General features: G+C 72.7%; 52 protein-coding genes and 1 tRNA gene (2 of these 53 running past the window's edge). 31 read left to right on the plus strand and 22 right to left on the minus strand.

Translation table 11 applies throughout. From position 1 onward, the window contains the following. The 3 genes from ACFZCY_RS03135 to ACFZCY_RS03145 all read right to left on the minus strand — a co-directional run. Positions 1 to 1,011 carry the 5' portion of a protein phosphatase 2C domain-containing protein gene (locus ACFZCY_RS03135; RefSeq protein WP_391168928.1) on the minus strand. Its footprint begins 567 nt before the window's first position, so only the first 1,011 of its 1,578 coding nucleotides appear in the window; the start codon lies at positions 1,009 to 1,011; its stop codon lies off the left edge, out of view. A gap of 75 nt (positions 1,012 to 1,086) precedes the next feature. Next, positions 1,087 to 1,608: an FHA domain-containing protein gene (locus ACFZCY_RS03140; protein WP_055545898.1), complete on the minus strand. Its 522-nt coding sequence runs from the start codon at positions 1,606 to 1,608 to the stop codon at positions 1,087 to 1,089. Between the two features lie 10 nt (positions 1,609 to 1,618). Continuing rightward, positions 1,619 to 2,449, minus strand: coding sequence for a DUF3662 and FHA domain-containing protein (locus ACFZCY_RS03145; RefSeq protein ID WP_361488751.1), 831 nt, complete (start codon positions 2,447 to 2,449; stop codon positions 1,619 to 1,621). A 306-nt stretch (positions 2,450 to 2,755) separates the two neighbouring features. Here ACFZCY_RS03145 and ACFZCY_RS03150 point away from each other — a divergent pair. Beyond that, positions 2,756 to 2,842, plus strand: a tRNA-Leu gene (locus ACFZCY_RS03150). A gap of 275 nt (positions 2,843 to 3,117) precedes the next feature. On the opposite strand, the gene ACFZCY_RS03155 is transcribed toward ACFZCY_RS03150, so the two are convergent. Continuing rightward, entirely contained in the window at positions 3,118 to 3,771 is a 654-nt protein-coding gene (locus tag ACFZCY_RS03155) for an NAD(P)H-dependent oxidoreductase (protein WP_391168932.1), read from the minus strand. A 119-nt stretch (positions 3,772 to 3,890) separates the two neighbouring features. Here ACFZCY_RS03155 and ACFZCY_RS03160 point away from each other — a divergent pair, with 119 nt between their 5' ends. The 4 genes from ACFZCY_RS03160 (at position 3,891) to ACFZCY_RS03175 (ending at position 7,244) form a co-directional block, all read left to right on the plus strand. Then, positions 3,891 to 4,271 carry a winged helix-turn-helix transcriptional regulator gene (locus tag ACFZCY_RS03160; RefSeq protein WP_391168934.1) on the plus strand — a complete coding sequence of 127 codons (381 nt, stop codon included), beginning with the start codon at positions 3,891 to 3,893 and terminating at the stop codon, positions 4,269 to 4,271. 140 nt (positions 4,272 to 4,411) lie between these two features. Beyond that, complete coding sequence (locus tag ACFZCY_RS03165; protein ID WP_391168935.1) at positions 4,412 to 5,857, plus strand: DUF2252 family protein; 1,446 nt, start codon at positions 4,412 to 4,414, stop codon at positions 5,855 to 5,857. 93 nt (positions 5,858 to 5,950) lie between these two features. Beyond that, a complete protein-coding gene (locus ACFZCY_RS03170) occupies positions 5,951 to 6,847 on the plus strand; it encodes a hypothetical protein (RefSeq protein ID WP_391169384.1) in 897 nt (298 codons plus the stop codon). A 43-nt stretch (positions 6,848 to 6,890) separates the two neighbouring features. After that, on the plus strand, positions 6,891 to 7,244 hold the full coding sequence (locus ACFZCY_RS03175; protein ID WP_391168937.1) for a rhodanese-like domain-containing protein: 354 nt from the start codon (positions 6,891 to 6,893) through the stop codon (positions 7,242 to 7,244). Positions 7,245 to 7,273: 29 nt separating this feature from the next. On the opposite strand, the gene ACFZCY_RS03180 is transcribed toward ACFZCY_RS03175, so the two are convergent. From ACFZCY_RS03180 to paaA, 6 genes are all read right to left on the minus strand, one after another. Next, on the minus strand, positions 7,274 to 8,428 hold the full coding sequence (locus ACFZCY_RS03180; RefSeq protein ID WP_391169386.1) for an acyl-CoA dehydrogenase family protein: 1,155 nt from the start codon (positions 8,426 to 8,428) through the stop codon (positions 7,274 to 7,276). Positions 8,429 to 8,584: 156 nt separating this feature from the next. Then, positions 8,585 to 9,694: a 2Fe-2S iron-sulfur cluster-binding protein gene (locus ACFZCY_RS03185; RefSeq protein WP_391168939.1), complete on the minus strand. Its 1,110-nt coding sequence runs from the start codon at positions 9,692 to 9,694 to the stop codon at positions 8,585 to 8,587. Then, positions 9,694 to 10,209 (minus strand): 1,2-phenylacetyl-CoA epoxidase subunit PaaD, encoded by a 516-nt coding sequence (gene paaD, locus ACFZCY_RS03190; RefSeq protein ID WP_391168941.1) that lies wholly within the window; start codon positions 10,207 to 10,209, stop codon positions 9,694 to 9,696. The genes ACFZCY_RS03185 and paaD overlap by 1 nt, the downstream gene beginning before the upstream one ends. Then, positions 10,203 to 10,904 carry a 1,2-phenylacetyl-CoA epoxidase subunit PaaC gene (paaC, locus tag ACFZCY_RS03195; RefSeq protein WP_391168942.1) on the minus strand — a complete coding sequence of 234 codons (702 nt, stop codon included), beginning with the start codon at positions 10,902 to 10,904 and terminating at the stop codon, positions 10,203 to 10,205. Before paaC ends, paaD begins: the two co-directional genes overlap by 7 nt. After that, on the minus strand, positions 10,901 to 11,197 hold the full coding sequence (paaB, locus tag ACFZCY_RS03200) for a 1,2-phenylacetyl-CoA epoxidase subunit PaaB (protein ID WP_391168944.1): 297 nt from the start codon (positions 11,195 to 11,197) through the stop codon (positions 10,901 to 10,903). The genes paaC and paaB overlap by 4 nt, the downstream gene beginning before the upstream one ends. Further along, positions 11,194 to 12,150: a 1,2-phenylacetyl-CoA epoxidase subunit PaaA gene (gene paaA / locus ACFZCY_RS03205; protein WP_361488726.1), complete on the minus strand. Its 957-nt coding sequence runs from the start codon at positions 12,148 to 12,150 to the stop codon at positions 11,194 to 11,196. The genes paaB and paaA overlap by 4 nt, the downstream gene beginning before the upstream one ends. Before the next feature lie 251 nt (positions 12,151 to 12,401). On the opposite strand from paaA, the gene ACFZCY_RS03210 reads away from it, so the two are divergent. The 3 genes from ACFZCY_RS03210 (at position 12,402) to ACFZCY_RS03220 (ending at position 15,269) form a co-directional block, all read left to right on the plus strand. Beyond that, positions 12,402 to 13,073, plus strand: a complete 672-nt coding sequence (locus tag ACFZCY_RS03210) for a DUF5819 family protein (RefSeq protein ID WP_391168946.1) — start codon at positions 12,402 to 12,404, stop codon at positions 13,071 to 13,073. Beyond that, on the plus strand, positions 12,977 to 14,323 hold the full coding sequence (locus tag ACFZCY_RS03215; RefSeq protein WP_391168948.1) for an HTTM domain-containing protein: 1,347 nt from the start codon (positions 12,977 to 12,979) through the stop codon (positions 14,321 to 14,323). The genes ACFZCY_RS03210 and ACFZCY_RS03215 overlap by 97 nt, the downstream gene beginning before the upstream one ends. Before the next feature lie 172 nt (positions 14,324 to 14,495). Next, positions 14,496 to 15,269, plus strand: coding sequence for a TrmH family RNA methyltransferase (locus ACFZCY_RS03220; protein WP_391168950.1), 774 nt, complete (start codon positions 14,496 to 14,498; stop codon positions 15,267 to 15,269). Here the strand turns inward: ACFZCY_RS03220 and paaN are convergent. Beyond that, positions 15,266 to 16,987, minus strand: a complete 1,722-nt coding sequence (gene paaN, locus ACFZCY_RS03225; RefSeq protein ID WP_391168952.1) for a phenylacetic acid degradation protein PaaN — start codon at positions 16,985 to 16,987, stop codon at positions 15,266 to 15,268. The two genes, ACFZCY_RS03220 and paaN, sit on opposite strands and share 4 nt — an antisense overlap. 134 nt (positions 16,988 to 17,121) lie before the next feature. Here paaN and ACFZCY_RS03230 point away from each other — a divergent pair, with 134 nt between their 5' ends. Continuing rightward, entirely contained in the window at positions 17,122 to 18,657 is a 1,536-nt protein-coding gene (locus tag ACFZCY_RS03230) for a 3-hydroxyacyl-CoA dehydrogenase (RefSeq protein ID WP_391168953.1), read from the plus strand. A gap of 2 nt (positions 18,658 to 18,659) precedes the next feature. After that, positions 18,660 to 19,259, plus strand: a complete 600-nt coding sequence (locus ACFZCY_RS03235; protein ID WP_391168955.1) for a TetR family transcriptional regulator — start codon at positions 18,660 to 18,662, stop codon at positions 19,257 to 19,259. A 12-nt stretch (positions 19,260 to 19,271) separates the two neighbouring features. Here the strand turns inward: ACFZCY_RS03235 and ACFZCY_RS03240 are convergent, their stop codons facing one another. Next, positions 19,272 to 19,760 carry an Lrp/AsnC family transcriptional regulator gene (locus ACFZCY_RS03240; RefSeq protein WP_361488711.1) on the minus strand — a complete coding sequence of 163 codons (489 nt, stop codon included), beginning with the start codon at positions 19,758 to 19,760 and terminating at the stop codon, positions 19,272 to 19,274. Between the two features lie 180 nt (positions 19,761 to 19,940). Between ACFZCY_RS03240 and pdhA (ACFZCY_RS03245) the strand changes: the two genes are divergently transcribed. From pdhA (ACFZCY_RS03245) to ACFZCY_RS03290, 10 genes are all read left to right on the plus strand, one after another. Continuing rightward, positions 19,941 to 21,068 carry a pyruvate dehydrogenase (acetyl-transferring) E1 component subunit alpha gene (gene pdhA, locus ACFZCY_RS03245; RefSeq protein ID WP_391168957.1) on the plus strand — a complete coding sequence of 376 codons (1,128 nt, stop codon included), beginning with the start codon at positions 19,941 to 19,943 and terminating at the stop codon, positions 21,066 to 21,068. Continuing rightward, positions 21,065 to 22,105, plus strand: a complete 1,041-nt coding sequence (locus ACFZCY_RS03250; protein WP_391168959.1) for a transketolase C-terminal domain-containing protein — start codon at positions 21,065 to 21,067, stop codon at positions 22,103 to 22,105. Before pdhA (ACFZCY_RS03245) ends, ACFZCY_RS03250 begins: the two co-directional genes overlap by 4 nt. After that, positions 22,105 to 23,370 carry a 2-oxo acid dehydrogenase subunit E2 gene (locus ACFZCY_RS03255; RefSeq protein WP_391168961.1) on the plus strand — a complete coding sequence of 422 codons (1,266 nt, stop codon included), beginning with the start codon at positions 22,105 to 22,107 and terminating at the stop codon, positions 23,368 to 23,370. Before ACFZCY_RS03250 ends, ACFZCY_RS03255 begins: the two co-directional genes overlap by 1 nt. Before the next feature lie 199 nt (positions 23,371 to 23,569). After that, entirely contained in the window at positions 23,570 to 24,388 is an 819-nt protein-coding gene (locus ACFZCY_RS03260) for an NTP transferase domain-containing protein (RefSeq protein WP_391168963.1), read from the plus strand. Beyond that, a complete protein-coding gene (locus tag ACFZCY_RS03265; protein WP_391168965.1) occupies positions 24,385 to 26,124 on the plus strand; it encodes a molybdopterin-binding protein in 1,740 nt (579 codons plus the stop codon). Before ACFZCY_RS03260 ends, ACFZCY_RS03265 begins: the two co-directional genes overlap by 4 nt. Continuing rightward, complete coding sequence (locus tag ACFZCY_RS03270) at positions 26,121 to 27,179, plus strand: NAD-binding protein (protein WP_391168967.1); 1,059 nt, start codon at positions 26,121 to 26,123, stop codon at positions 27,177 to 27,179. The genes ACFZCY_RS03265 and ACFZCY_RS03270 overlap by 4 nt, the downstream gene beginning before the upstream one ends. A gap of 10 nt (positions 27,180 to 27,189) precedes the next feature. Then, positions 27,190 to 28,167, plus strand: coding sequence for a zinc-binding dehydrogenase (locus ACFZCY_RS03275; protein WP_391168969.1), 978 nt, complete (start codon positions 27,190 to 27,192; stop codon positions 28,165 to 28,167). A 153-nt stretch (positions 28,168 to 28,320) separates the two neighbouring features. After that, positions 28,321 to 28,770: a hypothetical protein gene (locus tag ACFZCY_RS03280; protein ID WP_391168970.1), complete on the plus strand. Its 450-nt coding sequence runs from the start codon at positions 28,321 to 28,323 to the stop codon at positions 28,768 to 28,770. A 79-nt stretch (positions 28,771 to 28,849) separates the two neighbouring features. Next, positions 28,850 to 29,413: a bacterial proteasome activator family protein gene (locus ACFZCY_RS03285; protein ID WP_079038089.1), complete on the plus strand. Its 564-nt coding sequence runs from the start codon at positions 28,850 to 28,852 to the stop codon at positions 29,411 to 29,413. Between the two features lie 151 nt (positions 29,414 to 29,564). Further along, positions 29,565 to 30,476: an NAD-dependent epimerase/dehydratase family protein gene (locus ACFZCY_RS03290; protein ID WP_391168972.1), complete on the plus strand. Its 912-nt coding sequence runs from the start codon at positions 29,565 to 29,567 to the stop codon at positions 30,474 to 30,476. Between the two features lie 15 nt (positions 30,477 to 30,491). Here ACFZCY_RS03290 and ACFZCY_RS03295 read toward each other — a convergent pair whose 3' ends face one another. Beyond that, positions 30,492 to 32,186 carry a protein kinase gene (locus tag ACFZCY_RS03295; RefSeq protein WP_391168974.1) on the minus strand — a complete coding sequence of 565 codons (1,695 nt, stop codon included), beginning with the start codon at positions 32,184 to 32,186 and terminating at the stop codon, positions 30,492 to 30,494. A 312-nt stretch (positions 32,187 to 32,498) separates the two neighbouring features. On the opposite strand from ACFZCY_RS03295, the gene ACFZCY_RS03300 reads away from it, so the two are divergent. Then, positions 32,499 to 34,097, plus strand: coding sequence for a protein kinase (locus ACFZCY_RS03300; RefSeq protein ID WP_391168975.1), 1,599 nt, complete (start codon positions 32,499 to 32,501; stop codon positions 34,095 to 34,097). 82 nt (positions 34,098 to 34,179) lie between these two features. On the opposite strand, the gene ACFZCY_RS03305 is transcribed toward ACFZCY_RS03300, so the two are convergent. Both ACFZCY_RS03305 and ACFZCY_RS03310 read right to left on the minus strand, forming a co-directional pair. Beyond that, a complete protein-coding gene (locus ACFZCY_RS03305; protein WP_391168977.1) occupies positions 34,180 to 35,217 on the minus strand; it encodes a phosphotransferase in 1,038 nt (345 codons plus the stop codon). Positions 35,218 to 35,305: 88 nt separating this feature from the next. After that, the gene (locus ACFZCY_RS03310) at positions 35,306 to 35,959 is read right to left on the minus strand and encodes a response regulator (RefSeq protein ID WP_391168979.1); all 654 of its coding nucleotides are present in this window, start codon (positions 35,957 to 35,959) and stop codon (positions 35,306 to 35,308) included. A gap of 324 nt (positions 35,960 to 36,283) precedes the next feature. On the opposite strand from ACFZCY_RS03310, the gene pdhA (ACFZCY_RS03315) reads away from it, so the two are divergent. The 5 genes from pdhA (ACFZCY_RS03315) (at position 36,284) to ACFZCY_RS03335 (ending at position 41,871) form a co-directional block, all read left to right on the plus strand. Continuing rightward, the gene (gene pdhA, locus ACFZCY_RS03315; protein ID WP_391168980.1) at positions 36,284 to 37,447 is read left to right on the plus strand and encodes a pyruvate dehydrogenase (acetyl-transferring) E1 component subunit alpha; all 1,164 of its coding nucleotides are present in this window, start codon (positions 36,284 to 36,286) and stop codon (positions 37,445 to 37,447) included. A gap of 1 nt (position 37,448) precedes the next feature. Continuing rightward, positions 37,449 to 38,429, plus strand: a complete 981-nt coding sequence (locus ACFZCY_RS03320; RefSeq protein WP_391168982.1) for a transketolase C-terminal domain-containing protein — start codon at positions 37,449 to 37,451, stop codon at positions 38,427 to 38,429. Positions 38,430 to 38,451: 22 nt separating this feature from the next. Then, positions 38,452 to 39,846, plus strand: a complete 1,395-nt coding sequence (locus ACFZCY_RS03325; protein WP_391169388.1) for a 2-oxo acid dehydrogenase subunit E2 — start codon at positions 38,452 to 38,454, stop codon at positions 39,844 to 39,846. A gap of 73 nt (positions 39,847 to 39,919) precedes the next feature. Further along, complete coding sequence (locus ACFZCY_RS03330; RefSeq protein WP_391168984.1) at positions 39,920 to 40,579, plus strand: FCD domain-containing protein; 660 nt, start codon at positions 39,920 to 39,922, stop codon at positions 40,577 to 40,579. Continuing rightward, the gene (locus ACFZCY_RS03335; RefSeq protein WP_391168985.1) at positions 40,576 to 41,871 is read left to right on the plus strand and encodes an MFS transporter; all 1,296 of its coding nucleotides are present in this window, start codon (positions 40,576 to 40,578) and stop codon (positions 41,869 to 41,871) included. Before ACFZCY_RS03330 ends, ACFZCY_RS03335 begins: the two co-directional genes overlap by 4 nt. A 13-nt stretch (positions 41,872 to 41,884) precedes the next feature. On the opposite strand, the gene ACFZCY_RS03340 is transcribed toward ACFZCY_RS03335, so the two are convergent. After that, entirely contained in the window at positions 41,885 to 42,709 is an 825-nt protein-coding gene (locus tag ACFZCY_RS03340) for a maleylpyruvate isomerase family mycothiol-dependent enzyme (protein WP_391168987.1), read from the minus strand. Positions 42,710 to 42,945: 236 nt separating this feature from the next. Here ACFZCY_RS03340 and ACFZCY_RS03345 point away from each other — a divergent pair, with 236 nt between their 5' ends. Next, complete coding sequence (locus ACFZCY_RS03345) at positions 42,946 to 44,772, plus strand: thioredoxin-like domain-containing protein (protein WP_391168989.1); 1,827 nt, start codon at positions 42,946 to 42,948, stop codon at positions 44,770 to 44,772. Here ACFZCY_RS03345 and ACFZCY_RS03350 read toward each other — a convergent pair. From ACFZCY_RS03350 to ACFZCY_RS03370, 5 genes are all read right to left on the minus strand, one after another. Further along, on the minus strand, positions 44,769 to 45,485 hold the full coding sequence (locus ACFZCY_RS03350; protein WP_391168990.1) for an XRE family transcriptional regulator: 717 nt from the start codon (positions 45,483 to 45,485) through the stop codon (positions 44,769 to 44,771). The genes ACFZCY_RS03345 and ACFZCY_RS03350 overlap by 4 nt on opposite strands. 210 nt (positions 45,486 to 45,695) lie before the next feature. Then, positions 45,696 to 46,691, minus strand: a complete 996-nt coding sequence (locus ACFZCY_RS03355; RefSeq protein ID WP_391168992.1) for a hypothetical protein — start codon at positions 46,689 to 46,691, stop codon at positions 45,696 to 45,698. Between the two features lie 344 nt (positions 46,692 to 47,035). Continuing rightward, positions 47,036 to 47,824, minus strand: coding sequence for a DUF4232 domain-containing protein (locus ACFZCY_RS03360; protein WP_391168994.1), 789 nt, complete (start codon positions 47,822 to 47,824; stop codon positions 47,036 to 47,038). A gap of 131 nt (positions 47,825 to 47,955) precedes the next feature. Continuing rightward, complete coding sequence (locus tag ACFZCY_RS03365; protein WP_391168995.1) at positions 47,956 to 49,923, minus strand: BTAD domain-containing putative transcriptional regulator; 1,968 nt, start codon at positions 49,921 to 49,923, stop codon at positions 47,956 to 47,958. A gap of 1 nt (position 49,924) precedes the next feature. Further along, a complete protein-coding gene (locus ACFZCY_RS03370; RefSeq protein WP_391168997.1) occupies positions 49,925 to 51,217 on the minus strand; it encodes a M18 family aminopeptidase in 1,293 nt (430 codons plus the stop codon). Between the two features lie 190 nt (positions 51,218 to 51,407). Between ACFZCY_RS03370 and ACFZCY_RS03375 the strand changes: the two genes are divergently transcribed. Both ACFZCY_RS03375 and ACFZCY_RS03380 read left to right on the plus strand, forming a co-directional pair. After that, positions 51,408 to 52,157: a glycohydrolase toxin TNT-related protein gene (locus ACFZCY_RS03375; RefSeq protein WP_391168999.1), complete on the plus strand. Its 750-nt coding sequence runs from the start codon at positions 51,408 to 51,410 to the stop codon at positions 52,155 to 52,157. A 17-nt stretch (positions 52,158 to 52,174) separates the two neighbouring features. Further along, the gene (locus tag ACFZCY_RS03380) at positions 52,175 to 52,540 is read left to right on the plus strand and encodes a hypothetical protein (RefSeq protein ID WP_055545815.1); all 366 of its coding nucleotides are present in this window, start codon (positions 52,175 to 52,177) and stop codon (positions 52,538 to 52,540) included. A gap of 79 nt (positions 52,541 to 52,619) precedes the next feature. Here ACFZCY_RS03380 and ACFZCY_RS03385 read toward each other — a convergent pair whose 3' ends face one another. Then, positions 52,620 to 54,446 (minus strand): acyl-CoA dehydrogenase C-terminal domain-containing protein, encoded by a 1,827-nt coding sequence (locus ACFZCY_RS03385; protein WP_391169001.1) that lies wholly within the window; start codon positions 54,444 to 54,446, stop codon positions 52,620 to 52,622. Between the two features lie 158 nt (positions 54,447 to 54,604). On the opposite strand from ACFZCY_RS03385, the gene ACFZCY_RS03390 reads away from it, so the two are divergent. Both ACFZCY_RS03390 and ACFZCY_RS03395 read left to right on the plus strand, forming a co-directional pair. Further along, a complete protein-coding gene (locus ACFZCY_RS03390) occupies positions 54,605 to 55,102 on the plus strand; it encodes an SseB family protein (RefSeq protein ID WP_123107004.1) in 498 nt (165 codons plus the stop codon). 131 nt (positions 55,103 to 55,233) lie between these two features. Further along, on the plus strand, positions 55,234 to 55,815 hold the 5' portion of the coding sequence (locus ACFZCY_RS03395) for a pirin family protein (protein WP_391169003.1). Its footprint extends 390 nt past the window's final position; only the first 582 of its 972 coding nucleotides appear in the window; its start codon is at positions 55,234 to 55,236; its stop codon lies off the right edge, out of view.

Genomic DNA, 55,815 nt, shown 5'->3' on the forward strand with positions numbered 1-55,815 from the left:
CCGCTTGACCCAGGTCTTACGGCCGCTCTTCTTGGTGTAGTCGCCGTCCGCGTAGGCCCCGTAACTGCCCTCGGGCGGTCCGCCGAGCCCCGGGTCGCCGCTGCCGGGCGGCCCGAAGCCGCCCTGTGCGTCGCCCTGCTGCGGTACGGGACGGTTCCGGCCCAGCTCGGCGGCGCGGCCCGCCGGGGTGTTCCCGGCACCGCCGTCCCCGAGGGGGACCTGGTTCTCGGCCACCGCGCCCACGATCACGGGGGTGTCGTTGAGCTGGCCGGCCAGGGTGTCGCCGCCGTCCACGTCGAGGACGTCGGCCACGATGCAGGTGATGTTGTCGGGGCCGCCGCCGCGCAGCGCGAGCTGGATCAGCTCCTGCACCGTCTCGTGCGGGCCCTGGTAGCTGGCGAGGGTGTCCTCGAGGGTCTGGTGGCTCACGACGCCGGACAGGCCGTCGGAGCAGATCAGATAGCGGTCGCCGGCCCGGACCTCACGGATGGACAGATCGGGCTCGACGTGGTCGCCGCTGCCCAGCGCGCGCATCAGCAGGGAGCGCTGCGGGTGGGTGCCCGCCTCCTCCTCGGTGATGCGGCCCTCGTCGACGAGCCGCTGCACCCAGGTGTGGTCCTGGGTGATCTGGGTGAGCTCCCCGTCGCGCAGCAGATACGCGCGCGAGTCGCCCACGTGCACCAGGCCGAGCCGCTGGCCGGTCCACAACAGGGCGGTGAGCGTGGTGCCCATGCCCTCCAGCTGGGGGTCCTCCTCGACCATGACCCGCAGCTGGTCGTTGGCCCGCTGCACGGCGGTGCCCAGGGAGGTCAGGATGTCCGAGCCGGGGACGTCGTCGTCGAGCTGGACCAGGGTGGAGATCACCTCGGAGCTGGCGACCTCGCCGGCGGCCTGGCCACCCATGCCGTCGGCGATGGCGAGCAGCCGGGGGCCGGCATAGCCGGAGTCCTCGTTGCCCTCCCGGATCATGCCCTTGTGGGACCCGGCGGCGAAACGCAGTGACAGACTCATGCGCACCTCGCCCGTCGGCTCCGGGTACAGCCCCTTGCCAACCACGCTGCCCACCCTCCGGTCGTCATGGTCCTACTACTTCCGCAGCTCGATGACGGTCTTGCCGATGCGGATCGGTGCACCCAGCGGAATCGGTGTCGGTGTGGTGAGTCGGTTCCGGTCGAGATAGGTGCCGTTGGTGGAGCCGAGGTCCTCGACGATCCACTGGCCGTCACGGTCCGGGTAGATCCTGGCATGCCGGCTGGAGGCGTAGTCGTCGTCCAGCACGATTGTTGAATCGTGCGCACGACCGAGAGTGATGGTCTGCCCCTGGAGGGCGACCGTGGTGCCGGTCAGCGTGCCCTCGGACACCACCAGCTTGGTCGGAGCCCCGCGGCGGCCGCGGCCCGAGGGCTGCTGACGCTGCTGGGGCGGTGCGGCCTGCTGTTGCTGCCGCTGCTGCTGCGGCCGGTCGGGGGCGCCACGGCGCGCCGAACCGCGCTGGGTCACGCGAGTCCCGAACAGGTCGCTACGGATGACCTGAACGGCCACGATGACGAACAGCCACAGTACGGCGAGGAAACCCAACCGCATGACCGTGAGGGTCAGCTCTGACATTGCCCCCGCTTCACCCTTCGGCTTGCCGGTAAACGATGGTGGTGCTGCCCACGACGACGCGGGAGCCGTCGCGGAGCGTAGCGCGGGTGGTGTGCTGTCCGTCCACCACGATGCCGTTCGTCGACCCCAGATCCTGGATGGTCGGCGGTGTTCCGACCCGGATTTCGCAGTGCCTGCGGGAGACACCGGGATCGTCAATGCGCACGTCAGCGTCGGTGCTGCGGCCCAGAACCAGGGTGGGCCGGGAGATCTGGTGGCGAGTGCCATTGATCTCAATCCAGCGCCGGGTCTGCCCCTGCGGCTGCGGGACGGAGCCCGCGCCGCCGCTCCGGGCCCCGGGGCGGGCCCCGGGAGGGGCACTGGGCATGGGCGGCGCGCCCGCGGGCTGGCCGCCGTAACCGCCGGGCCGCTGCTGCGGAGCCCCGCCGCGGGCCGGTGCCTGCTGGGCGGCCGCGCTCTGGGACTCGCTGGAGGCCAGCGTCCGGCTGCGCACCCGGTACAGGCCGGTGTCGAGGTCGTCGGCCTTCTCCAGGTGGACCTTGACGCCCCCCATGAAGGTGTACCGCTGCTGCTTGGCGTAGTCGCGGACCATGCCGGAGAGCTCGTCGCCGAGCTGTCCGGAGTACGGCGCGAGCCGCTCGTAGTCGCCGGTGCTCAGCTCGACGATGAAGTCGTTGGGGACGACGGTCCGGTCCCGGTTCCAGATGGTCGCGTTGTTGTCGCACTCACGCTGGAGCGCGCCCGCGATCTCGACGGGCTGGACCTCCGACTTGAACACCTTGGCGAAGGTGCCGTTCACGAGACCCTCGAGACGCTGCTCGAAGCGCTTCAGTACTCCCACGGGGCACCTCCTTCCTCAGTCGTGCTCAGTGTCGTCCTGGTACTGCTTACTGATCGTATCCACGCGTCGGGAAATCGGGTGGTTCCCCTTCCTGGCCCTGTGGAGCAGTGTCACCTCTCACAGGATCGTAGAGGTGCCCTCTGGACAGTGTCCCGCAACCGCGGCGGAGCCCCTCCGGGCGGGGCTCGACAACGAGTGTGAATCCACCCTGCCCAGCGTGCTAGTGTTCTGGATGTCGGAAGGCGCCGCGGCGAACCGGACCGAAAGGCCCGGGGAACAGGCGGTAGGCCGGAAGACAGCACCCATGCGCGGGTGGCGGAATAGGCAGACGCGCTGGATTCAGGTTCCAGTGCCCGAAAGGGCGTGGGGGTTCAACTCCCCCCTCGCGCACCAGTCGGAGCGGGCCTCTCCGGAGTGACGAAAGTCGCTCAGGAGGGGCCCGCTTCGCTTTATGTGGCGGGCCGGTCGGTCTCGCCTTGAGTCCGGCTCGACATCGGCTTGATCCACTGCCAGTTCGGCTTGATCCACATCAGCCGCCCCCGGAACTCGGTCCGACAAACGGAAGCGGGGCCTCCCCGGAGGGGCGGCCCCGCGGTTCCGCGGCCGACTGAGGCTCGGACAGCTGAGGTGGCTGAGGTGGCTGAGACAGCTCAGGCGGCTCAGGCGGCTCAGGCGGCGAACTGGGAAGCGAGCGCCTTGGCCTTCGAGGCGGCGTCCTCGTGGGCCTTCGCCTTGGAGGCGTCCGAGAGCTCGACCAGGTCGGCCATCGCCGGGTTGCTGCGGGCCAGGGTGAGCTCCGGCACAACGAACTCGACGTCGAGGTTGAGCCCGTCCTTCAGGGCCTTCTCCAGGTAGGTCGTGACGAACTCGAAGCTCTCCCGCGGCGTCCCCGGACCGTAGCCGCCGCCCCGGCTGGCGACGACGATCGTCGGGGTGCCCGAGGTGGTGGTCTGCTCGGCGCCGGAGGTGCGGCCCATGATGATCACGTGGTCCAGCCACGCCTTGAGGGTGGAGGGAATCGTGAAGTTGTACATCGGGGCGCCTATGAGGACCACGTCGGCCTGCTCCAGCTCACCGGCCAGGGTGTCGCGCAGCGCGAAGGCGGCCTGCTGCTCGGGGGTGTGGGTCTCGGTGGGGACGAATCCGGCCTGGGCGGCGAGGCCGTCCAGGTGCGGCAGCGGCTCGGCGGCCAGGTCGCGGTAGATGACCGTGCCATTCGGATGCTGGGCCTCCCACTCCTTGCGGAAGGTGGCGGTCACCGCGCGGGAGGCGGAGGCTTCGCCGGGGAAGACAGAGGTGTCGATGTGAAGAAGCGTGGGCATGGAGGTGCCTCCGTGGACAAGGCGCTCCCGTAAGGAGCGGGTGTTTTCTATGTACCTACGATTGGCACAGTAGCTTACTTTTCTGCAGCACCAAACGAAACGCAGGTATCGTGTATTCCATGGCGGACGGAGGCGGGCCCGAGGTCCACGACGAGCACGTGTGCAAGCAGGTCGACGGCAAGATGACCCGGGTCTTCGAGCTGTTCGGGAAGCGGTGGACCGGGCTGATCGTGGCCGTACTGACCGAGCAGGGGGCGTACTTCGCCGAGTTGCGGCGGGCCATCCCGGGCATCAGCGAACGCATGCTGTCGGACCGCCTCACCGAACTCTCGGCGGCGGGGCTGGTACTCCGCGAAGTGGACCCCGGGCCTCCGCTGCGGGTGGCCTACCGGCTGACGGAGGCGGGGAAGGCGCTGGAGCCCGCGCTGAAGGAACTCGGGCAGTGGGCCGAGGACCATCTGCCCGAAGGCGGCGGCTGCCCGGAGCAGTTCCGGCGCTGAGCAGGACATTCGCCGGGTTCACCGGAGTTTTCCACAGGCCCTGACGGGGCGTGGGCGATCGGGGGTACGGTGCTGGTCGGTCGGGGGCGTGAGCGCCGTCGGCGGGGTCGGTGACGGGCGAGGACGAAACGGGGGGCGTGATGGCTGACGGCACGGGTGGGGGCGGGGCGGCCCGGCGGCTGCCCCAGGTACCGGGGTTCGCGGCCTGGCGCGGGGACGGCCCCTCTCCGCGGCAGGAGGGGAAGGCGCTGCGGAAGCGGGTGCCGCGCTCGGCGCACGCCGCGCTGCCGTCGCCCGCTCCCGGGCGGCCGGACGCGGTGGCGGCGGTCGAGCGGTCGAACGCCGGGCGGCTGCCGGAGCTGACGCCGATACGGGTGGGGCGGATGATCGCGACCCCGTTCTCCTTCCTCCGCGGCTCGGCCGGGCTGATGGCCCACGACCTGGCGGGCACTCCGGTCACCGGCGTCGGCGCCCAGCTCTGCGGTGACGCGCACGCCGCCAACTTCGGGCTCTACGGGGACGCGCGCGGCGGTCTGGTCATCGACCTGAACGACTTCGACGAGACCGTCCACGGTCCGTGGGAGTGGGATGTGAAGCGGCTCGCGGCCTCGCTGGTGCTGGCCGGGCGGGAGGCCGGCGCCGACGAGGACGCCTGCCGGTCGGCGGCCCGTGACGCGGCGGGCGCCTATCGGCGCACGGTCCGGCTGCTGGCCAAGCTGCCGGCCACCGACGCGTGGAACGCGATCGCGGACGAGGAGCTGGTCTCGCACACCGACGCCCGGGACCTGGCCGGCACGCTGGAGCGGGTCGCCGAGAAGGCCCGGCGGAACACGAGCGCGCGCTTCGCCGCCAAGGCCACGGAGGCGGTTCCGGGCGATGGGGGCTCCTCCGGGCGGCCCGTGGCCCGGCGCTTCGTGGACGCGCCGCCGGTGCTGCGGCGGGTGCCGGACGCCGAGGCGGTGGCGGTCGCGGAGGCGCTGGGCGACTATCTGGGGACGCTGCCCGAGGACCGGCTGCCGCTGCTCGCCCGGTACGAGGTGCACGACGTGGCGTTCCGGGTCGTGGGCACGGGCAGCGTGGGGACGCGTTCGTATGTGGTGCTGCTGCTCGACCACCGGGGCGAACCGCTGGTGCTGCAGGTGAAGGAGGCCCGGCCGTCCGCGCTGCTGCCGCATCTGGGGCGGGCCGGTTTCGAGATACCCGAGGTCGTCCACGAGGGGCGGCGGGTGGTGCTCGGCCAGAAGCGGATGCAGGTCGTCAGCGACATCCTGCTGGGCTGGACGACGGTGCTCGGGCGGCCGTACCAGGTACGGCAGTTCCGTAACCGCAAGGGGAGCGTCGACCCGGCCGCGCTGGCCGCCGACCAGATGGACGACTACGGGCGGATGACGGGCGCGCTGCTGGCGCGGGCGCATGCGCACAGCGCGGATCCGCGGGTGCTCGCCGGGTACTGCGGCAAGGGGGAGGAGCTGGACGAGGCGATGGCCGGCTTCGCGGTGGCGTACGCGGACCGCACGGAGGCGGATCACGCGGAACTGCTGGCCGCGGTGCGCGCCGGGCGGATAGCGGCCGAGCCGGGGGTGTGAGGCGCGAGTCCCTGGGCGGACACCCCCTGGGACTGCCCCACGTAGGCTGAGCGGGTGACGAACCGGGAAGCGCAGCAACAGGCACAGCGGGCGGTGTCCGAGGCGGAGCCCCAGGAGGAATCTCAGGCACCGGCCGAGCCCCAGTCCGAGCAGGCCCAGCCGGAGCGGGCCCAGTCCGAGGAGGCGCGATCCGAGGAGGCCCAGTCCGAGGAGGACGCGCAGGCCGCCGAGCGTCTTGAGCGGGCGGTGCGGGCGGCCGAGCAGGCGCTGATCGAGTTCGAGATCGCGGTGGAGACCTTCCGGGTCGAGGTGGAGAACTTCTCCCGGCTGCACCATCAGCGGCTCGGCCCGATGTACTCGCGCCTGGACGAGCTGGACGCGCTGATCGCCGAGGCGGTCGCGGAGCGCACCGGCGATCCGGAGGACCGGCGCAGGGCCCGCGAGGCGCGCGGACTGGTGCAGCCGATGCCTGGCGTGGAGGAGCTGTTCCACGGCTGGATCGACTCCGAGGGCCTGTCGCCGGAGGCGTCCGCGATGCTCACCGAGCAGCCGGTGCAGCCGCCGCCGCGGGTGCGGCCGAGCGAGGAGGCCCGCCGGATCTACCGCGACCTGGCCCGCAAGGCCCATCCGGACCTGGCCGAGGAGGAGGCCGAGCGGGAGCGGCGCGGTGAGTTCATCGTGCGGGTCAACGCGGCGTACGCGGCCGGGGACGAGGTGGCGCTGCGGAAGCTGGCCGAGGAGTGGGAGGCCGGTCCGCCGCCACCCGAGCGGCGGGCGAGCCGCAGCGAGGAGCTGTACGCCCGGCTGGAGTGGCTGGCCGAGCGCAAGGAGATGCTGGCCGAGGTCGCCTCCGAGCTGGAGTCGAGCGCGATCGGCGCGATGATCAAGATGGCGCCGGAGGACCCGGACCGGCTGCTGGACGAGATCGCCGAGCAGCTGCTCGCCCAGGTCTCCGAGAAAGAGGCCCGGCTCGCGGAGCTGTCGCGGTAGTAGGTTTCTCCGAGCTGACGATGTCGTGTGAGAGGTGTGTGTGATGCATTTTGCCCAGCTTCCCCAGGTGGAGGCCGCGGCGGTACCGGCCGATGGCTTTCTGCTGGACGTCCGGGAGGACGACGAGTGGGCGGCCGGGCATGTCGAGGGCGCCCTTCACATTCCGATGGGCCAGGTCGTCGCCCGGTTCGGTGAGCTGACCGAGTCGGTCGGCGAGGAGCGCCGGGTGCATGTGATGTGCCGGGTCGGCGGGCGGTCCGCGCAGGTGACGCAGTATCTGGTCGCCCAGGGCCTGGACGCGGTGAACGTGGACGGCGGGATGCTCGCCTGGGAGGCGGCCGGCCGTCCGATGGTCGGTGGCCAGGACGGCACGGCCGAGGGCGCCTTCGTGCTGTAGTCCGGGCGGGCCCGGGCCTGCGGGTCGTCTCAGGCGAGGGGGTGGGCGGCGAGGAGTTCGCCGAGTGCCTCCTCGTGGGCGGCGGCCGGGCCCAGGGACAGCTCCAGCTGCTTGGCCCAGGCGTGATAGCGGTGCAGCGGATAGTCGGTGACCGCCCCGAAGCCGCCGTGCAGATGCTGTGCGGTCTGGACGACCCGGCGTACGCCCTCGGCGGCCCACATCTTGGCGACCGCCACGTCTCCGGCTACCGGCAGCGCCCCGTTCGCCGTCGCCTCCGGGCCCTTCTCGTCCCGGGAGAGCCGCCAGGCGGCCTGCCAGAGCGTGGCCTCCATGGCCCGCAGATCGATGTACCGGTCGGCGGTCTGGACGGCGACCGCCTGGAACGTGGCGAGCGGATGGCCGAACTGCTCGCGCGTGGACGTGTACGAGCTGGTCAGGTGAAGCACCGCCGTGCCGACGCCCAGCGCCAGCGCACAAGTGCCGGTGGTGAGCAGCGCGCGCAGCCAGTCCCAGGCGCCGTCCGCGTCCAGCACCTCGTGGCCGTCCGCCCGTACGCCGTCCAGCCGGACCTCGGCCAGCCGCTCGCCGCTGGTGGAGACCTGCTCGTCCAGGCCGACCCCCGCACGGTCGCGGGGGAGCAGGGCGAGGAGCGCCCGGCCCGCGCCGGTGTGGGCGGGGATCAGCAGCCGGTCGGCGTCGGCGGCCCAGGGGACGGCGGTCTGCACCCCGTCCAGCGCCCAGCCGCCGCCGTTCCGGCGTGCCTGGACGGCGAGTTCGGCCGGGCCGTGGCCGGTGCGCCCGGCGGAGGCCACGGTGAGCACGAGGTCGCCGTCGGCGGTCCGGGGCAGCACGGCGGCGCACAGCTCGGGGGTGCCGTACCGCTGTACGGCGAGGGCGGCCGCGGCGGTCTCCAGCAGCGGCACCCGGGCCAGCACCTTCGCGGACTCGCGCAGCACCAGGCACAGGGCGAGCGGGTCGAGTCCGGAGCCGCCGTGGCGCGGGTCGAGGGTCAGCCCGAGCAGATCGGCGTCGGCGAGCCTGCGCCACAGCGCGCGGTCGATGTCGTCGGCGACGGCGCCGGGGGTGAGGGCGGGGCTGGGCACTCCGTCCGGGGTGGTGGAGGAGAAGACGGCCTTCGCCGCCTCCACGGCCGCCTGCTGCTCCTCGGTGAAGGTGAAGTCCACTGTCCGTCCTCCCGCGCCGTCGAGCTTCATCTGACGGCCCGTCAAGATAGAACAGGTTCTACAAGAAGGGAACGCCCCGAACGCCCGCGTCGCACCGCCCTGTCGCGCCGCCCCCTCGCATCGCTCCGTCGCATCGCCCGCCGGGGCGGCGGCCGGTCAGCGGTCGAAGTCCAGCTCCACCCGCTCGCCGACCGGATGGGACTGGCAGGACAGCACATAGCCCGCCTCCACCTCGTCCGGCTCCAGCGCGAAGTTCCGGTCCATCCGCACCTCCCCGGAGACCAGGAACGCCCGGCAGGTCCCGCACACCCCGCCCTTGCAGGCGTACGGTGCGTCCGCGCGATTGCGCAGCACGGTCTCCAGCAGCGGCTCACCGTCCCGCACCGGCCAGCTCCCCGACCGGCCGTCCAGGGTCGCCGTCACCGTGCTGTGCGAGGGCGCGGCGGCCGGGCGCGGTGCGGGGGAGACGCCCTCGCCGGGGTCCGCCGCCACATGGAAGATCTCCTGGTGGACCCGGCCGCGCGGCACCCCGAGCCCGCGCAGCGCCCGCTCGGCGGCGCGCACCAGCCCGTACGGACCGCACAGAAACCAGCCGTCCACCGAATCCACCGGCAGCAGCGAGGGCAGCAGACCGGTCAGCCGCTCCTGATCCAGCCGCCCGGATACCAGCCCGGTCTGCTGTTCCTCCCGGGAGAGGGCGCACACCAGCTGGAACCGGTCGGGCCAGCGGTCCTTGAGGTCGGCGACCTCCTCCAGGAACATCGTGGAGGCGGCGGTGCGGTCACTGCGGATCAGGCAGAAGCGGGCCTCGGGCTGCCGCTCCAGCAGGGTGGCGGCGATGGACAGCACGGGCGTGATGCCGCTGCCGCCGACGACCGCGGCGAAGTGGCCGGGCCGGGGGTCGAGCACGAACCGGCCCGCCGGGGCCATCACGTCCACCACCTCCCCGGCCGCCAGCTCCTTGAGGGCGTACGTGGAGAACGCGCCGCCCTCCACCAGCCGCACCCCGACCCGCAGCAGCTCGGGCCCCTCCGGGCCCGGGGCGGGGGCGCAGATCGAGTACGTACGCCGGATCTCCGCGCCGTCCGCGAACCGCCGCACCGCGATGTGCTGCCCGGGGACGAAGCGGAACGTCTCGCGCAGCGCGGGCGGCACCCGGAGGGTGACGGCCACCGCGTCATCGGCGAGCGGATCGACGGCCGCCACCCGCAGCGGATGGAACGCACCGTGGTGGGGCGCGGCGACGGGCACCGCTTCCGCGGCCATCACAACTCCTTGAAGTGGTCGAACGGTTCGCGGCAGGTCTCGCAGCGGCGCAGCGCCTTGCACGCGGTGGAGGAGAAGCGGCTCAGCAGCGTGGTCTCGGTGGAGCCGCAGTGCGGACAGCGCACCGTCAGCTCGACGGGCACCGGCCCGCCCGCCGTGGTGCCCCGTGGCGCGGGCGGCGCTATGCCGGATTCGGCGAGCTTGCGGCGGCCCTCGGCGCTGATCGCGTCCGTGGTCCAGGGCGGGGCGAGCACCGTGCGGACCTCGACCTCGGCCACGCCGTGGTCGTGCAGCACCCGCTCGATGTCGGCGGCCATCGACTCCAGCGCCGGGCAGCCGGTGTAGGTGGGGGTCAGCTCGACCTCGACCCGGCCCGGCGCCAGGACCCGCAGCTCCCGCAGGACGCCCAGCTCGGCCAGGGACACCATCGGCAGCTCCGGATCCGGCACGGATCCGGCCAGCCGCCGCAGCTCCTCTTCGAGCGCGGTGGGGGCGTGGGGCGCGGGCGTCACCATGCCGCCCCCGGGTGGCTGCGGTGCAGATGCTGCATCTGCGCGAGCATCGGGCCGAACGGCTCGGTGTGGATGCCCTGCCGCCCGGCCCCGGCCGCCCAGGCGCCGCGCCGAGGCCCCTCGGGCACACTCAGGGTGGCCCGGGTGAGGACGGCGGTGATGCGGCTCAGCCACGCGTCGTGCAGCGCGGACCAGTCGACCTCGCAGCCCTGGACCGGCTCGAACAGCTCACCGGTGAACCGCCACAGCGCGTCCACCCCGCGGCGCATGCGCTGATGGCTCTCCTCGGTGCCGTCGCCGAGCCGCAGCGTCCAGTGCTCGGCGTGATCGCGGTGGTAGGCGACCTCCTTGACCGCCTTGGCGGCCAGCGGGGCGAAGGGGTTGTCGCCGCGCGCCAGCTCCTCGTACAGCAGCTCCTGGTAGGTGGAGAAGTAGAGCTGGCGGGCGATGGTGTGGGCGAAGTCCCCGTTGGGCTGCTCGACCAGCTGGACGTTGCGGAACGCCCGCTCCTCGCGGAGATAGGCCAGCTCGTCCTCGTCGCCGGAGAGGGAGAGCAGCACCCGGGCCTGGCCGAGCAGGTCCAGGGCGATGTTGGCGAGCGCGACCTCCTCCTCCAGCACGGGTGCGTGGCCCGCCCACTCCCCCAGCCGGTGGGAGAGCACCAGCGCGTCGTCGCCCAGGGCGAGGGCGGCGGTCACAGGTGCCGCACCCCCTCCGGGATCTCGTAGAACGTGGGGTGCCGGTAGGGCTTGTCGGCGGCGGGTTCGAAGAAGGGGTCCTTCTCGTCCGGCGAGGAGGCGGTGATCGAGGCGGAGGGCACCACCCAGATCGAGACGCCCTCCGAGCGGCGGGTGTACAGATCGCGGGCGTTGCGCAACGCCATCTCCGCGTCCGGGGCGTGCAGGGAGCCGGCGTGGGTGTGCGCGAGGCCGCGCCTGCCGCGGACGAACACCTCCCACAGCGGCCATGTGCCGTCTCCGCCACCGCTCATGCCTGTGCCTCCCTGTGCTTGGCCGCGTACGCCGCGGCCGCCTCGCGCACCCAGGCGCCTTCCTCGTGGGCCCGGCGCCGCTGGGACAACCGCTGGGCGTTGCACGGCCCGTTTCCCCGCAGCACCTCGCCGAACTCGTCCCAGTCGATGGGGCCGAAGTCGTGGTGCCCCCGCTCCTCGTTCCACTTCAGGTCGGGGTCGGGGAGGGTGAGGCCGAGGGATTCGGCCTGCGGGACGCAGATGTCGACGAAGCGCTGGCGCAGCTCGTCGTTGGAATGCCGCTTGATCTTCCAGGCCATCGACTGGGCGGAGTGCGCCGACGCGTCGTCGGGCGGGCCGAACATCATCAGCGACGGCCACCACCAGCGGTCCACCGCGTCCTGGGCCATGGCGTGCTGGGCCTCGGTGCCCCGGCTCAGGGCCAGCAGCAGCTCATACCCCTGGCGCTGGTGGAAGGACTCCTCCTTGCAGATCCGGACCATCGCGCGGGCGTACGGCCCGTAGGAGCAGCGGCACAGCGGGACCTGGTTGGTGATCGCCGCGCCGTCCACCAGCCAGCCGATGGCGCCCACGTCGGCCCAGGTCAGCGTCGGGTAGTTGAAGATCGACGAGTATCTCTGGCGGCCCGAGTGGAGCTTGTCCAGCAGCTCGTCCCGGCTGGTGCCCAGGGTCTCCGCCGCGCTGTAGAGGTACAGGCCGTGGCCCGCCTCGTCCTGGACCTTGGCCATCAGGATCGCCTTGCGCCGCAGCGAGGGGGCGCGGCTGATCCAGTTGGCCTCGGGCTGCATGCCGATGATCTCGGAGTGGGCGTGCTGCGCGATCTGCCGGACCAGGGAGGCCCGGTAGTCGTCGGGCATCCAGTCGCGCGGCTCGATGCGCTCGTCCGCCGCCAGCGCGGCGTCGAACACCGCCTCGTACGCCCCCGCCCCGGCATCCGCCGCCGTCGTCGTCATGCGAAGCCCCTTCGCCATCCGTCCCCGCCGTCCGTCCCGTCGACCGCCCGGGAAACCAACCGACCGATCGTTCGGTTCAATGGTGTGCCGAGGGAACGTAGGGTGTCAAGCCTGTGGATAACGCTGAGGATGCTGTGCCGGGCGGGCCGCATCGGTAGCGTGCGGACGGAGAGGACACCCACCGGGGGCCGTGGGCGCGCAGCCGTCCGGGCCGGGTGCGAAGACCTGGACCATCGGGAGCGGGGCGGGGCATGGCGGTAACGGAGCCGGACGACGAGGCGGTGGAACGGCTCGCCGCGCTCTCACTCCCGTCACAGCTGATCGTCGCGGTGGCGGTCGCCGCCGCCGCGGTCGCCGTGGCCCTTCACCTCGGCATGGCGTTCCTGAGCGTCGCGCCGCCCAACACGATCAGCAAGCGGCACGGCGCGGTCATGGACGACTACACCTACCCGGAATTCGAGCGGAACTGGAAGCTCTTCGCGCCCAATCCGCTCCAGCAGGACATCGCCATACAGGCCCGGGCCGAGATCCGCACCCCCGAGGGCGGCCTCGCCACCACCGGCTGGACCAACCTCTCCGCCCAGGACGGCGCCGCCATCCACCACAACCCGCTGCCCAGCCACACCCAGCAGAACGAGCTGCGCCGCGCCTGGGAGTTCTACGCCGGCTCGCACGACGCGCAGGAACGGCCGAACGGCACCCGCGGCCGCCTCTCCGAGCAGTACATACGCCGGATCGTCCTGCTCCGTCTCGGCGCGAAGCCGGACGGCGGTACGGTGCGGCGCGTCCAGGTGCGGTCCGCGACCACACCGCTGGCCGCACCGCCATGGAGCGACGAGAAGGTCGACACCAAGCCGTTCTACCGGACCCTGCCCTGGTGGACGACGACCGCGGCCGACCTTCCCGAGGGGACGCGCCGGTGACGATATCCGCTGCCCAGCCCGCCCTGGCGCGTGTCCGGTCCGCCGTGGCGCGCGGCCACGCCCGCGTCACCGGGTCCGCGCTCGGCCGCTACCAGACGGCCGTGGTGCGCATCGGCTTCTCCTTCACCTGGCTGCTCTTCCTGCTCCGCGAATGGCCCCACCGCCGGGAGCTGTACGGCCCCGACGGCCCCTGGAACTGGGACATGGCCCGGAGGCTGATCGACGGCAACCACGCCTTCACCGCGCTCATGTGGTCCGATAGCGGCCTGTGGTTCGAGGCCGTTTACGCCGTCGCCGTCGTCTCGGCCCTGCTGCTCCTGCTCGGCTGGCGCACCCGCACCATGTCCGTGCTGTTCATGCTCGGCGTGCTGTCGCTGCAGAACCGCTCCATCTTCATCGGCGACGGCGGCGACAACCTCATCCACCTGATGTCGCTCTACCTGGTGCTCACCCGGTGCGGCCAGGTCTGGTCCCTCGACGCCCGCCGCGCCGTCCGGCGGCCGGACGGGCAGGAGCCGCCGCGCGATACGACCGGAATCGTGCTGTGGACCGCTCTGGGGCTCGCCCTGGCCTGCGTCCAGCTGTTCACCGACGCCGACCTGTCGCTGATCGCGGACGGCCCGCTCCCCGGGCTGGGCTGGGCCACGGTCCTGTGGGGGCTGTGGCTCGTCCAGGGCGGCTGGTGGCTCGCGCGCCGGTATGCGCCGGGGGAGCCGCGCACCGTCCTGGACATGCTCGCCAACCTGGCGCACAACGGCGCGCTGGTGGTGATCATGGGCGAGGTGTGTCTGCTCTACGCCTCCGCGGGCTGGTACAAGGTCCAGGGCTCGCGCTGGCAGGACGGCACCGCCCTCTACTACCCGCTGCACCTGGACTACTTCTCGCCCTGGCCGTCCCTGGCCGACGTGCTCGCGAGCAGCGGCACCCTGGTGATGCTGCTGACCTACGGCACGGTCATCGTCCAGGTCGCCTTCCCCTTCACGCTGCTGAACCGCCGGGCCAAGAACGTCATGCTGGTGCTGCTGATGCTGGAGCACATCGGCATAGCCCTCGCGCTCGGCCTGCCCTTCTTCTCGCTCGCCGCCATCGCCGCGGACGCGGTGTTCCTGCCGACCGCCTTTCTGCTCTGGATCGGCCGGAAGGCGACCCGGGCCCGCGACCGGCTGGCCGCGCGAGTCCCCGTCCGCCTGCCGCGACAGCGAGCGGGGGAGGACGACGATGAGCACGCCGCACCCACCCTTACCGGCTGACCGGCCCCGGCCGGCGCCGGTGCGTCATCCCGTCGAGGACGGCCGGCTCCAGTGACGCCTGCGATTGGCGGAAGCGGCCCGGGACGGCGGCCCAGGACGGCGGATCGGGGCCGGAGCCGGGGGCCGTCGATGAAGGGCCTGGTCACGGCCCTGGCCCCCGTACGCTGAGGGGATGACTGAGGACCAGGCCACGCGGGCCGTGCGGCAGTGGCGCGAGACGGCTCCCGAGATCGTCCTGCTCGACGGCTTCCATGCCCTGAAGCATGCGCTCCGCTTCGGCGCCGAGGTGCGGGTCGCGGTCACCAGCGACAAGGCCGCCGCGATGGAGCTGGCGGCGGAGCTGGCCGGTGACCTCACCGAGGTGATCACGGATCTCCTGGTGGAGGTGCCGGACCAGGCCCTGCGCGGTCTCGTCCCCCGGGTGCACCCCACCCGCGTCGCCGCGCTGGCGGTCAGACGCGGGCGGCAGGGGAATCTGGACGCCCTGGCGCGGCTGCCGAGGGCCGCACCGGTCGTCGTCCTGGACAATCCGCGCAACCTCGGGAACGTCGGCGCCGTGGTCCGGCTCGCCGCCGGGTTCGGGGCCACGGGGGTGGTCACCACCGGCGACCTCGACCCCTGGCACCCGAACGCCGTGCGCTCGGGTGCGGGCCTCCACTTCGCCACCGCGGTCGAACGGCTGCCGGACGACGCCCTGCCGCCGGGGCCGCTGTACGCCCTGGACGCGGAGGGGGAGGACATCCGGTCCCTGGCCGTCCCCGACGACGCGCTGCTGGCGTTCGGCTCCGAGCGGCACGGGCTGTCGCCGGAGCTGCGCAAGCGGGCCACCCGGCTGGTGGCCCTCCCCATGCGGCCGCAGGTGTCCAGCTACAACCTGGCCACCAGCGTGGCCATGGCCCTGTTCCACTGGGGAGGACCCGCCGCGCACCCGCAGGACACGGATTAGGCCGGGCGCCGCACCTCCACCATGCGGAAGCGGCTGGCCACGAACGCCGCGTCGCACAGCGCGGCGTTGGCCGACGGGTTGCCGCCCGTGCCGTGGAAGTCCGAGAAGGCCGCGGTCTGGTTCACATACACCCCGCCGGTCAGGTTCAGCGACAGCTGGGCGCACTCCTCCAGACACGCCTCCTCGATCAGCCGCTCCACCTCGGGCGACGTCGTGTACGCACCGACCGTCATCGCGCCCTTGTCCCGGGTGGTGCGGCGCAGCAGGGCGACCGCGTCCGCCGCCGAGTCGACCGCGACGGCGAAGGACACCGGGCCGAAGCATTCGGAGAGATAGGGCGCGTCCGCGTCCGCCCCCTCCCAGAACTTGCGCGCCCCGTCCGCCTTCACCATCAGCGGCGTACGCACCGTGGCGTCGGGGAAGTCGGGGTGGGTCACCGCGCGGGAGGCGAGCGCGACCCCGCCGAGCCCGGGCGCGGCCTCCAGCCGCTCCCGCACCCGCGGGCCCACGATCGCGCCGAGCAGGGCGCTCGCCCGGGCGTCGTCGCCCAGCAGCCCGTCGACCGCCGCCGCCAGGTCGGCCACCACCTCGTCGTACGACTTGGGGCCCGCGTCGGTGGTGATGCCCTCACGGGGGATCAGCAGATTCTGCGGGGTGGTGCACATCTGGCCGCTGTAGAGGGACAGCGAGAACGCCAGATTGGCCAGCATGCCCTTGTAGTCGCCGGTGGAGTGGATGACGACCGTGTTGACCCCGGCCTTCTCCGTGAAGACCTGGGCCTGCCGGGCATGGGTCTCCAGCCAGTCGCCGAAGGCGGTCGAGCCCGTGTAGTCGATGACGCGGATCTCGGGGCGCACGGCGAGGACCTTGGCGATTCCCTCGCCCGGCCGCTCGGCCGCCAGCGCCACCAGATTGGGGTCGAAGCCCGCCTCCCGCAGCACCTCGCGCGCCACCTGCACCGTGAGCGCGAGCGGCAGCACCGCCTGCGGATGCGGCTTGACCAGCACCGGATTGCCGGTGGCCAGCGAGGCGAACAGGCCGGGGTACCCGTTCCACGTGGGGAAGGTGCTGCAGCCGATCAGCAGCGCGATGCCCCGCGGCACCGCGGTGAAGGTCTTGCGCAGCTCCAGCGGATCGCGCTTGCCCTGCGGCTTGGACCAGTCGGCGGCGCTCGGCGTGCGCGTCTGCTCCGCGAACGCGTACGCCACGGCCTCCAGACCGCGGTCCTGGGCGTGCGGGCCGCCCGCCTGGAACGCCATCATGTACGCCTGTCCGCTGGTGTGCATGACCGCGTGCGCGAACTCGTGGGAGCGGGCGCTGATCCGGGCCAGGATCTCCAGGCAGACCATGGCCCGCGCCTCGGGCCCGGCGTCCCGCCAAGCGGGCATCCCCGCCCGCATGGCGGGCAGCAGCACCTCGAGGTCCGGATGCGGATACTCCATGCCCATCTCGGCCCCGTACGGCGAGACCTCGGAGCCCGTCCAGCCGTCGGTGCCCGGCTGGTCCAGCTCCAGGCGCGTGCCGCGCAGCGCCTCGAAGGCGGCCTGGCCCTCGGGGACGCTCAGGCTCGGGCGCCCGCCCTGGCCCTCCCCGCCGTACGCCTTCGGGTGCTCGGGGTGCGGGGACCAATAGGCGCGGGTACGGATCGCCTCCAGGGCCTGGTCGAGGGTGGAGCGGTGCGTCTTCGTCAACTGGTCTGTGGTGCGTGCGGCGGTCACGGCTGACCAACTCCTCGTCGAGCTGGGATTGAGCTGGGCTGGAAGTGGCGACAGAGTTAGATTAACCGAACGATCGGTCGGGACAAGAGGGCCTGGCGGACCTGTGGACAACTTCGTCGAAAAGGATCAGCGGCATGACTGCGAGCGGCATGACTGCGCACGACCGCGGGCTTCCGCGCACCAGCACCGTGGCCGTCGTCGGCACGGGCACGATGGGCCAGGGGATCGCCCAGGTGGCGCTGGCCGCCGGGCATCCGGTGCGGCTCTACGACGCCGCGCCGGGCCGCGCCGCCCAGGCCGCGGACGCGATCGCGGCCCGCCTCGGGCGGCTGGTCGCCAAGGGCGCCCTCGCCGCGGCCGACCGCGATGCCGCCCTCGGCCGGCTCGCCCCAGTCGACCGCCTCGCGGACCTGGCCGACACCGAGCTGGCCGTCGAGGCCATCCTGGAGGAGCTGGGCGCCAAGCAGCAGCTGTTCACCGCCCTGGAATCCGTCGTCTCCGACCGGTGTCTGCTCGCCACCAACACCTCCTCCCTCTCCGTCACGGCCGTCGCCGGCGCCCTGCGCCGCCCCGGCCGCCTCGTCGGCCTCCACTTCTTCAACCCGGCCCCGGTGCTGCCGCTGGTCGAGGTCGTCCGCGGCTCCGCCACCGACCCGGCCGCCGCCGACCGCGCGTACGACACCGTCGCCGCATGGGGCAAGACCCCGGTGCGCTGCGCCGACACCCCCGGGTTCATCGTCAACCGGATCGCCCGTCCCTTCTACGCCGAGGCCTTCCGGGTGTACGAGGAGGGCGGCGCCGACCCCGCCACCATCGACGCCGTCCTGCGCGAGTCCGGCGGCTTCCGGATGGGGCCCTTCGAGCTGACCGACCTCATCGGCCAGGACGTGAACGAGGCCGTCACCCGATCCGTCTGGGAATCGCTGTTCCACGATCCGAAATTCACCCCGTCCCTCGCCCAGCGCCGCCTGGTCGAGGCCGGGCTGTACGGGCGCAAGACGGGCCGCGGCTGGTACGACCACACCGAAGGCGCCCCGCGTCCCCGCCCGCGCACCGCCGAGCCCTGCGACGCCCCCGCGAAGCTCGCCCTCCACGGGGACCCGGGCCCCGCCGCCGGGCTCGTCCCCCTCATCGAGGAGGCGGGCATCACCCTGACCCGCGAGGTCGGGTCCGGCGGTTTCTTCGAGCTGCCCGACGGCACCCGGCTGTCCCTCACCGACGGGTCCGCCGCCACCATGGACCCCTTCGAACCCGGCATCCGGTTCGACCTGGCCCTGGACTACCGCACCGCCACCCGCATCGCCCTCGCCCCCTCCGAGACCGCCGCCCCGGAGGCCGTCGCCGCCGCGACAGGGCTCTTCCAGGCGCTCGGGAAGCAGGTGAGCGTGGTGGGGGACCTCCCCGGCATGATCGTGGGCCGCACCGTCGCGATGCTCGTGGACTTCGCCACCGACGCCGTCGCCCGCGGGGTGGCGAGCGCCGGGGACATCGACACCGCCATGCGCGCCGGCGTCAACTATCCGCGCGGTCCGCTGCACTGGGGGAAGCAGCTCGGCGCCGGCTGGGTGCGCGATGTCCTGGAGAACCTCCACGAGGCCTGCCCCACCGGCCGCTACGCCCCCTCCCAGGCCCTGGTCCGGCGTGCTGCCACCGAAGGAAAGCTGCTCTAATCATGGCCATGGTCAAGCGCGACACCTATACGCCCGAATCGCTGCTCGCGGTCGCCGTGGAGGTGTTCAACGAGCGCGGATACGACGGCACCTCCATGGAGCATCTCTCCCGTGCGGCGGGGATCTCCAAGTCGTCGATCTACCACCACGTCAAGGGCAAGGAGGAGCTGCTCCGGCGGGCCATAAGCCGTGCGCTGGACGGGCTGTTCGGCATCCTCCAGGAGCCGGGCGCGCGCGACGGCCGGGCGGTCGAACGGCTGGAGTACGTGGCCCGGCGCACCGCCGAGGTGCTGATGGAGGAGCTGCCCTACGTCACGCTGCTGCTGCGGGTCCGCGGCAACACGGACACCGAGCGGTGGGCCATGGAGCGGCGGCGGGAGTTCGACCACCAGGTCGCCGATCTGCTCAAGCGGGCCGCCGCCGACGGTGATCTGCGCGCCGACGTGGACGCGCGGCTGGCGACCCGGCTGCTCTTCGGCATGATCAACTCCATCGTGGAGTGGTACCGGCCCGGCCGGGGCGGGGCCGCCGGTGCCGAGGAGGTGGCCGAGGCCGTGGTCCGTACGGCCTTCGCGGGCCTGCGCGTCCCGGGGGCCTCGTAACACCGAAAGACCCTAGACCTCGGGGTCCAGGTCCGTTTCCTCGAAGACCAGCAGGGTGCGGGTGCTCAGCACCTCCGGTATGGCCTGGATCCGGGTCAGGACCAGTTCGCGCAGCGAGCGGTTGTCCTCGGTGTGCACCAGCAGCAGCACATCGAAATCCCCGCCGACCAGGGCGATGTGCGCCGCCCCGGGCAGCAGCCCGAGCTGTTCGCGCACGGTGCGCCAGGAGTTCTGCACGATCTTCAGCGTGATGTACGCGGACGCCCCCTGCCCGGCCCGCTCCTGGTCCACCCGGGCGCTGAAGCCCCGGATCACCCCGTCGTCCAGCAGCCGGTTGATCCGGGCGTAGGCGTTGGCGCGGGAGACGTGCACCTGCTCGGCCACGGAACGTATGGAGGCCCGGCCGTCCGTCCGGAGCAGCCGCAGGATGTCGCGGTCGATGGGGTCCAGAGGACGCGCGGGAGGCTTGCCGTCCGGATTGGCCATCTGTTCGCCCCGCATACCGCCCCGCCTCCCCTTCATGGACGTCCTGTCTTCATCTCACGTGGCGCAGAACCGTTTGTCCACAGGCTCGGGTCGCCTGTAGCCAAAATGCGTCAACGACCGAACAATCGGTAGGTGAGGGCACTGCCGCACGGCACGCCCGCCCTCCAGCAGTCTGCCCGCCCAGGAGGTCGTGTCATGACGGTCCTAGAGCAGCCCGGCGCCTACCGCCCCACTCCCCCGCCCGCTTGGCGGCCCCGCACCGACGCCGCCCCGCTGCTGCCCGACCCCGAGCCGTACCGCCTGCTGGGCACCTCCGCCGCCGACGACCTCGCCCCCGGCCTGCTGACCAGGCTCCACCGGGAGCTGGTGCACGGCCGCCGCTACAACGCGCAGGCCACCGCCCTCACCCGGCAGGGCCGGCTGGCCGTCTACCCCTCCTCGACCGGGCAGGAGGCCTGCCAGGTGGCCGCCGGTCTGGTGCTGGAGGAGCGCGACTGGCTCTTCCCCAGCTACCGGGACACCCTGGCCGCCGTCGTCCGCGGGCTCGACCCCGTCCAGGCCCTCACCCTGCTGCGCGGCGACTGGCACTCGGGTTACGACCCCCGGGAGCACCGGGTCGCCCCGCTGAGCACCCCACTGGCCACCCAGCTGCCGCACGCGGTCGGACTGGCCCACGCCGCGCACCTCAAGGGCGACGACGTCGTGGCGCTCGCCCTGGTCGGCGACGGCGGCACCAGCGAGGGCGACTTCCACGAGGCGCTCAACTTCGCGGCGGTCTGGCAGGCCCCCGTCGTCTTCCTCGTCCAGAACAACGGCTTCGCGATCTCCGTCCCGCTCGCCAAGCAGACCGCCGCCCCCTCCCTGGCCCACAAGGCGGTCGGCTACGGGATGCCCGGCAGGCTCGTCGACGGCAACGACGCGGCCGCTGTCCACCACGTCCTCGGCGAGGCCGTCCGGCGGGCCCGGGGCGGTGGCGGCCCCACCCTGGTCGAGGCCGTCACCTACCGGGTCGACGCCCACACCAACGCCGACGACGCCACCCGCTACCGCTCCGACGCCGAGGTCGAGGCATGGCGCGAACATGACCCGATCGCGCTCCTGGAGGCGACCATGCGGGAACGCGGACTGCTTGACGACGACGCCGTCCAGGCCGTGCGCGACTCCGCCGAGCGGCTGGCCGCCGATCTGCGGACGCAACTGCACCAGGAGCCGGTCCTCGACCCCCTGGAGCTGTTCGAGCACGTCTACGCCGAGAAGACCGGTCAGCTGCGGGAGCAGGCGGCGCAGCTGCGGGCCGAGCTCGACGCCGAGGGGGAGCGATGACCACCGCCACCGAGCGCAAGCCCGCCACCATGGCCCAGGCCCTCGGCCGGGCGCTGCGCGACGCCATGGCCGCCGACCCGGCCGTCCATGTCCTCGGTGAGGACGTCGGCACCCTGGGCGGCGTCTTCCGGATCACCAGCGGGCTCGCCGAGGAGTTCGGCGACGACCGCTGTACGGATACGCCGCTGGCGGAGGCGGGCATCCTGGGCACCGCCGTCGGCATGGCCATGTACGGGCTGCGGCCCGTCGTCGAGATGCAGTTCGACGCCTTCGCCTACCCGTCCTTCGAGCAGCTCGTCAGCCATGTCTCCCGCATGCGCAACCGCACCAGGGGCGCGGTGCCGCTGCCGATCACCGTGCGCGTGCCGTACGGGGGCGGCATCGGCGGCGTCGAGCACCACAGCGACTCCTCCGAGGCGTACTACATGGCCACCCCCGGTCTCCATGTCGTCGCCCCGGCGACCGTCGCCGACGCGTACGGGCTGCTGCGGGCCGCCATCGCCTCCGACGACCCGGTCGTCTTCCTCGAACCCAAGCGGCTGTACTGGTCCAAGGCCGACTGGGACGCCGAGCGCCCGGACGAGGTCCCGCCGATCGGACGGGCGGTGGTCCACGCCGGGACCGGCCCGGGCGGGGGCCGGAGCGCCACGCTGATCTCGTACGGGCCGTCCGTCCCGGTGTGTCTGGAGGCCGCCGAGGCGGCCCGGGCCGAGGGCTGGCGCCTGGAGGTCGTCGACCTGCGCTCGCTCGTCCCCTTCGACGACGACACCGTGTGTGCCTCCGTGCGCCGCACCGGGCGGGCGGTCGTCGTCCATGAGGCCGCCGGTTTCGGCGGCCCCGGCGGCGAGATCGCCGCCCGTGTCACCGAGCGGTGCTTCCACCACCTGGAGGCGCCGGTGCTGCGGGTCGCCGGATTCGACATCCCGTATCCGCCGCCGATGCTCGAACGGCACCATCTGCCCGGCGTGGACCGGGTGCTGGACGCCGTCGCCCGGCTGCAGTGGGAGTCGGAGTGGACCGAGGGGAGCGCGGTCTGATGGCTGTCGTGCGGGAGTTCACGCTGCCCGATCTGGGGGAGGGGCTGACCGGGGCGGAGATCGTGCGCTGGCTGGTCCAGGTCGGCGATGTCGTCGCGGTCGACCAGCCGGTCGTGGAGGTCGAGACCGCGAAGGCCATGGTGGACGTGCCGTGCCCGTATGCCGGGGTGGTGACGGCGCGCTTCGGGGAGGAGGGCAGCGAGCTGCCGGTGGGCGCGCCGCTGCTGACGGTGGCGGATTCCGGTGCGTCCGGTGCGTCCGGTGAGCCGGACGCGGTGGAGGGTTCCGTCGGGGCCGAGGCCGAGGCCGAGGGCTCCGGCAATGTGCTCGTCGGATACGGCACGGCCGCCCCCGCCGAGCGGCGGCGCCGGGTGCGTCCCGCCAACGGGGAGGTGACGGCCAAGACCGCGGAGGGTCCCGTTCCGGTGATCTCTCCCCTGGTCCGGCGGCTTGCCCTGCAGCACGGCATCGACCTGCGGCAGCTGGTCGGCTCCGGCCCCGAGGGCCTGATTCTGCGCGCCGATGTCGAGCGGGCGGCCGTGTCCCACACGGCGGCGGAGCCGCCCGGCGAGAGGGGCGGGGAGCGCGTCCCGCTGCGCGGGGTGCGGGGCGCCGTGGCCGACAAGCTCGCGCGCAGCCGCCGTGAGATCCCCGACGCGACCTGCTGGGTGGACGCCGACGCGACCGCACTGCTCGCCGCCCGCACCGCCATGAACGCCACCGGCGGCCCCAAGATCTCCGTGCTCGCCCTGCTGGCCCGCATCTGCACGGCGGCCCTCGCACGCTTCCCGGACCTGAACGCCACGGTCGACATGGAGCGCCGTGAGGTGGTCCGGCTCGGCGAGGTGCACCTCGGGTTCGCTGCGCAGACGGACCGCGGCCTCGTCGTCCCCGTCGTGCGCGACGCCCACACGCGCAGCGTCGAGGGGCTGGCCGCCGAGATGGCGCGCCTGACCGAGGCCGCGCGTGCGGGCACGCTGTCCCCGTCCGACCTCACCGGCGGCACGTTCACGCTGAACAACTACGGCGTGTTCGGGGTCGACGGCTCCACCCCGATCATCAACCACCCCGAGGCGGCCATGCTCGGCGTCGGCCGGATCGCCGCCAAGCCGTGGGTGCACGACGGCGAGCTGGCGGTCCGCCAGGTCGTGCAGCTGTCGTTCACGTTCGACCACCGGGTGTGCGACGGCGGGACGGCGGGCGGGTTCCTGCGGTACGTGGCGGACTGCGTCGAGCAGCCCTCGGTGCTGTTGCGGGCGCTGTAGGGGGTGCCTTGTCGATCAGGCCGGATCAGCGAGCGGCGTCTGGTGCAGGGGGCACCTCCCAGCGGTAGCTGGGGGAGGCGCTGCGTGCGACGAGCGCGGGGCCGCGAGGTGCCGCCCGCCGCGGCAGCGGCTGATGTCACAGCGGCGTCGGGAACCCGGCGTGGTCGGCAAGGCACCCCCTACCGGCCATACTCGGGGGGTGACGTATGACGCGGTGATCCTGGCCGGGGGTGCCGCCCGGCGGCTCGGCGGCGTGGACAAGCCCGCGCTGCGCGTGGGCGGGCGGGCCCTGCTGGACCGGGTGCTGGGGGCGTGCCGGGGAGCCGGGCGGACCGTGGTCGTCGGGCCGCGCCGGCCCACCGCGCGGCCCGTGCGGTGGGCGCGGGAGGAGCCGCCCGGGGGCGGGCCGGTCGCGGCCGTCGACGCGGGCGTGCGGGGGACCACCGCGCCCGTCGTCCTCCTGCTCTCCGCCGATCTGCCGTTCCTCACCGGGGAGACCGTGCAGGCCCTGCTCACCGGGCTCGGTCAGGCCGACGGTGCCGTGCTCGTCGATCCCGACGGGCGCGAGCAGCCCCTCGTCGCCGCCTACCGCGCCGAACCGCTGCGGCGCGAGATCGCCCTGCTCGCCACCGAGCACGGCGGCCTCGGCGGGCTGCCGCTCCGGCTGCTCACCGGCGAGCTGAGCCTCCACCACATCCCGCACGCCACCGCGTCCTTCGACTGCGACACCTGGGAGGACATCACGACAGCCCGTGCGCGGATCAGGGAGCATGGACGGGTGCTGGAAGAATGGATTGCCGCAGTCAAAGCGGAACTGGGTCTCGACCTCGATGTCGACACCGCCGCCCTCCTCGACCTGGCCCGGGACGCCGCGCACGGTGTCGCCCGGCCCGCCGCCCCGCTGACCACGTTCCTCGTCGGCTATGCCGCCGCGCAGCAGGGCGGCGGCCCCGAGGCCCTGGCCGCCGCCAGCCGCAAGGCGGCGGCCCTGGCGGCGCGTTGGGCTGACGAGGAATGACACGACGGGACCCCCGTCCCGGGGACGCCGACAAGCTCGACCGCCAGGTCGACGAGGCCCTGGCCCTGGCCAACGAGAAGGCCACCGCCGCACGGGCCCCGCGACCGCTGGACGAACCGGACCCCGAGCTGGGCTGGCCCCCGCCGAGCGTGGTGCGCACGATCCGCCATGGCGTCCCCGAGCCCCAGGCGGCGCCGGAGGACGAGCCGGACGAGGCGCTGGGCTGGCCGCCCCCGAGCATCCGGCCGGTGTCACCGGACGGAGGCCCCGCCCCCGCGCCCGAGGCGCACCCGGACGGACCCGAGCCCGGCACCAAAGCCGCGCCAGGGAAGAGCGCCCCCGGGGAGCCCGGCCCAGGGAAGCGCGCCCCCGGGAAGCGCACCGCCGCGAAACCCGCCCCCCGGAAGCCCGCACCCGAGGACACCGCACCCCCCACACCACCCGAGGCTCCCCTGACTTCCTGGCCCGACGCCCGCCGCATCGCCGCCCGCGCCCCCGCCAGGGCCGTCGCCAAGGCGGCGCCGGTCCTGCGGGCGCTGGACGACGCGCTCGGCCACGTCCTCGCCCAACCCCTCACCGCGCTGACCGATCTGCCGCCGTTCGACACGTCCGCCATGGACGGCTGGGCCCTCGCCGGGCCCGGCCCGTGGCAGCTCACGGCGGGCCGTACGGGGCGCGGGATCCTGGCGGGGACCGGTGCGGTGGAGCCGTTGTCCGACGGGCACGCCGTACGGATCGCCACCGGGGCCAGGATCCCGCCCGGCGCCACCGCCGTGCTGCGGACGGAGTACGGCGCGGACACCGGGGACGGCTGGCTGTACGCGGCGAAGGCCCCCCGGCCGGTCGGCTTCGGACAGGACATCCGCCCGCGCGGCCAGGAGTGCCGCAGCGGCGATCAGCTGCTGCCCGCGGGCACCCGGGTCACGCCCGCCGTGCTGGGGCTCGCGGCCGCCGCCGGATACGACGAGGTGGCGACCGTCCGCAGGCCACGGGTGGAGGTGCTGGTCCTCGGGGACGAGCTGCTGCACCGGGGGCTGCCCCGCGAGGGCGGTATCCGGGACGCGCTGGGGCCCATGCTGGGGCCGTGGCTGCGGGCGCTGGGTGCGGAGGTGTCCGGCACCCGCCGGGTGTCCGACGAGGCGGACGCGCTGTACGCGGCGCTCGACGGCTCGTCGGCGGACCTGGTGGTCACGACGGGCGGCACGGCGGCGGGCCCGGTGGACCATGTGCACCCCACGCTGCACCGGCTGGGCGCCGAGCTGCTGGTCGACGGGGTGGAGGTGCGGCCGGGCCATCCGATGCTGCTGGCCCGCCTCGGCCCCGAACGGCACCTGGTCGGCCTGCCGGGCAATCCGCTGGCCGCCGTATCGGGGCTGCTGACGCTCGCGGAGCCGCTGCTGCGGACGCTGACGGGCCGCCCCGCGCCCGAGCGCCACCCGGCCCCGCTGGCCGAGGCGGTGAGCGGGCATCCGCACGACACCCGGCTGGTGCCGGTGGCGTTCCGGTACGACGAGGCGCGGCCGCTGCGCTTCAGCGGCCCGGCGATGCTGCGCGGCGTCGCGGTCGCGGACGGTCTCGCGGTGATCCCGCCGGGCGGGGCCGGGCGCGGCGCGGAGGTCGAGGTGCTGGAACTGCCCTGGTCGAGCAGGACCGGTGAGCACAGCGAGCCCCAGCGGACCGGCGGCGGGAGCCAGGAGGACGACGATGGCATACGCACCCAGGAGGGCCACGCGTGAAGCTGCCCAGTCATGACGCGGCGGCCCGTACGCCACCGGAGGACACCGGCCACCGCGTACAGCTGCCGCGCTACCCGGACGGCCCGCTGCGCCAGGTGGGCCGCCGGCTGCTGCTGGCGCTGCTCGTCCTGGTGCTGACGGTCCTGATCGTCTACCTGGACCGGTCCGGCTACCACGACAACGCCGACGACGACGTCGACTTCCTCGACTCCGTCTACTACTCCACCGTGACGCTGTCGACGACCGGCTACGGCGACATCGTCCCGCACAGCGACAGCGCCCGGCTCACCAACATCCTGCTGGTCACCCCGCTGCGCGTGCTGTTCCTGATCATCCTGGTCGGCACCACGCTCGAAGTCCTCGCCGAGCGCACCCGCGAGCAATACCGCCTGAACCGCTGGAGGTCCGCCTTGCGCGATCACACCATCGTCGTCGGCTTCGGCACCAAGGGCCGGTCCGCCGTCCAGACGCTCTGCGCGGGCGGGCTGCCCAAGGGCCGGGTCGTGGTGGTCGACCCGAACCACAAGGTGATCGAGTCCGCGACCTCGGAGGGGTTCGCGGGCGTGGTGGGGGACGCGACCCGCAGCGATGTGCTGCTGCGGGCGGAGGCGCACCGGGCCCGTCAGTTCGTGATCGCGACCCAGCGGGACGATACGGCGGTGCTGGTCACGCTGACCGCGCGGCAGCTCAACAAGAGCGCCAACATCGTGGCGGCGGTCCGTGAGGAGGAGAACGCGCCGCTGCTGCGCCAGTCGGGTGCGGACGCGGTGATCACGAGCGCGAGCGCGGCGGGGCGGCTGCTGGGGTTGAGCGTGCAGTCGCCGACCGCGGGCGCGGTGATCGAGGACCTGATCCAGCAGGGCAGCGGTCTGGACCTGGTGGAGCGCACGGTGGTGAAGTCCGAGGTGGGCAGGTCGGTGCGGGACACGGACGACCTCGTGGTGTCCGTACGGCGCGGGCATCGCCTGCTGGCGTACGACGACGCCGACGCGAGCCCGCTGCAGGCCGCCGATCGGCTGATCACCATCGTTCGCGCGCCGCTGCCCCAGGAGTAGCCTCGCGGCCATGCATGCGATCACCATTCCTGAACCCGGCGGCCCCGACGCACTGCAGTGGACGGAGGTGCCCGATCCCGTGCCCGGCGAGGGGGAGGTCCTGGTCGAGGTCGTGGCCAGTGGCGTCAACCGCGCCGATCTGATGCAGCGGCAGGGCCACTATCCGCCGCCGCCCGGCGCCCCCGAATACCCCGGCCTGGAGTGCTCGGGCCGGATCGTGGAGCTGGGCCCCGGCGTCAGCGGCTGGACGGTGGGCGACGAGGTGTGCGCGCTGCTGGCGGGCGGCGGGTACGCGGGGAAGGTGGCGGTCCCGGCGGGGCAGCTGCTGCCGGTCCCGGAGGGCGTCGACCTGGTCACCGCCGCCGGACTGCCCGAAGTGACCGCGACCGTATGGTCGAACGTCTTCATGATCGCCCATCTCCGGCCGGGCGAGACGCTGTTGGTGCACGGCGGTTCGAGCGGCATCGGCACCATGGCCATCCAGCTCGCGAAGGCGGCCGGGGCGCGGGTGGCGGTCACGGCCGGGTCGGCGGAGAAGCTGGCGGCCTGCCAGGAGCTGGGCGCCGATGTGCTGATCAACTACCGCGAGCAGGACTTCGTCGAGGAGGTCCGCGCGGCCACCGACGGCGCCGGGGCGGACGTCATCCTGGACATCGTCGGGGCGAAGTACCTGGACCGGAACGTGGACGCGCTGGCCGTCAACGGACGGCTGGCGATCATCGGTCTGCAGGGCGGGGCGAAGGCCGAGCTGAACCTGGTCAAGCTGCTGGGCAAGAGCGGCGCGGTGACGGCCACCGGGCTGCGGGGGCGTTCGCTCGCCCAGAAGGCGGCGATCGTCGCGGCGGTACGGGAGCATGTCTGGCCGCTGATCGGCAGCGGCCGGGTCCGCGCGATCGTGGACCGTACGCTCCCGATGCGGGAGGCCGCGGAGGCCCACCGGTGGATCGAGTCCAGCGGGCATGTCGGCAAGGTGCTGCTGACGGTCTGAGCGCGGGCGGTTCCCGGGTGCGGCCTGTGGCGACGGCCGACGTGGCCTGTTCGGCCGCGCCCGGAATGCCCGTACCATCCCGCTGTGTGACCCTCGTCCCGTAAGGTCCGCAAGGCCCGCAAGGCGACGGCCCGGCACGGGAGGGTGACGACCGTGAACCCCGCACTCCGTACCCTGCCCGCGACGGCCCTGCTGGCGGGCGCCTCCCTGCTCGCCGCCCCGCAGCCGGTGGCGCGCGCCGACGACGGCGATCTGGCGGGGACCCACGCCGGGGAGGGCCGGGCCCACCCCGGCCGGAGCGCGGCGCCCACCCCCTCCCCCGACCCCTCGCCCACGCCGACGGGCCCGCGCGGACGGGACCAGGCGGACCCGGGCTTGTCGCTGGTCCCGGACTGGACGCCCACCTCGCTTCGTCTCCCGCACGAGCGGGAGCGGCGCGGGGCGCGGGAGGTCCCCCAGGATGATCGTCCGTACGCCACCGAACGGGCCGCTGCCGAGCCCGGGGACCGGATCATGCGGGTGCTGCCGCTGGGCACCGGGCTGGCGCTGGCCGGGCTGGGGCTCGGGCTGGCCTTCCTCGGCCTGCGGCTACGGCGTCGCTGAGGACGCGGACGGCCCGGTTCCCGGGGCCCGGGGCGACCCGCGGCCTCCCCCGGAGGTGCCGGTGCGGAACAATGGGGGTATGAACCAGCCGATGAACGAACGATCGCAGGAGAGCCCGCACGTCCTGGTCGTCGGTCCGGACGGCATGGCGCTCGGCGGTGTCGCTCCTGGCGATGGCAGTGGTGACGACGAGTCGCGCGAGGTTCCCGTGACGGACATGGTCGAACAGCCCGCGAAGGTCATGCGGATCGGAAGCATGATCAAGCAGCTGCTGGAGGAGGTCCGCGCGGCACCTCTCGACGAGGCGAGCCGCGCGCGTCTGAAGGAGATCCACGCCAGTTCGGTCAAGGAGCTGGAGGACGGTCTCGCCCCCGAGCTGATCGGGGAGCTGGAGCGGCTGTCGCTGCCCTTCACGGAGGAGACGATTCCGACCGAGGCGGAACTGCGCATCGCCCAGGCGCAGTTGGTCGGCTGGCTGGAGGGGCTGTTCCACGGCATCCAGACGACGCTGTTCGCCCAGCAGATGGCCGCCCGGGCGCAGCTGGAGCAGATGCGCAGGGCGCTGCCCCCGGGCGTCGGTGGCGAGGAGGCCCCGGGGATGGGGCCGGAGCACGGCGGTGCCCGCTCGGGCCCGTACCTGTAGCGCAGGCGCACACACCCCAGGCGGGCCGCCCCGGGACCGGAAGGTCCGGGGCGGCCCGCCGTTCGCGCGGGCAGGCTCGGCGAAGTGGCCCACGCTCCCGCCCCCGCATTGGCCCCTGACAGTGGTCCGGCGGCTCCTTAAGGTCGACCGCATGCGCATCTTCCTCGCCGGGGCCACCGGCGCCGTCGGCCGTCTCCTGGTCCCCCTGCTCGTCGCGGACGGGCATCAGGTCACCGGAACCGCCCGCACCGCCGGGGGCGCCGAGCGGCTGCGCGCCCAGGGCGCGCACGCCGTACCGCTGGACGTCTTCGACGCCGCGAGCGTGGAGCGGACGGTCGCGGACGCCGCCCCGGACGCGGTGATCCACCAGCTGACCGCCCTCGCGGGCGGCAGCCGCGCCGAGAACGGGCGGATCCGCCGGGAGGGCACCCGGCACCTGGTGGACGCGGCCCGGCGCGCCGGGGTGCGGCGCATCGTCGCCCAGTCCATCTCGTGGGCGTACGAACCGGGCACGACCCCGGCCGTCGAATCCACCCCGCTCGACCTGGCCGCCCCGCCGCCGCGCGCCGCCATGGTGGGCAGCCTGCGGGCGCTGGAGGAGACGGTGGCCGAGATCGAGACACATGTGGTGCTGCGCTACGGGACCTTCTACGGCCCGGGCACCTGGTACGCGCCCGGCGGGGCGCTGGACGCCGTACTGCGTGGCGCGCCCCTGGAGGGGCCCGGTGCGCGGCCGGGGGCGGCGATGGTGGGGCAGGTGGTGCCGGACGACGCGATCAGCTCGTTCGTGCATGTGGCGGACGCCGCCCGGGCCGCGGTCGCGGCGCTGGGCTGGCCGAGCGGCGCGGTGAACGTGGTGGATGACGAACCGGCGCCCGCCCGCGAGTGGCTGCCCGCGCTCGCCGCCGCTCTCGGCGCCCCGGCCCCGCCGCCCGCCGGGCCCGGCCGGGAGGGCTGGGCGCGCGGTGCCGACAACGCCCTGGCCCACCGCCTGGGCTGGCGCCCCCTCCACCCGACCTGGCGCACCGGATTCCATCACCAGGAACAGCAGGAACAGCAGTAAGAAGGGAGTGCTGCCTCAGCCCGGATTCCCGGTGGAGACCGTCAGCTCGATGGTGTCGGTGTCCGGGTTGTACGGCTCGTAGTTGCGGTACGTGTAGTTGAGGACCGTGCCCTTGCCCCACAGGTTCTCGTCCTGGGTCGTGACGCGGTACTTCCACCCCGCGGACCGGATGCACTTCTTCACCGAGTCGACGTAGAGGTTCTGGAAGTCGGGCACGCTGTAGGTGCCCTTCTCGTCGCTGTTCTCGTACGCGTCCTTGCACTTGGCCGGGTCGATCGTCTTCGTCTTGTCGCCCATGCGGAAGCCCGCGGCGGCCGTCGACGGGGGCGCGGAGGTCTTCTTGTCGCCGCCGCCCTTGCTCTCGTCCTTCTTGTCGCCGTCGTTGGGGCCGTTGAGGGCGACGACCACGATGACGCCGAGGACCGCGATCGCGGCCACCACGGCGGAGCCTATGATCACGCGCTTGTTGCTGTTGCCACCGCCCGCGGAACCCGGCGACCCCGGAGACCCCGGCGAGTGGGCCGGGCCGGGCGCGATGTTGTACGGCGGCGGGGTGTGCGGGCCGTGGCCGCCCTGGTACGGGGACGCGGGGGTGCCGTAGGGCTGCTGTCCCACCGGCTGGCCCACCGGCTGGCTCGGCGGCGGCGGAGTGGACGGGCCGAAGGCGCCGTACTGCCCCGCCGCGGGCTGCGGCTGGTACGGCGTCTGGACGCTGCCGGGGCCGGGGGCGGGGGTCTGCTGGTCGACGGGCGGGAAGACCGCCGCGCCGACGCCGGAGCCGCTGGTCGCGGGCGGGCCGCCGGTGATGATGATCGGGGCGGCGCCGGTCTGGCCGGTGCGGGAGACGCGGGCGCACTCGTCGCGCATGGCCTCGGCGGTCGGGAAGCGCTCGTTCGGGTTCTTCTTCAGGGCGCGGGCGACCAGCGCGTCCACCGCGGGCGGTATGGACTGGTTGATCGAGGAGGGCGCGACCGGCTCCTCCTGGACGTGCGCGTACGCGATGGCGAGCGGCGAGTCGGCGTCGAAGGGCAGCCGGCCGGTCAGCAGCTCGAAGAGCATGATGCCGACCGAGTAGAGGTCGCTGCGGGCGTCCACGCCACGGCCCAGCGCCTGCTCGGGCGAGAGGTACTGCGGGGTGCCGACGACCATGCCGGTCTGGGTCATGGAGGTGACCCCGGACTGCATGGCGCGGGCGATGCCGAAGTCCATGACTTTGACCACATTACGCTTGGTCATCATCACGTTACCGGGCTTGATGTCGCGGTGAACCAGCCCCATTTCGTGGCTGATCTCCAGCGCCGCCAGGACATCACCGGTGATTTTCAGCGCCTTTTCGGTCGGCATCGCGCCGTGTTGCCGGACATCGGCGTCGAGAACGGAACGCAGCGGATGTCCCTCGACGTACTCCATGACGATGTACGGCATGAGCGTGCCGTCGACCGAATCCTCGCCGGTGTCGTAGACCGAGACGATATTGGTGTGCGTGAGCTTCGCCACGGCCTGGGCCTCGCGGCGGAAGCGCTCGCGGAAGGACTGTTCGCGGCCCAGCTCCGTGTGCAGCGTCTTGATCGCGACCTGGCGGTCCAGCACGGAGTCGTACGCGAGGTGCACCGACGCCATGCCGCCTTCGCCGAGCAGGTCCCGCAATTGGTAACGGCCGCCGGCCAGGGAACCGCCCTGGTAACGACCAGGTGCGCCGTGCTGGCTCATGTTGTACTTCCCCCTCGGCGCACTCACCGTTCAGACCCGCACGTTTCGACGCCATGATCTTCGTGTTCCGGATATCGTGGCCAAGTCTGCCCCAGGCCACGGACACGTCAAGCCACGTGCCCGTTCCGTGACCGGATGCTCAAGAACCCGTCACGCGATTTGCAACACTTCACCGTCAACAGGTTTGATGGCCGGTCCATCACGAACCGATGCGCGGCGCGAAGGCTGTAGCGTGCCTAGCAGGAACCGTACCGCCCGCGGGCGGGGCGATCTCGACCAGACCCCCCACCTAGACCGAGACGGCGAGGACCGATGGCACAGACCCAGAGCGCTCAGGGGCCTTCCGAACCTGAGGCCACCGGGTCCGGAATGTCTGATGTGCCCGAGGCGTGGGGAAACGGTGGGCTGGTCGGCGATGGCCGCTACCGCCTCACCGGTCGCCTGGGCCGAGGCGGCATGGCGGAGGTTTTCGCCGCCGAGGACATCCGGCTCGGCCGAACGGTCGCGGTGAAGCTGCTCCGTGCCGACCTGGCCGAGGACCCGGTGTCCAAGGCCCGCTTCACTCGCGAGGCACAGTCCGTCGCGGGGCTGAACCATCACGCGGTCGTCGCGGTGTACGACTCCGGCGAGGACGTCGTCGGCCAGAGCACCGTGCCCTACATCGTGATGGAGCTGGTCGAGGGGCACACCATCCGCGACCTGCTGCTGAACGCCGAGGCGCCGCCGCCGGACCAGGCGCTGATCATCGTCTCGGGGGTGCTGGAGGCGCTCGCCTACAGCCATCAGCACGGCATCGTGCACCGTGACATCAAGCCCGCGAACGTGATCATCACCAACAGCGGCGCGGTCAAGGTGATGGACTTCGGCATCGCCCGCGCCCTGCACGGCGCGCAGTCCACCATGACCCAGACCGGCATGGTCATGGGCACCCCGCAGTACCTCTCGCCCGAGCAGGCGCTCGGCAAGGCCGTGGACCACCGCTCCGACCTGTACGCGACCGGGTGTCTGCTCTACGAACTCCTCGCGCTGCGCCCGCCGTTCACCGGTGAGACTCCTCTTTCGGTCGTTTATCAGCACGTTCAGGACAATCCGGTGCCACCGTCCGAAATTTCGGGCGGCACGGTTCCGCCGGAGCTGGACGGCCTGGTGATGCGCTCGCTCGCGAAGGACCCGGACGACCGGTTCCAGAGCGCCGAGGAGATGCGCGGACTGGTCCAGTACGCGCTGCAGATGCTCCAGGAGGCGGGTGGCCACACCGGCGTCTGGAACACCGGCCCGGTCACCCAGCACCTCGGCGGCTCCACGGGCGCGATGGGCATGGCGGGCACGACCGCGATGCCGCACCCCGGGCACGGCGACACCTCCCAGCAGCCGATGGCCGCGCCCGGCCTGGGCGACGGCGGCGGCTACGACGGCGGTTACGACGGGGGCTCCGGCCGGGGCCGCCGGGGTGGCCGCGGCAAGCTGTGGCTGATCGCGGCGCTCGCCGTGATCGCCGTGGCGGTCGGGGTCGCGTTCGCGCTCAACTACGGCGGCAACGACGACAAGGGCAAGCAGCCGAGCAAGAACCCGTCGTCGACCGCGCAGAAGGAGACCAAGGAGCCGAGCAAGGAGCCCACGGAGGAGACGACGGCGCCGCCGACGAGCGACGACTCCACCGGCGGTACGGGCGACTACACCCCCTCCCAGGACCCGACCGGCCCCTCGTACACCGGGCAGCCCAGCAATCCCGGGGTGCCGAACGAGCCGACCAGCGGCCCGACCGGCCTCCCGACGGACACCGAGACCACGCCGGACGACGGCAACAGCCCGACCACGCCGCCCGACGACGGCGAGACGACGCCGCCCGACGAAGGTGGCAGCGGCGAGCCGACCGGCGGCGGGCTCCCGAGCGGCGAGGGCCTCGGCTGACCTCGTCCTCCCATGACCATGACTGCCCCGGCACCGCGCGAGTGGTGCCGGGGCAGTCGCATGAGCACGGGAAGCGCGCGTGTCAGCCGCAGAAGGCGTCGCGGACCGCCTCGTACTCCCGCGTCCACCACACCACCAGCGCGGCCGCGGCGGGGAACTGCGGATCGGCGCGGTGGTCGCCGCGCTGGTAGTGCCAGCGCAGCATCCAGAAGTCGTTGAGCCGCTCCCACCACACCCGGTGCACGGCCGCGGCCATCTCGGCGGCCCCGGCGCCCGCCATGCGGCGGTAGGCCCGCGCGTAGGACCGGACCTTGGTCAGCTCCAGGGTGCCGCCGGGGCGTACGAAGAAGATCGCGGCGGCGCGTACGGCCTCCTCGGCGCGCGGCTGGACGCCCAGCCGGTCCCAGTCGACGATCGCGGCCGGTTCGGTGTCCCGGTAGAGCAGGTTCAGCGGGTGGAAGTCGCCGTGCACCCATCCCGTGGCCGGGATCGCGTCCGCCTCCGGGCGGCGGTGGGCGTGCCGCTCCAGCAGCGCGCGGCGCTCGGTCAGCCGGTGCTCGGCCAGTTCGTCGAAGGTGTCGCGCGGCCGGTGGCCGCGGACCAGGGCCAGCAGCTCGTCTATGACGGCGAAGGTGTCCTCGGGGTCGGCCGCGGGCTCCGGTGGCTCGCGGTCGCAGGCCCGGGCCCGCATGACCTGCTCCAGACAGGTGTGGGCGAACCCCAGCAGCCCGCCAAGACCCCAGCACTGGGGCGTGGTCAGCGCGGCGCCGTCGCGGTGCCGCCCGTCGATCCAGGGGTGGAGGGCGTAGCAGCGGCCGCCGATGACGGCGACGGTGCGGCCGTGGGCGTCCGGGACCGGCGGGGCGACCGGCAGGCCGAGCGCGCCCAGCCGCTGGGTGGCCCGGTGCTGGCGGGCGATGGCGGTGCGGTCGCCGTCGAGGTGGTGCTTGAGGAAGAACCGGCCGCGGGTGGTGGCGAGCCGGTAGCCGCGGTTGAGCAGGCCCTCGGTGAGGGGGTCGCAGGACACCGGCTCACCGGCCCGGTCGTAGCGGCGGAGCAGGGCGCTCAGGGTTTCCCCGTCGGGAGCGGCCTCGGCGAGGTGTACATGTGAGCGCGGCACTTGCCAGATGTTAGATCACCTGGCGTCACGGACCGTGCGTGAGTTGACGCGGCAGGCCGAATGGTGCTTGGGGGCGATCAGCCCGGGACTAGTTCTTCCGGGCCTGCATCCGGGCCACGAAGGCGGCGGCCTGCGAGCGGCGCTCCATGCCGAGCTTGGACAGCAGGCTGGAGACATAGTTCTTGATCGTCTTCTCGGCGAGGTGCAGCCGCTCGCCGATCACCCGGTTGGTCAGCCCCTCCCCGATCAGGATCAGGATCCGGCGCTCCTGCTCGGTGAGGGCGGCGAGCCGGTCGTCGGGCTTGGTGCCGCCGCGCAGCCGCTCCAGCACCCGGGCGGTGGCCACCGGGTCGAGCAGCGAGCGGCCCGCGGCCACGTCCCGGACGGCGGCGAGCAGTTCGCTGCCGCGGATGTCCTTGAGCACGTAACCGGACGCGCCCGCCATGATCGCGTCGAACAGGGCCTCGTCGTCGGCGAAGGAGGTGAGCATCATGCAGCGGATGGCCTCGTCGCGCGAGCGGATCTCCCGGCAGACCTCGACGCCGCTGCGGTCGGGCAGCCGGATGTCGAGCACGGCGACGTCGGGGCGGGTCGCGAGGATCCGGGCGAGGGCGTCGGCCGCGGTGCCCGCCTCACCGACCACCTCCATGTCCGGCTCGGCGGCCAGCAGCTCGCGCACGCCACGTCGTACGACTTCATGGTCGTCGAGTAGGAAAATCCTGATTTTTCCTTCTTCGCGCACGGCTCCAGTCTCACATACGAAGTCTTCCCGTGCCTTTGTCCAGCGGGATAACGTGCGGTGGGCCGACGGTCGGCGAGGCTGTGACCAGTGGATGTTCACCCGAGTGCGCGATTTACTTGGAAATCCAAGCAAAATTGCAGGTCAGGTGGGGTTTCGCAGAGATGCGGAGCACTGGGTAACGTGCCTTGTGCGGGGCCGACCGCCGGGAACCTGTCACGCCCGGACGGACGTTTCGTCGCACCCACCCCGTGCGTCGTCGTCGGACGGGCGAGCCGCAACTGGCCGCCGGCGGATCCCGGAGGCCGGACAGACGGAGGAGCACACGTGACCGTGGAGAGCACTGCCGCGCGCAAGCCGCGCCGCAGCGGAGCCAAGCGCAGCACCAGCGCGCGGAGCACGAAGAAGCAGTCGGCGGAGCCGGAACTCGTACAGCTGCTGACCCCGGAGGGCGAGCGCGTCGAGCACCCCGAGTACGCGATCGACCTCACCCCCGACGAGCTGCGCGGCCTGTACCGGGACATGGTGCTGACGCGGCGCTTCGACGCCGAGGCCACCACCCTCCAGCGCCAGGGCGAACTGGGCCTGTGGGCCTCGCTGCTCGGCCAGGAGGCCGCACAGATCGGCTCCGGCCGGGCGCTGCGCGACGACGACTACGTCTTTCCGACCTACCGTGAGCACGGCGTCGCCTGGTGCCGTGGGGTCGACCCGACCAATCTGCTGGGCATGTTCCGTGGGGTGAACCACGGCGGCTGGGATCCCAACAGCAACAACTTCCACCTGTACACCATCGTCATCGGTGCGCAGACGCTGCACGCCACCGGCTACGCGATGGGCGTGGCCAAGGACGGCGCGGACTCCGCCGTGCTGGCCTACTTCGGCGACGGCGCCTCCAGCCAGGGCGACGTGGCCGAGTCGTTCACCTACTCCGCGGTCTACAACGCCCCGGTCGTCTTCTTCTGCCAGAACAACCAGTGGGCCATCTCCGAGCCCACCGAGAAGCAGACCCGGGTGCCGCTCTACCAGCGCGCCCAGGGCTACGGCTTCCCGGGCGTCCGGGTGGACGGCAACGACGTGCTGGCCTGTCTCGCCGTCACCAAGGCGGCGCTGGAGCGGGCCCGCACCGGCCAGGGGCCGACGCTGGTCGAGGCGTTCACCTACCGCATGGGCGCCCACACCACCTCCGACGACCCGACGCGCTACCGCTCGTCGGAGGAGCGTGAGCTGTGGGAGACCAAGGACCCGATCCTGCGGCTGCGCACCTTCCTCACCAACGAGAACCTCGCGGACGACGCGTTCTTCGCCGGTCTGGAGGAGGAGGCCGACGCGCTCGCCAAGCGGGTGCGGGAGGCGGTCCGGGCCATGCCCGACCCCGGCCACATGGCGCTGTTCGAGCACACCTACGCCGACGGCCACGCCCTCGTGGACGAGGAGCGGGCCCAGTTCGCGGCGTACCAGGCTTCGTTCGTCACCGCCGAGGAAGGCATCTGACATGGCCGCTGAGAAGATGTCGCTCTCCAAGGCGATCAACGCGTCGCTGCGCACGGCGCTCGACAGCGACCCCAAGGTCCTGATCATGGGGGAGGACGTCGGCAAGCTCGGCGGCGTCTTCCGCGTCACCGACGGGCTGCAGAAGGACTTCGGCGAGGACCGGGTCATCGACACCCCGCTGGCCGAGTCCGGCATCGTCGGCACCGCGATCGGGCTGGCGCTGCGCGGCTACCGGCCGGTGGTGGAGATCCAGTTCGACGGTTTCGTCTTCCCCGCGTACGACCAGATCGTCACGCAGCTCGCCAAGATGCACGCGCGGTCGCTCGGCAAGGTCAAGATGCCGGTCGTCATCCGCATCCCGTACGGCGGCGGCATCGGCGCGGTCGAGCACCACAGCGAGTCCCCCGAGGCGCTGTTCGCGCACGTCGCCGGGTTGAAGGTGATCTCGCCCTCCAACGCCTCCGACGCCTACTGGATGCTCCAGCAGGCCATCGGCAGCGACGACCCGGTGATCTACTTCGAGCCCAAGCGCCGCTACCACGACAAGGGCGAGGTCGACACCTCGGCGATCCCCGGCCCCCTGCACGCCGCGCGGGTGGCGCGGCCCGGCACCGACCTCACCCTCGCGGCCTACGGCCCGATGGTGAAGGTCGCGCTGGACGCCGCCGCGGCCGCCGCCGAGGAGGGCAAGTCGCTGGAGGTCGTGGATCTGCGGTCGATGTCGCCGATCGATTTCGACACGGTCCAGCGGTCCGTCGAGCGGACCGGCAGGCTGGTCGTGGTGCATGAGGCACCGGTTTTCCTGGGGACCGGTGCGGAGATCGCCGCGCGCATCACCGAGCGGTGTTTCTACCACCTCCAGGCCCCGGTGCTGCGGGTCGGCGGCTATCACGCGCCGTACCCGCCCTCGCGGCTGGAGGACGAGTACCTGCCCGACCTGGACCGGGTGCTCGACGCCGTAGACCGTGCGTTGGCGTACTGAAGGGCTTGAGGAGATCGTGACGATGACCGCAGTCGAGCAGCGCTTCCGTGAGTTCAAGATGCCCGACGTGGGCGAGGGACTGACCGAGGCGGAGATCCTCAAGTGGCTGGTGGCGCCGGGCGACACCGTGACCGACGGTCAGGTGGTCTGCGAGGTCGAGACCGCCAAGGCCGCGGTGGAACTGCCCATCCCGTTCGACGGGGTGGTGCACGAGCTGCGCTTCGGCGAGGGCACCACCGTGGACGTGGGCACGGCGATCATCTCGGTGGACACCGACCCGGGCGCCGGAGCCGTGCCCGAGGTCGCCGCCGCGCCGGAACCCGCCGCCGAGGCCCCGGCCGAGGCCGCCGAGCCGGAGGGGCGCCAGGCCAACCTGGTCGGCTACGGGGCCGCGCCCTCCTCCACCAAGCGCCGCCCGCGCAAGGCCCAGCCGGGCGGGCAGCGCCCGGCGGCCGAGGCCGCCCCGGCCCCGGCGCCCGCGCCCGCGGCGCCCGCCGCTCCGGTGCGCCCGGAGCCCGCGCCCGAGCTGAACGGCCACACCGGCACCGCCCGCCCGCTGGCCAAGCCCCCGGTCCGCAAGCTCGCCAAGGACCTCGGGATCGACCTGGCGACGATCACCCCGACCGGCCCCGGCGGGATCATCACCCGCGAGGACGTCCACGCGGCCGCGGAAGCCCCCGCGGCGGCCCCGGAGCCCGTGGCCCCCGCCGCGGGCGCGCGGGAGCGCCGGGTGCCCGTCAAGGGCGTACGGAAGGCCACCGCGCAGGCGATGGTGGACAGCGCCTTCACCGCCCCGCACGTCACGGAGTTCGTCACCGTCGACGTCACCCGCACCATGAAGCTGGTCGCCGACCTCAAGCAGGACCCGGAGCTGGCCGGGCTGCGGGTGAACCCGCTGCTCCTGGTCGCCAAGGCGCTGCTGGTGGCCATCAAGCGCAACCCGGACGTCAACGCCTCCTGGGACCAGGAGAACCAGGAGATCGTCCACAAGGACTACGTCAACCTGGGCATCGCCGCCGCCACCCCGCGCGGTCTGATCGTCCCGAACATCAAGGACGCCCACGCCAAGACGCTGCCCGAGCTGGCCGCCGCCCTCGGTGACCTGGTGTCCACCGCCCGCGAGGGCAGGACCAGCCCGGCGGCGATGTCCGGCGGCACGGTGACCATCACCAACGTCGGCGTCTTCGGCATCGACACCGGCACCCCGATCCTCAACCCCGGGGAGTCGGCGATCCTCGCCTTCGGCGCGGTCAAGCTCCAGCCGTGGGTCCACAAGGGCGAGGTCAAGCCGCGCCAGGTGACGACCCTCGCGCTCTCCTTCGACCACCGGCTGGTCGACGGCGAGCTGGGCTCCAAGGTGCTCGCGGACGTCGCGGCCATCCTGGAGCGCCCCAAGCGCCTGATCACCTGGGGTTAGCGGCACGATCCCCCGTCCGCATCGCGGACGGGGGATGGGCGCGCATACGTCTTGTATCTATGCTGTGCGCATCATGAGTACCGCCGATACGGCCACCAAGCCGCCGCCCGCCGCCGAACGCGTCTACACCCATGTCAAACAAGCCGTTCTCCAGCGCCGCTACGAGGGCGGCACGCTGCTGAGCGAGGGCGAGCTGGCCGAGGCCGTGGGGGTCTCCCGTACGCCGGTCCGCGAGGCCCTGCTGCGCCTGGAGGCCGAGGGGCTGCTGAAGCTCTACCCCAAGAAGGGCGCGCTGGTGCTGCCCGTCTCCGCCCAGGAGATCGCGGACGTGGTGGAGACCCGGCTGCTGGTCGAGCAGCACGCGGTCGCCAAGGTGGTGCCCGCCGGGGAGCGGCTGCTGCGGCGGCTGGAGGAGCTGCTGGAGGAGCAGAAGGGGCACGCGGCGACCGGCGACCTGGCCGCGTTCGCGGCCGCGGACCGCTGCTTCCACGCGGAGATCGTCCGGGCGGCGGGGAACACGATCCTGGCCCAGCTGTACGACCAGCTGCGCGACCGGCAGCTGCGGATGGGCGTGGCCACCATGCACGCCGAGCCGGACCGGATCGCCAAGAACATCACCGAGCACACCGAGATCCTGGACGCCCTGCGCGCCGGGGACGCGGGCTCGGCGGCCGGGTTCGTCCAGCGCCACATCAGCTGGGTGAACACCCTCGCCCGGGGAGATGTGCGATGACCACGGCCCGATTGCCCGGGGACCCGCCCGGGGGACGGCGTGCCGTCGCCATCTGGGGCCTGGGCGTCGCCGTCTACTTCGTCGCCATCGTCTACCGCACCAGCCTGGGCGTGGCCGGGATCGACGCCGCCGAGCGCTTCCACATCAACGCCTCGGCGCTGTCGACCTTCTCCATGCTCCAGGTGCTCGTCTACGCGGGGATGCAGATACCGGTCGGGCTGATGGTCGACCGGCTCGGCACCCGCAAGGTGCTGGCGCTGGGGATCGTACTGTTCACCGTCGGCCAGTTCGGCTTCGCGCTGTCCCACACGTACCCCATGGCGCTGGGCTCCCGGGCGCTGCTCGGCTGCGGTGACGCGATGACGTTCATCAGCGTGCTGCGGCTCGGCTCACGCTGGTTCCCGGCCCGCCGGGGGCCGCTGGTCGGGCAGATAGCCGGGCTGATCGGGATGGCGGGCAACCTGGTCTCCACGCTGGTGATCGCCCAGACCCTGCACAGCGTCGGCTGGACCCCGACCTTCGCGGGCAGCGCGGTCGGCGGGGTGGTCATCCTCGTCCTGGTGCTGCTCTTCCTCAAGGACCACCCGGAGGGGCACGAACCGCCGCCCGCGTCCCGGACGGACAAGAGCTTCGTGCGCCGGCAGATCGTGGACGCCTGGCGTGAGCCCGGCACCCGGCTGGGCATGTGGACGCACTTCACCACCCAGTTCCCCGCCATGGTCTTCCTGCTGCTGTGGGGGATGCCGTTCCTGGTGGAGGCACAGGGGCTGTCCCGCGGGGTCGCCGGTGAGCTGCTGACGGTGGTGGTGCTGTCCAACATCGTGATCGGCCTGGTCTACGGGCAGGTCATCGCCCGCCACCACGCCGCCCGCACCCCGCTGGCCCTCGGCACGGTCGGCGCCACCGCGCTGGTGTGGGGCACCGTGCTGTGCTGGCCGGGCGACCACGCGCCGCTGTGGATGCTGGCCGTCATGTGCGCGGTGCTCGGCGCGTGCGGGCCCGCGTCGATGATCGGCTTCGACTTCGCCCGCCCCGCCAACCCGCCCGAGCGGACCGGAACCGCCTCCGGGATCGTCAACATGGGCGGATTCACGGCCTCGATGAGTACTTTGCTCGCCATCGGCGTACTCCTGGACATGACCGGTGACGACTTCCGCATCGCCTTCGCGGTGGTGTTCGTGCTCCAGGCGCTCGGCGTCTCCCAGATCCTGCGGCTGCGCGGCCGCGCGCACCGCCGGGAGCGCGAGCGCGTGGTCGCGAGCCGCGTCGAGGCGGTGCACGTACCGGCGTGAGCCCCTTACCCGGTCACGGGGTGATCGCGAAGTGCGCCAGGATGGCGTCGGCCAGCTGCTGGTCCCCCTCGACCTTCACCTGTTCGGCGACGGCCTCGGCGCGCACCCGGCCGCAGGCGAGCCGCACGTACGTCTCCCAGTCCAGGGAGAGCGTGACGGTCGGGCCCAGGGACACACTGCCGTCGATCGTGGCCCGGCCGTCCGCGTCCACCCGCACGGTGCGCATGAACTCGATCGGTCCGTTCACGTCGAAGACCACCGCCGACTGCGGCGCCGCGCCCGCGTCCTTGGCGACCACCTTCGGCAGCGCGGCCAGCAGCACGTCCCGGGTGAGGTACCCGCCCGGCGAGTCCAGGTTGCCGGGCTGGTTCAGGGCCCGCCGCAGATCCTGCTCGTGCACCCACACATCGAGGGCCCGGCGGGTCAGGGCCTCTTCGAGGGACACCTCGCCACCGCCGGGCCAGCGCACCATCGTCTCCGGCTGCCGCTTCTCGTTGCGCAGCTGACGGGACCGCCGGATGACGGTGTACTCCAGCTCGGAGGTCATCTCGGGGGCCGTGTGGCAGCGCCGCACGTCGACCTGGACCTCGTGGTAACGCCCCAGCTCGCCGGTCATGTGGAACAGGTCGCGCGGCAGGGAGTGGATGGGGCGCGGATCACCGAGCATCTCGCACTCGAGGCCGATCACGTGCGAGACGACGTCCCGCACCGACCAGCCCGGGCATTCGGTGGCGCGGTTCCATTCGCTCTCCGCGAGCGGGTTCACCAACTCCGATATGGCGTCGATGGAATGCGTCCAGGCGTCGATGGAGGTCTGAAGGCTGGGATGGACGGTCACGGGACCCCTCGGGCGGTTGGTACGCGGGCTGGGTGCAGGTGTGTGGCTTCAAGTTACGCTGCCCACGCGCGCGAGGGCAGTGCTTCGAGTCCGATCGTAGGCCCGGAACGGCGGCTTGCCGCGTGTCGGCGGCGGCCGTGCGCGGCGCCCCGCACGGCGGACCGGGACGGACCGGGGCGAGCCGGTCGAACCGGCCCGCGGGAATGCGTTTCCCCCACCTGATGTTGGATGGGGACATGGCTCCACGTGCACGCGTCCGCGCCCCCGAGCTGACCGGGCGAGGCGGCTGGCTCAACACCGGCGGCAAAGACCTCGGTCTCGCGGATCTGCGAGGCCGCATCGTCATCCTCGACTTCTGGACGTTCTGCTGTGTGAACTGTCTGCACGTCCTGGACGAGCTGCGCGAGCTGGAGGAGAAGCACCGCGACACCGTCGTGATCGTCGGAGTGCACTCGCCGAAGTTCGTCCACGAGGCCGACCACCGGGCCGTCGTGGACGCCGTCGAGCGCTACGAGGTGCACCACCCGGTCCTCGACGACCCGGAGCTGGCCACCTGGAAGAGTTACGCGGTGCGGGCCTGGCCCACCCTCGTCGTGATCGACCCCGAGGGGTACGTGGTCGCCCAGCACGCGGGCGAGGGCCACGCCCACGCCATCGAGACCCTGGTGGGGCAGCTGGAGGCCGAGCACGCGGCCAAGGGCACCCTGCGCCGCGGCGACGGCCCGTACGTGCCGCCGGAGCCGGTCCCCACCGAGCTGCGCTTCCCCGGCAAGGCGCTGCTGCTGCCCGGCGGCACCTTCCTGGTCTCCGACACCACCCGCCACCAGCTGGTGGAGCTGGCGGCGGACGGTGAGCGGGTGCTGCGGCGGATCGGCGCCGGCGAGCGCGGCTTCACCGACGGCCCGGCGGACCGGGCCCGGTTCAGCGAGCCGCAGGGCCTCGCCGCGCTGCCCGACGGCACGGTGGCGGTCGCCGACACCGTGAACCACGCGCTGCGCCGCTTCGACCCCGCGACCGGTGAGGTCACCACGCTCGCCGGGACCGGCCGCCAGTGGTGGCAGGGCTCGCCCGCCGAGGGACCCGCCCGCGACATCGACCTGTCCTCCCCCTGGGACCTCGCCTGGTTCGCCGGCCGGCTGTGGATCGCCATGGCGGGCGTGCACCAGCTGTGGACGTACGAGCCGGAGACCCAGGTCGTCGCGGCCGCCGCCGGGACCACCAACGAGGGCCTGGTGGACGGGCCCGCGGACCAGGCGTGGTTCTCCCAGCCCTCCGGGCTCGCCGCGAGCGGCGACCGGCTGTGGGTCGCCGACTCCGAGAGCTCCGCGGTGCGCTGGGTCGAGCGGGACGGCGACGGCTTCGCCGTCCGTACCGCCGTCGGCACCGGGCTCTTCGACTTCGGCCACCGGGACGGCGCCGCCGGCCAGGCCCTGCTGCAGCATCCGCTGGGCGTCACCGCGCTGCCCGACGGCTCGGTCGCCGTCGCGGACACCTACAACCACGCGCTGCGCCGCTACGACCCGGCCACCGGCGAGGTCTCCACGCTCGCCACGGATCTGCGCGAGCCGTCCGGCGCGGTGCTGGTCGACCAGGACATCGTGGTCGTGGAGTCCGCCCGGCACCGGCTGACCCGGCTGCGGCTGCCCGAGGAGGCCGTACGGGTCGAGGCGGTGGCCCACCGCACCCAGCGCGCCGCCACCGACATCGCCCCGGGCACGCTCCGGCTGGACGTGGTCTTCCAGGCGCCCGCGGGCCAGAAGCTGGACACCCGCTACGGCCCCTCCACCCGGCTGCTGGTCAGCTCCACCCCGCCCCGGCTGCTGGCGGGCGGTGAGGGCGCGGGCACGGATCTGCGCCGCGAACTGGTCCTGGCCGAGGGGGTCACCGAGGGCGTGCTGCACGTCTCGGCGATGGCCGCGTCCTGCGACGACGACCCTGAGAACGAGTACCCGGCCTGCCATGTGCACCAGCAGGACTGGGGCGTTCCGGTCCGGGTCACCGAGGGCGGCGCGGCCCGGCTGCCGCTGGTGCTGGCCGGGCTGGACGAGGAGGAGTCCGGCTAGTCGGGGCAGTTGCGGAGCGTCGTGTACTGCACCTGGTCATGATCGATCCGGATGGCCGGGATCCACATCCGCTTGCCGTCCTTCACGACGCGGAACCACATGCTGCTGTGGCCGCCCGCCTCGTCGGTGACGGTGACGCCGTTGGCGATGCGGCAGTCGGCGCGCAGGACGTCGCCGTGCCACGCCCGCCCGGCGATGTTCGCGGGCCGGTAGGCCATGTACGGATCCTCGGCCAGCCCCAGCGAGCAGGTGCGGACGCGCTTGTCCCGGCAGTCCTTCTCGGTGTTGTAGACGGTGATCCGCGCCGCGGCGCCCGGGGAGGGCTTGTCGTCGTCGGACGACCTGGCGGCGATGACCGTGGCCGTCGCCCCGGCCGCCACGGCGACCGTGCCCACCGCCGCGAGGATGAGCCGCAGCCGCCGCCGGGGCGTCCGGTCCTCCGGGGACGGCGCCGGGACGCCGTCGGCCGCGACGGCCGCCCCGGGCTCCTCGGCGGGGGCCGCCTCGTTGGCCCGGTGGAGCAGCCTCACCAGCTCGGGCAGCCGGTCCTCGGCGGTGAAGGAGAGCTTGCCCCACTGGACCAGGAGCCGTTCGTCGGGGAGGCTCTGGCCGCGCAGATAGCGGGAGAGCGAGGAGCGGCTGGCGGGCAGCCGCCCCTCCAGCTCCTTGAGGCTCAGGCCCAGTTCGCCGTGCATGTGGCGCAGAGCGGTCACGAATTCCCGTACCGGGCCGGAAAGTTCCTCGGGAAGCGGGGCGAGCGGCTTTCGTCGTGGATTCTCGGACTGATTCGGATGCGCTGGCACGCTTCCCATTGGAGCATGTGGATCATGAACATGGCGAGCGGCACGTCCACACCCCCGAGGTGGACGTGCCGCTCGTTACCGGAACCGGATCGCTTACGGACCAGGCCGTGAACTTTCCGCTCAGTCCGTGAACTTCAGCGGTCGGTAGGGCTTGTACTCGCTGCCCGGCTCCAGGCCGTAGGTACGGGTCGTGTGGTCCGTACCGAAGTCACCGCGCTGCTCGTAGGAGGTGTACGAGGTGTGGGCGTCGTTGTTCCACTTCTCGAACATCACCACGTGGCGGGTGTTGTTGTCGCCGGAGGCGTCGATCAGCAGATCGCCCGGCTTGAGGTCGCCCACGGCGATGGGCTTGGTGATGCCGGAGCCGGTGAGGCCCACGGTGTTGGTGCCGGGCGCCTTCAGGCCCAGCGCCATGGAGACATAGCCCGAGCAGTCCTGACGGAAGCCGTCCTTCCAGATCTTGGCCTGGCTGTACGGGACCCGGCCGCCGCCGTTGGCCGTGAGCCAGGTGGCGGCGCGCTGCAGCGCCTCGGCGCGGGTGCCGCCGGGCTGGGGCGGCTTCGGCGGCTGCTGACCGCCGTTCTGCACGGGGACGCCGGGCAGCGAGTCCTCGGGGATGTCCACCGCGAGGACGGTCAGGAAGCCGTTGACCGGCCCGGTGATGTGCGCCATGTACGTCGAGCAGGCGCCGCCCTCGCACGCCTTCTTGCCGGTGTCGACCTGGTAGTCGGCGGTGATGCGGTCCTGCCCCGCGGCGCTCTTGTTGATCATGCCGACGGAACGGGAGCCGGGGTCGGCCGTCTCGTGGACGATCCAGCGCGTGCCCCAGGTGGGGAAGTCGGCCGCGGCCGCCGCCTTGGTGCCGAACTCCCCGCTGGTCGTCTTCAGCTCGAGGGCGGCGCCCTTGCCCTTCGCGGCCTTCGTGTCACGGCTCATGGCGTTCTTGCCGGCCGCCTGGGCCTTGCCCGCCTTTTCCGCCTTCGCGTCATGGCCGCCGGTGTCCCCGCCGCCCGAGCAGCCCACGAGTCCGGCGGCGCCGATGGACGCCGCGGCGATCGTGGGGAGCACCGTGCGCAGGACGGTCCGGCGCCGGGCGGGTGTGGTGGAGTGCGTCATGTGTGGAATCCCCCTGTGACGAAAGAGCGGGCCGACTGGCCGTCGGAGCCGCTCGGCCGAGGCCGCCGGGCCGGTCCGCCGCGGCGACGGGAACCACTCTCGGCCGGAGGGCGGGGGTTTTCGGGGGAGCGTGTGTCCCATGGGACGTCCCGTCCCGTCGCACTCCTCTGACCTGCCGGAACCATCACGGGGACGGCCGGGCGCGGGACATCGGCGGTGGCGCGGTGGGACACGACGGGACAACGGACGGCCCCCGCCGGAGGCGGGGGCCGTCGGGGACACGTAGCCGGGGGGAGACGGCTACGTGTCCGTCTGGGAAACCCTTGGCGCGCCGGGCGCGCCGATTACCAGGTGAGCGCGTCGGAGGCGGTGCTCTGCCAGTAGGTCACCTGCGCGGAGCTGTCGACGTACACCCCGCCGCCCGGCAGACTCACGGTGGTCGAGTTGTCGAGACCCTTGAGGAACACCTCGAGCTGGGACTCCTTGGCGCCGCCCGAGCCCGAGCCGTCGCCGCTGGAGGTGGTGATGCCCGCGTAGGCGGACTCGCCGGGGGCCAGTGTGACGACGGCCTGCGGCTTGGTGTCCTCGGCGGCCGGGGTGGCGGCCTGCGCGTTGCCGAAGCGGAGGATGGGGTAGTAGGGGACGTTGCAGTCCACCCCGGCCCGGTTGGTGAACTTCAGCAGCAGGTGGTTGACGGGCCGCCTGACGGCCTGGACCTCCACCGCGGCCTTGTCGACGTCGCAGCTGCCGATCTCCTGGGTGTCGTCCGACCCGGAGCCGCCGCCGTTCTGCGAGGCCGCGCCCCCGCTCTTCCCGGCCTTCTCCTCGGTGTCCTGCGTACCGCCGGTGCCGCTGCCCTGCGCACCGCCCTTGGCGCCGCCGGTGCCGTTCCCGCCGGTTCCGTTCCCGCCGCCGGTGCCGCTCTCGCCGCTGCCCTGGGCCCCGGCGTCGGCGCCGCCCTGCTCGGCCTGGGCCGTGGCCGAGGACTCGGCCTTGCCCGAGCTCTTGGCACCCGTACCGTCGTTGTCGCCGCAGGCCGTGAGGGTCAGGCCCGCGGCGACGACCGTCAGGCCCGCGGCGACCGAGCGGAGGGCGCGGGAGTGGCGGGCGAGGAAGGCGGTGGCGTGCGACATGGTGGGTTCCCCCGGTGAGGTTCGGCTGCTGTCCGGTACGACAACAACTCTGTCCGGGGCCGCTGGCGTATCGCTGCCGTCCGGCTGCCGAGCGCTAACGCCTCACTAACGCCCCACCGCACGCCCCCTTTTCACGGCGGACCGGCCCCCTCCTGCGGCCCGCCCGAGCCCTCGCCGGACGGCCCCGCGCCCCGGCCGCCGTCGCCCTGGGCGAAGAGTTTCACCAGGTCACTCATGACGTAGCGGTTGGTGGCCTCCTCGTCCAGCAGATGCATCTCGGCAAGCCGCTCCAGGGAGTCCTGGATCAGGTCGGGGTCCGCCCCGGACAGCGCGGCCGCCTCAGCGGTGTTGACCTCCCGGGCGAAACCGGCGCCCAGCGCCCGCAGCAGCTGCGCGTCGTCCGCGGAGAGCCGGGCCACCGAGTTGCGCAGCGCGGCCGCCACCCCGGCGTCCTCCGCCGACAGCAGGGCCAGCCGCCGCCGCTCGTCGCGGAGCGCGGTGGCCAGCCGGGCCAGCCGCCACCGCGGCCGGGCCACCAGCTGGGCGGAGGCGGCGCGCAGCGCGAGCGGCAGCCCGTCGCACAGCGTCACCAGCTCCTCGGCGGCGGCCGGGTCCTCGGCGACCCGGTCGGGGCCGAGCAGCGCGCCGATCAGGGCCGCCCCGTCCTCGGGGCCGAGCGCGTGCAGCCGCACCGGGCGGGCCGCGTCGGTGGCGATCAGCCCGTCCAGCCGGGACCGGCTGGTGACCAGCGTGGCGCAGTGCGGGCCGCCGGGCAGCAGCGGGCGCACCTGGGCCGAACTGCTCGCGTTGTCCAGCACCACCAGCAGCCGCCGCTGGGCCACCAGCGAGCGGTAGAGCGCCCCCGCGGCCTGCTCCGAGGGCGGTATCTGGTCGGCGGGGGTGCCCATGGCGAGCAGGAACTCGCGCAGCACGGCGGCGGGTTCCACCTCCTCGCCACCGCTGAACCCGCGCAGATCGGCGAAGAGCCGCCCGTCGGGGAAGGCGGCGGCGTAGGCGTGGCCCCAGTGCACGGCCAGGCCCGTCTTGCCGACCCCGGCGGGCCCGGTGACGAGGGTGATGCCGCCCTCGGCGGGGAGCCCGGCGGGGGCGCCGCCGTACGGGTGGTCCTGCCCGGCGGCGGGCAGCGCCAGCCGGGTCAGCTCGGCCAACTCCCCGTCCCGGCCCAGGAATCCGGCGGGCGGCCGGGGCAGCAGCTCCGGCGCGGGGCCGGAGGCCGCCGCTGACGCGGCAGGGGCGGCCGGTGACGCCGTCTCACCGCCGACGCGGGGGTCGCGCGGCTCACGCGGGTCGCGGGGGACACGCGGGTCGGGCGGCGGTTCCGCCGCGGGCACCGCCCGCAGGATCTCCTGGTACGCGGCGCTCAGCCGCTCCCCCGGGTCGACGCCCAGGTCGTCGGCCAGCATCTCGCGGGTGCGGTGGAACCAGGCGATCGCGTCGGACTGCCGCCCGGTGCGGTACAGCACCAGCATCAGATCCGCGATCAGCCCCTCGCGCAGCGGATTGCCGAGGGCCGCCGGATGCAGCACCCCCGCCGCCTTCTCGTACTCGCCGAGCGCCCCGTGCGCCCGGGCCAGGGCCTCCACGGCGGTCAGCCGCCGCTCCTCCAGGGCGTGCGCGGCCGCCGCGAACGGCGGGCTGGCCACCGTCCCGGTGAGCGCCGGGCCGCGCCACAGCCCGAGCGCCTGCCGCAGCATCGGCACGGCGTCGGCCGGGGCGGACTCGGGGTCGGCCCGGGCCACCAGGTCGTCGAAGCGCACGGTGTCCACGAGCGAGGCGGGCAGCCGGAGCAGATAGGCGGAGCTGTGGGTGGTCAGCTCGACGCCGTGTTCGTCGGCGCCGCCCTCGGCGAGGGCCGCGCGCAGCCGGGAGACATGGCCCTGGATGACGGTACGGGCGTGGGCGGGCGGCTCGTCCTCCCACAGTCCGGAGACCAACTGGTCGACCGAGACGGTCGAGTTGGGACGCAGGAGCAGCATCGCGAGCACGCTGCGGCGCTTGGCCGGTCCCAGCGGAAGCTCGACGGGGGCCGCCGCGGGGCCTGTGGTCACGGTCACCGGGCCCAGCAGGGAGAAGTCCAACTCAGCCCTCCAGAAAGGCGGTGAGTGCCTTGGCGAGCAGCCGCGGGTCCTGCGCGCCGCACAGTTCGCGCGCGGAGTGCATGGACAGGATGGCGACGCCGATGTCGACGGTGGCGATGCCGTGCCGGGCGGCGGTGATCGGTCCGATCGTGGTGCCGCACGGCATGGCGTTGTGGGATACGAAGCTCTGCCAGGGCACGCCCGCGCGCTCGCACGCGGCGACGAAGACGGCCCGCCCGGAGCCGTCGGTGGCGTACCGCTGGTTGACGTTGACCTTGAGGATGGGTCCTCCGTTGGGCCGCGGGTGGTGGCCCGGTTCGTGGCGTTCGGCGTAGTTGGGGTGGACCGCGTGGCCGGTGTCGGAGGACAGGCAGACGGTGCCCGCGAAGGCCCGCGCCCGGTCCTCGTAGCCGCCGCCGCGCGCGTAGACGGAACGTTCGAGCACGTTCCCGAGCAGCGGGCCGTCGGCCCCGGTGTCGGACTGGCTGCCGTTCTCCTCGTGGTCGAAGGCGGCGAGCACCGGGATGTACGGCAGCTCCGGGCGGGCCGCGGCGGCGGTGAGCGCGGCCGTCCCGGCGTGCACGGACAGCAGGTTGTCCATCCGTGGCCCGGCGACCAGCTCGTGGTCCCGGCCGAGATAGGCGGGCGGCTCGACGCTGTGCACCATCAGGTCCCAGCCCGTCACGTCCTCGGCCGCCACCCCGGTCTCCTCGGCGACGAACCGGATGAGGTCGCCCTCCTCGGCGCTGCCCAGCCCCCAGATCGGCGTCATATGGCGCTGCTTGTCGAGCTTCAGCCCGTCGGTGTTGACGGACCGGTCGAGGTGGACGGCGAGCTGGGGCACGCGCAGCAGGGGTCTGTCGACGGTGACGAGGCGGCTGGAGCCATCCCGCAGGGTGATCCGGCCGGAGAGCCCGAGGTCGCGGTCGAGCCAGGTGTTGAGGAGCGCGCCGCCGTAGATCTCGACGGCGATCTGCCGCCAGCCGTGGGCGCCGGTGTCGGGGATCGGCTTGACGCGCAGATTGGGAGAGTCGGTGTGAGCGCCGACAATCCGGTACGGAGTGGACGGGCTCGCGTCCTCCGGCACGTACCAGGCGACGATCGCGCCGCCCCGCAGCACATACCGCCCGCCCGCCGCGCCGTCCCAGGCCGCCGTCTCCTCGACCTGCCGGAAACCCGCCTTCTCCAGGCGCTCCGCCGTGTTCGCCACCGCGTGGTACGGCGAGGGGCTGGCGCGGAGGAAGGACATCAGGTCATCGGTATGGCCGCGGTCGATGCCGGGGTGTGCGCTCATGACATCAGCATAGATTCGGGACCGCCTTGCCTGCCGGGGTGAGGTGCCCAGGTACGGGTCGTGAGGAGGACCCATCCGTGGGGTCGCGTTGATCCAATCTGATGAAAGCACGTCAGACCGGCGGTATAAAAGTCGCGTATCGGCCAATAGTCCCCTTAACCGCTCACCATCGCACTCAAGGGGACAGCGGATGCGCGTTCTTCGACACCTCCTCCTCATCCTGGGGTCGCTGCTGCTGCTGTGCGGCGGAGGACAGGCCTTGGCACAACCCGCCGGACCGCTCCCCGCCGGACGGCTGCCCGCCCCGGCTCCGGCGCCCAAGCCCTCACCCGATGCAGCGGCGGAGAAGGACGGAGCCGAAGGCGGCGCCAAGGGCCACCCACCCTGTCCCACCACACACCGCACCGGGGGAACCAACTCCGCACCCACACAGCCCTTCCAGCGGTACTACAAGGGCGACTGGCGGCTCGGCCCCGCCGAACTGCCCCGCACGGGCGCGATCGGAAAGATGCTGAAGGGCTACGAGCGGCTGGACGGCCTGTCCGCCTCCGCGTTCTTGACGTGCTACTGGAACGAGCGGACCGGCGGCTGGTGGTACCCGTACCCGGACGGCTGGGTCCTGCTGAACGGCGTACCGCTCAAGACCACCATCACGCTGAAGGCGGGTCAGAAGGTCGACCTCTTCGGCAGCGGTTTCGGCCACTTCCTCGCCCCGGCGGGCACCCCGTACGCGGAGCGTGCGCTGCCGCCGAGCAACCTGGACACCTACGATCCGGCCTACCCCTACGGCTACCACCTCTACGAGGTCACCAAGCCGTTCCTGGTGGACGCCGGGCCCATCCGGCCCTGGTTCGGTCAGCCGGGTGACGGGCTGCAGTATCTGACGGGTCCTTCGATTCCCCAGCTCGTTGCCGCGGGTAACCTGCGGCCGCTGAACTGACCGCGCATCCTGGTCCCGTGGACAGAACGGAACTCGTCCGGGTGCTGCGCGCCGAGCAGGTCCCGGACGCTTTGTACGACATTCCCGGCGTGCGGGACATCGAAGTCCAGCCGGACGCCTACTACTTCCTGCGGCCCGCGCCGGACGGCGGCTGGGTGACGGGGCTGTGGGAGCGCTCGGTGGACAGGGACGTCAGCCGCTTCGCCTCCGAGGACGAGGCGTGCCAGGACCTGCTCACCAAGCTGCGGGCCCGGCCGCGCCCGCCCGGGGCCGGGCAGGAGACGGTGGAGGAGCTGCTGGCGCAGGGCGAGGAGCTGCGGCGCCGGGCGCGTGAGGAGGTGGAGCGGGCCCTGCGGGAGCATCCGCCCGATCAGGAGAGCTGACAAGGCGGGAGCCGGTCGCCCCCCGGTGAAGGAGAGGGGCGGCCGGCTCCCGGGTCTGTCGGACCGAGGGCCGCACGGCTCAGAAAGCGGCCTCGTCCAGGTCCATCAGCTCCTTGGTGACGGACTCGGCCAGCGCGCGCTGCACCGAGACGCCCGGCAGGATCTCGTTGGCGAAGAACTTCGCGGCCGCGATCTTGCCCTCGTAGAACGGCACGTCCTTGGTGGCGGCGCCGCCCAGCTTCTCCGTGGCGACGGCCGCGCCCCGCAGGAGGAGGTAGCCGATCACCACGTCGCCGGAGGCGAGCAGCAGCCGGGTGGCGTTGAGGCCGACCTTGTAGATCGAGCTGACGTCCTGCTCGGTGGCCGAGAGGTCGGTGAGCATGGCGCCCACGATGCCCTCCAGGTCGACCGCGGCCTGGGCGAGCCGGTCGCGGGCCGGGGCCAGCTCCTCGCCGCCCGCGGCCTCCGCCAGGAACTTCTTGATCTCCTCGGAGAGGACGGTCAGCGCCTGGCCCTGGTCCCGGACGATCTTGCGGAAGAAGAAGTCCTGGCCCTGGATGGCGGTGGTGCCCTCGTAGAGGGTGTCGATCTTGGCGTCCCGGATGTACTGCTCCAGCGGGTACTCCTGGAGGTAGCCGGAGCCGCCGATGGTCTGCAGGGACTGCGCCAGCTGCTCGTACGCCTTCTCCGAGCCGTAGCCCTTGACGATCGGCAGCAGCAGGTCGTTGAGGCGGGAGTCGGCCGAGGCGTCCTCGCCCGCGGCCTCCTTGACCATGATCTCGTCCTGGACGGAGGCGGTGTAGAGGACGAGCGCGCGCAGGCCCTCCGCGTACGCCTTCTGCGTCATGAGCGAGCGGCGCACGTCCGGGTGGTGGGTGATGGTGACGCGCGGGGCGGTCTTGTCGGTGAAGGCCGCCAGGTCCGGGCCCTGGACGCGCTCCTTGGCGTACTCCAGCGCGTTGAGGTAGCCGGTGGACAGGGTGGCCATGGCCTTCGTGCCGACCATCATCCGCGCGAACTCGATGATCTTGAACATCTGGCGGATGCCGTCGTGCTTCTCGCCCAGCAGCCAGCCCTTGGCCGGGGCGTCGGCGCCGAAGGTCAGCTCGCAGGTGTTGGAGACGCGCAGACCCATCTTGTGCTCGACGTTGGTCGCGTAGACGCCGTTGCGCTCGCCCAGCTCGCCGCTGTCCCAGTCGAAGTCGTACTTGGGGACGATGAACAGCGACAGCCCCTTGGTGCCCGGTCCCGCGCCCTCGGGGCGGGCCAGCACGAAGTGGATGATGTTGTCGGAGACGTCGTGCTCACCGGAGGTGATGAACCGCTTCACGCCCTCGATGTGCCAGGTGCCGTCCTCCTGTTGGACCGCCTTGGCGCGGCCGGCGCCCACGTCCGAGCCCGCGTCGGGCTCGGTCAGCACCATGGTGGAGCCCCACTGCTTGTCCACCATCAGCTGCGCGATCTTCAGCTGCTCCTCGGTGCCCTCGTCGTGCAGGACGCCCGCGAAGGACGGACCGGAGGCGTACATCCAGATCGGGGTGTTGGCGCCGAGGATCGTCTCGGCCGAGGCCCACAGCAGCGAGCGCGGGCAGGAGGTGCCGCCGAGGCTCTCCGGGACCCCGAGCCGCCACCACTCGGCGTCCATGTACGCCTGGTAGCTCTTCTTGAACGACTCGGGCAGCGGCGCCGTGTGCGTCTTCGGGTCGAAGACCGGCGGGTTGCGGTCCGCGTCGGCGTAGGAGGCGGCCAGCTCGTTCTCCGAGAGCCGGGATATCTCGGCGAGCACGCTCTTGGCGGTCTCGACGTCCATCTCCGCGAACGGTCCGGTGCCGTACAGCGTGTCGCGGCCGAGCACCTCGAAGAGGTTGAACTCGATGTCGCGGAGATTCGACTTGTAGTGCCCCATGGCGACGGCTCCGTAAGGCTCGGGAGAGGCGGGACCTCTTCTTGGCGCGGTATCGATCAGCAGTCCGGCGCAGTCAATCCGGTTCCGCCATGATGCTACCCGTGGGTAATAAAGGGCAACCCTCAACCGGGTAACTGTGACTCAGTACGCTTCGGGGCATGTACGGCTACGACCAGAACGCGAGCGCAGGGCAGGGCTACGCCGCTCCGCCACCTCCGCCGCAACAGCAGCCGCATTCGTCACACCACTCACAGCCGGGTCCCGGCTACGGTGGGCAGCCGCTGTACCCCGAGCCCTCGCCGCCGTCCCTCGCGGACGCGGTGCGCGCCTTCACCACGGGCTCGATGGCGGCGGAGGACTTCCAGCAGATCTTCGCGACCTCCAAGGTCTACTGTCCGCGCGGTGACAACCCGGGTTTCCTCGCGCTGCACAACACCCAGCAGCCGGTGATCCCGATGTTCACCTCGCTCAAGGAGCTGCGGCGGTACGCGGGCAAGGAGTCCAAGTACTTCGTGATCACCGGTGCCGAGGTGATCGACCTGCTGCCGACCGGCTACGGCTTCGTCCTCGACATGGAGGGTGAGCACCGCATGGTCTTCGACGCGAAGGCGGTGGAGCAGATGGTCGACTTCGCCATGCGGCGCATGTATGGCTAGACGCCATCGCTTCGCGGACGGGTGACCCGCACCTCATGCCCCTCGTGTCCCACTAGAGCGGGAATAGGGTCCCTCTTGCGGGTCGTTCAGCCTTCAATTAAGTTGAATGGTGAACGACCGAGGAGGCCGTCATGCCCGCAGTGACCGTAGACAACCCCCTGACCCTGCCCCGGGTCGCTGCGCCCGCCGAGGCGCGTCCCCGCCCGGTGCTCGGCGTCACCACCGCGCCCGGTGGCTTCGAGGGCGAGGGATTCCCGGTGCGGCGCGCCTTCGCCGGGATCGACTACCAGCACCTCGACCCGTTCATCATGATGGACCAGATGGGCGAGGTGGAGTACGCGCCGGGCGAGCCCAAGGGCACCCCCTGGCACCCCCACCGCGGCTTCGAGACCGTCACGTACATCATCGACGGGATCTTCGACCACCAGGACTCCAACGGCGGTGGCGGCACCATCACCGACGGCGACACCCAGTGGATGACGGCCGGCTCGGGCCTGCTGCACATCGAGGCGCCGCCGGAGCACCTCGTCGTGTCCGGCGGCCTCTTCCACGGCCTCCAGCTGTGGGTGAACCTCCCGGCCGAGGACAAGATGATGCCGCCGCGCTACCAGGACATCCGCGGTGGCCAGGTCCAGCTGCTGACCTCCCCGGACGGCGGCGCGCTGCTGCGCGTCATCGCCGGTGAGCTGGACGGTCACGAGGGACCCGGCATC

Origin of the sequence: Streptomyces sp. NPDC007983 (assembly GCF_042958345.1) — a bacterium.
Taxonomy (GTDB): Bacteria; Actinomycetota; Actinomycetes; order Streptomycetales; family Streptomycetaceae; genus Streptomyces.

Bases quoted from the DNA above. Each gene is read 5' to 3' on its own strand.
- ACFZCY_RS03360 (WP_391168994.1), bottom strand. From the start codon at position 47,824: ATGTCGCACGCCACCGCCTTCCTCGCCCGCCACTCCCGCGCCCTCCGC.
- ACFZCY_RS03140 (WP_055545898.1), bottom strand. From the start codon at position 1,608: ATGTCAGAGCTGACCCTCACGGTCATGCGGTTGGGTTTCCTCGCCGTA.
- ACFZCY_RS03325 (WP_391169388.1), top strand. From the start codon at position 38,452: ATGACCGCAGTCGAGCAGCGCTTCCGTGAGTTCAAGATGCCCGACGTG.
- ACFZCY_RS03335 (WP_391168985.1), top strand. From the start codon at position 40,576: ATGACCACGGCCCGATTGCCCGGGGACCCGCCCGGGGGACGGCGTGCC.
- ACFZCY_RS03330 (WP_391168984.1), top strand. From the start codon at position 39,920: ATGAGTACCGCCGATACGGCCACCAAGCCGCCGCCCGCCGCCGAACGC.
- ACFZCY_RS03210 (WP_391168946.1), top strand. From the start codon at position 12,402: ATGGCGGTAACGGAGCCGGACGACGAGGCGGTGGAACGGCTCGCCGCG.
- ACFZCY_RS03160 (WP_391168934.1), top strand. From the start codon at position 3,891: ATGGCGGACGGAGGCGGGCCCGAGGTCCACGACGAGCACGTGTGCAAG.
- paaA (WP_361488726.1), bottom strand. From the start codon at position 12,150: ATGACGACGACGGCGGCGGATGCCGGGGCGGGGGCGTACGAGGCGGTG.
- ACFZCY_RS03185 (WP_391168939.1), bottom strand. From the start codon at position 9,694: ATGGCCGCGGAAGCGGTGCCCGTCGCCGCGCCCCACCACGGTGCGTTC.
- ACFZCY_RS03345 (WP_391168989.1), top strand. From the start codon at position 42,946: ATGGCTCCACGTGCACGCGTCCGCGCCCCCGAGCTGACCGGGCGAGGC.
- paaB (WP_391168944.1), bottom strand. From the start codon at position 11,197: ATGAGCGGTGGCGGAGACGGCACATGGCCGCTGTGGGAGGTGTTCGTC.
- ACFZCY_RS03320 (WP_391168982.1), top strand. From the start codon at position 37,449: ATGGCCGCTGAGAAGATGTCGCTCTCCAAGGCGATCAACGCGTCGCTG.
- ACFZCY_RS03265 (WP_391168965.1), top strand. From the start codon at position 24,385: ATGACACGACGGGACCCCCGTCCCGGGGACGCCGACAAGCTCGACCGC.
- ACFZCY_RS03155 (WP_391168932.1), bottom strand. From the start codon at position 3,771: ATGCCCACGCTTCTTCACATCGACACCTCTGTCTTCCCCGGCGAAGCC.
- ACFZCY_RS03370 (WP_391168997.1), bottom strand. From the start codon at position 51,217: ATGAGCGCACACCCCGGCATCGACCGCGGCCATACCGATGACCTGATG.
- ACFZCY_RS03300 (WP_391168975.1), top strand. From the start codon at position 32,499: ATGGCACAGACCCAGAGCGCTCAGGGGCCTTCCGAACCTGAGGCCACC.
- ACFZCY_RS03375 (WP_391168999.1), top strand. From the start codon at position 51,408: ATGCGCGTTCTTCGACACCTCCTCCTCATCCTGGGGTCGCTGCTGCTG.
- ACFZCY_RS03355 (WP_391168992.1), bottom strand. From the start codon at position 46,691: ATGACGCACTCCACCACACCCGCCCGGCGCCGGACCGTCCTGCGCACG.
- ACFZCY_RS03385 (WP_391169001.1), bottom strand. From the start codon at position 54,446: ATGGGGCACTACAAGTCGAATCTCCGCGACATCGAGTTCAACCTCTTC.
- ACFZCY_RS03220 (WP_391168950.1), top strand. From the start codon at position 14,496: ATGACTGAGGACCAGGCCACGCGGGCCGTGCGGCAGTGGCGCGAGACG.
- ACFZCY_RS03165 (WP_391168935.1), top strand. From the start codon at position 4,412: ATGGCTGACGGCACGGGTGGGGGCGGGGCGGCCCGGCGGCTGCCCCAG.
- ACFZCY_RS03230 (WP_391168953.1), top strand. From the start codon at position 17,122: ATGACTGCGAGCGGCATGACTGCGCACGACCGCGGGCTTCCGCGCACC.
- ACFZCY_RS03215 (WP_391168948.1), top strand. From the start codon at position 12,977: ATGGAGCGACGAGAAGGTCGACACCAAGCCGTTCTACCGGACCCTGCC.
- ACFZCY_RS03275 (WP_391168969.1), top strand. From the start codon at position 27,190: ATGCATGCGATCACCATTCCTGAACCCGGCGGCCCCGACGCACTGCAG.
- ACFZCY_RS03250 (WP_391168959.1), top strand. From the start codon at position 21,065: ATGACCACCGCCACCGAGCGCAAGCCCGCCACCATGGCCCAGGCCCTC.
- paaD (WP_391168941.1), bottom strand. From the start codon at position 10,209: ATGGTGACGCCCGCGCCCCACGCCCCCACCGCGCTCGAAGAGGAGCTG.
- ACFZCY_RS03235 (WP_391168955.1), top strand. From the start codon at position 18,660: ATGGCCATGGTCAAGCGCGACACCTATACGCCCGAATCGCTGCTCGCG.
- ACFZCY_RS03175 (WP_391168937.1), top strand. From the start codon at position 6,891: ATGCATTTTGCCCAGCTTCCCCAGGTGGAGGCCGCGGCGGTACCGGCC.
- ACFZCY_RS03390 (WP_123107004.1), top strand. From the start codon at position 54,605: ATGTACGGCTACGACCAGAACGCGAGCGCAGGGCAGGGCTACGCCGCT.
- ACFZCY_RS03295 (WP_391168974.1), bottom strand. From the start codon at position 32,186: ATGAGCCAGCACGGCGCACCTGGTCGTTACCAGGGCGGTTCCCTGGCC.
- ACFZCY_RS03285 (WP_079038089.1), top strand. From the start codon at position 28,850: ATGAACCAGCCGATGAACGAACGATCGCAGGAGAGCCCGCACGTCCTG.
- ACFZCY_RS03290 (WP_391168972.1), top strand. From the start codon at position 29,565: ATGCGCATCTTCCTCGCCGGGGCCACCGGCGCCGTCGGCCGTCTCCTG.
- pdhA (WP_391168957.1), top strand. From the start codon at position 19,941: ATGACGGTCCTAGAGCAGCCCGGCGCCTACCGCCCCACTCCCCCGCCC.
- ACFZCY_RS03255 (WP_391168961.1), top strand. From the start codon at position 22,105: ATGGCTGTCGTGCGGGAGTTCACGCTGCCCGATCTGGGGGAGGGGCTG.
- ACFZCY_RS03240 (WP_361488711.1), bottom strand. From the start codon at position 19,760: ATGCGGGGCGAACAGATGGCCAATCCGGACGGCAAGCCTCCCGCGCGT.